Below are 57,671 nucleotides of genomic sequence, written 5' to 3' on the forward strand. Positions count from 1 at the left end.
AAAAATAGCTGAAGTTCTTCGCAAGAAAGGCATCAGACTAACGCGCGACGAAATGGATGATTTGGTTGACCAAATCGCGGCAGAAGTGAAAGACGCCGAATAGTTTTAGAAAAAAATGGCTGGCAGGCTTTTACGGAAATGTAAAGGTCTGCCTTTTTTATTAACTAACCAAAACTTTTTATGTTTGCCAACGACAAGAGCATAGACAATCTTGAAGCGCTGTTTAAAGAAGCACGCAAGTATATCAACTTACAAGGTGAGTATTTAAAGCTCAATCTGGTAGAGAAACTTACCATTCTGCTGTCTACACTCATCGTGATTCTGCTGATAATCATTCTCTGCATGATGGCTTTGTTTTACTTCTCATTCATGCTGGTTTACGCCATAGCCCCGCTGGTGGGCAGCCTCATCGGAGGATATGCAGTCATCGGAGGAATCTTATTGCTGCTTGCCCTGATTATTTATCACATGCGCAGAGAACTTATTTTTCAGCCGATGGTGAATTTCCTCGCGCGGCTGTTTCTTGACGAGTCTAACAACAAAGAAAAAGAAGATATAAAATGAATCAGCAACTCCCTACGCCTCACAAGGTATATACCATAGAATCTATCACCAACCTGCGGAAAGCAAAACAGGAAGAACTGCGCCGTTCACGCCAGCGAATGCAGTCGATTACCGAAAACCTTTTTGCTCCACAACAGAGCAAGAACAAAATGGAAAATCTTTTACAGCACGTCAATGCGGGTATAGCGGCTTACGATGGTATCCGCACCGGCATGATGGTGCTGAACCGCATACGTGCTTTTTTCGGGAAGAAGAAAAAAAGAAGCTGATTATAAAGCTATTAAAACCTTTCCGGTCGATGAAAGCGCAAGAAAAATCCCTTGCCGATACGCCACTGAAAACGCTACCCGTAGCGTTACTCACTCCATGCGGTAGTGTTCAGCATTTCTACCCGTAGGATTCGCCGGTGCTATGGGTAGCGTTTTTCAGGCTTCCGGCAAGACCGGGCAACGCTTTAAACAAGAAGAATACATATATCGAAAAATTTATACAAATGAGACACAAGTTACTGGTTTTGGCGGCACTGGGCTTCAGCGCAATCGCCAACGCACAAGAAAATCCGTTGTGGCTACGCTATTGTGCCATCTCGCCCGACGGGACACAGATTGCTTTTACATATAAAGGAGATATTTACACCGTCCCTTCCGTTGGAGGAAAGGCTACCCAGCTCACCACAAATGCTGCCCACGATACGCACCCCGTATGGAGTCCTGACGGAACGCAGATTGCTTTTTCTTCGGCACGCGAGGGGAGCATGGATGTTTACATCATGAGTAAAGAAGGAGGAGCACCACGCAGGCTGACATCGCATTCGGGAGGGGAATTTCCTATCGCTTTCCTCGGCAACGACCGGCTGCTTTTTGCCGCTGCCGTCATGCCCGATGCGCAAGATATGACTTTCCCCAGCAGTCAGTTTCCGCAAGTGTACGAGGTAAGTACGATGGGAGGACGTCCTGCCCTGTTTTCATCAATTCCGATGGAGGACATCAGCGCCAGAAGCGACGGGGCTTTGCTGTATCATGACAAGAAGGGTTACGAGGATACGTGGCGCAAACATCATACGTCGTCCATCACCCGCGACATCTGGCTGAGCCTGCCCGGAAACGGCGGACGTTCTTATCAGAAACTCACAACATTCAAGGGTGAAGACCGCACGCCGGTATGGACTGCCGATGGGAAGGCGTTTTATTACCTGAGTGAGAACAAAGGTTCGTTTAACGTCTTCAAACGTAACATCGATGGTACGGAAGAAACCCAGATTACACACCATGAGAAACACCCCGTACGTTTCCTCACTGCTGCCGCTGACGGCACACTGTGTTACGGATATAATGGAGAAATCTATACCATAAAAGAAGGAAGCGAGCCGAAGAAGGTGCAGATAAGCATCGTAACCGATAAAAACGATAAAGACTTGATACGCCAGATCCGTACGTCGGGGGCTACGGAGATAGCTGTGTCGCCCGACGCGAAAGAAGTGGCATTCGTGCTCCGTGGAGATGTATTCGTAACCTCGGTTGAGTATAAAACGACCAAACAGATTACCAATACGCCGGAACAGGAACGAACCATCGACTTTGCTCCAGACGGACGCAGCATCGTATATGCCTCGGAGCGCGACGGATTGTGGCAGATTTACCAGACATCGTTGGTTAATAAAGAAGAGAAACTCTTTACGTATGCCACCGACTTGAAAGAAGAACGGCTGACGAATACCAACGTGGCGTCTTTCCAACCTAAATACAGTCCTGACGGCAAGAAAGTGGCTTACTTGGAAAACCGCACTACCTTGCGCATAATCGATTTGAAAGACAAATCGGTACGCACAGCGATGGACGGTAAGTTTGAATACTCTTACAGCGACGGCGACCAATGGTTTGAATGGAGTCCCGACAGTCGCTGGCTGCTTTCGGGTTACATCGGAACGGGCGGATGGAATAACAAAGATGTAGCTTTGGTAAACGCTTCGGGCAATGGTGAAATTCATAACCTGACCGAAAGCGGATATACCGACACCAACGCCAAATGGGTACTCGACGGCAAGGCTATGATTTGGGAAAGTGACCGCGCCGGCTATCGCAGCCACGGCAGTTGGGGAGCAGAGAGTGATATTTACATCATGTTTTTCGACCTTGATGCTTACGAACGTTTCCGCATGAGCAAAGAAGAGTTGGCATTGCTGGAAGAAAAAGAGAAAAAAGATAAGGAAGCAGAGGAAGACAAGGAGGACAAAGGAAAGAAAAAAGACGATAAGAAGGATAAGGATAAGGAGGTAGAACCGCTGACGTTCGACCTTGAGAATTGCCGCGACCGGATTATGCGCCTCACGGTAAATTCATCCCGGCTGGGCGATGCCATCCTTACGCCGAAAGGAGATAAACTTTATTATCAAGCGGCTTTCGAGGGAGGATATGACCTCTGGTCGCACGACTTGAAAGAAAACAAAACCGAAATCGTTCTTAAAAATGTAGGTTACGGTTCGCTCATAGCCGACAAAGATGGCAAGAATGTTTTCTTATGCAGTCAGGGAAATCTCAAGAAAATCGACATCGAGAAAGAGGAAACCAAACCCATCGAATTTGAAGCCGTATTCAATTATCGTCCGTATGGCGAACGCGAATACATGTTCGACCATGTATGGCAGCAGGTTATGGACAAGTTCTACGTGCCCGACCTTCATGGTGCCGACTGGAAAGGTTATCGCGAAAGTTACTCGCGCTTTTTGCCTTACATCAATAACAATTACGACTTTCAGGAACTGTTGAGTGAGATGCTGGGCGAACTGAACGGCTCACACACAGGAGCGCGCTACTACGCCCCTGGAGCAACGCTGCCCACGGCATGTTTAGGCTTATTCTATGATAACACCTATAAGGGCGACGGACTGAAGATTAAGGAAATCATAGCCAAAGGTCCGTTTGCCGTCAAGAAAACCGACGTTACGGAGGGATGTATCATCGAAAAAATAGACGGACAGCCGATTAAAAAAGATACCGATTATTACCCGTTCTTGGAGGGCAAGGCAGGCAAACAGGTACATCTGGCTATCTATAACCCATCGAACGGAAAACGGTTCGACGTAACCGTAAAGGCTATCAGCATGGGCGAACAGTGGGACTTGCTTTACAAACGTTGGGTTAAGCGCAACGAGCAGTTGGTGGAAAAATTATCGAACGGACGTATAGCATACGTACATGTGGAAGGCATGGACAGCCCAAGTTTCCGCACGGTTTACAGCGAGCTGTTGAGCGACAAAAACCGGAACAAAGAAGCGGTTATCGTTGATACACGCCATAACGGAGGCGGATGGTTACACGACGACCTCGTTACCCTGTTGAGCGGTAAAGAATATCAGCAGTTTGTTCCGCGCGGACAATACATCGGCAGTGACCCGTTCAACAAATGGCTCAAGCCTTCGTGCGTAATGGTATGTGAAGACAATTACAGTAACGCGCATGGTTTCCCGTGGGTATATAAAGAACTGAAGATAGGCAAACTGATAGGTGCGCCCGTACCGGGAACGATGACTGCCGTGTGGTGGGAAAGCCTCATCGACCCCAGCATCGTATTCGGTATTCCTATCGTAGGATGCAGAGACATGCGCGGAAACTACATGGAAAATCATGAACTTCAGCCCGACATTGAGGTGTATAACGCTCCCGAAAAGTCGCTGAAAGGCGAAGACCAGCAACTGGAAGCTGCTGTGAAAGAAATGCTGAAAGAAGCCGACATGAACAAAAAAGCAAACTGAAAACAGCAATAGAAATCATTTTATTTTGTACCTTTGCATTCTATCTTAACAACTATTTTATTATATGGAAAATAAATACATCACAGTGGCATATAAGCTGTATGCTATTACAGACGGACAAAAAGAACTTTTGGAGGAAGCTCCGGCAGCACATCCTTTCCAGTTCATCTCCGGCATCGGTTACACGCTCGACAGATTTGAAAAAGAAATCGTGGCACTGGCTAAGGGCGATGATTTCAATTTCACCATCCCTTGTGCCGAAGCCTACGGAGAACGAAACGAAGATAATGTACGCCAAGTTCCGAAATCGATGTTCTGCGGTCCCGACGGCAAGTTTGACAGCGATAATATCTTTGAAGGAAACATCATCATGCTGAACGATGCGGAAGGCAATCGCTTTTATGCCAACGTGGGAGAAATAGGCGACGATAAAGTTGTACTTGACCTGAATCACCCACATGCAGGAAAAGACTTGATTTTCGAAGGAAAGGTTATCGAAATGCGTGATGCCACAAACCAAGAAGTTACCGAAATCCTGAACATGATGAGCGGCGAAGGCTGTGGAGGAGGATGCGAAGGCTGCGGAGGCGGATGCGGCGAACATCACGAAGAAGATGGATGCTGCGGAGGCGGATGCGGGCATTGTCATTAATAGATTTCTTTATTACAAACACGGATTGTACGATCTATGAGCGTACAGTCCGTGTCTCATTTTAACCTTATAACAAACCTATTTCTGTGATTCTACTTGCAGACAGTGGAGCAACAAAAACCGATTGGTGTATTGCTAATACTTCATCGGGGTATACCATCATACAGACCGAAGGAATCAATCCGTTCCATCAGCCTGAAAGCCATATACGGGCTATCATCGAAAACCAACTGTTGCCATCATTGCCTTGTTCTACACGCGATATTCAAGCTATTTTTTTCTACGGAGCCGGTTGTATTCCTTCACAAAAAGGCAGTATCAACAACGCTTTACAAAACAACTTTCCTCAGGCTACCTTCAGCGTAGAAAGTGACTTGTTGGGAGCTGCACGCGCTTTATGCAAACACCGCGAAGGAATTGCCTGTATTTTAGGAACGGGTTCCAATTCATGCCTGTACGACGGAGAGCGTATCGTTCGAAACATTTCCCCACTGGGATATATTTTAGGCGATGAAGGCAGTGGGGCTTACTTGGGAAAACGCTTTTTAGGCGATTGCCTGAAAGGATTATTACCTGACCGGATTAGCAACGAGATGTTGGACGAGCTTCAGCTTACCGCTGCCGATATACTCGAAAAAGTGTATCGCCAACCGCAAGCCAACCGTTTTCTTGCCGGCATCGTACCTTGCATTCATAAACATAAAGCAATACCTGAAATACATTCTTTCCTGACCGATTGTTTTTCGGATTTCATCCGTCGCAACGTATTGCCCTACCATGCCTCACTTCCTGTCTCTTTCACAGGCTCGGTAGCGTGGTTTTTCCAAGAAGAAATAAAAGAAACACTGGCTTCGCTGAACCTTACAACCGGCATATTTGTTAAAAATCCCATTAAGGAACTGGTAGATTATCATCTTAGAATCTGCCGATAAAGACAGACAATAATCGTTTCACTTATTTAATACCAATGTATTATGAAGAATTTTAGAATCGAAGCAGCCATTCTGGCTATCGGATTGCTGCTGTTGGGCGTATTTATTGAGAAAGGATTCAGTACATTTGCTGAACGAGACCGCAGTGTAAGCGTAAAAGGACTTGCTGAAATGGAAGTTCCGGCTAATAAGGTTACTTGGCCGCTGGTTTACAAAAGTTTAGGAAACGACCTCGGTGCACTGTACGACGAAATCAAACGTTCTAATCAGACTATTATCCAATTCCTGAAAGAAAAAGGATTGGATGAAAAAGAAATCAGCGTCAATGCTCCTGAAATCATCGACTTGAAGGCAGAACGTTACGGAAATACCCAAGCCGAAAACTACCGCTATAACGTAACAACTGTCATTACGGTAACGTCAGAGAAGGTCGATTTGGTTCGGGGACTGATTAGTGAACAGGGAGAATTGCTAAAACGGGGCATCGCCATTACGTCGGGCGAATATCGGTATAACGTACAATACGAATATACGGACTTGAACAAAATCAAACCGCAAATGATTGAAGAGGCTACCAAGAATGCCCGCGAAGCTGCCGAAAAATTTGCAAAAGATTCTGACAGCGAATTGGGTAAAATCCGCCATGCCAATCAGGGACAGTTCAGCATCAATGACCGCGATGCGAATACGCCTTATATCAAAAAGGTGCGTGTAGTGACTACCGTAGACTATTCTTTGAACAATTAAAGCTACATATTGAGTTTACAACACCCGGCGGGCTGACATTCTGTTATCCAATGATGACGGTTTGTCAGCCCGCTGTCAGTTTATACAGTTAACAATGTATGCAAAACTTTAAAAACAAATTCTTCTGGTTTAAAAAGGTTTTCAGAAGTTTAAAGTAACCGGCAGAGTTGTCAACCGCTCATCAAAGCGGCATATCGTTTGCACTATGTAAGGCGAATCGCGAAACCGAAAGGCGGAGGGATTCAAAGAGATTACAAACGAAATGTATAACTAAAATATAGGAGATTACAACTATGATGCCTGTTAGAAAGTACAACAATCAGAATTGGTTACCGAGTATCTTTAATGATTTCTTTGATAACGATTGGATGGTAAGAACCAATGCCACAGCTCCTGCAATCAATGTAAGCGAAAGCGATAAAGATTACAAAGTTGAAGTTGCAGCTCCGGGTATGACCAAAGAAGATTTCAACATCCACTTGAGTGAAGATAACGAATTGGTCATCACAATGGAAAAGAAGAACGAAACGAAAGAAGAGGACAAAGAAAACAAGAAATACTTGCGCCGCGAGTTTTCTTACTCTAAGTTCCAGCAAGCGTTGGTTCTTCCGGACGATGTGGAAAAAGATAAAATCAGTGCCAACGTAAGCGATGGCGTTTTAACAATCGACCTTCCGAAACGTACACCAGAGGAAAAGGCTAAAGTCAATCGTCAGATTGAAATCAAATAAAGGTAACGCATAAAAACTTAGAAGCCTGCCGTGCAGCCGGTCGTCAGACGGACTCACACGGCAGGCTTTTTTTGTAAACACACTCGATGCGGTTTCCGTCGGGGTCGAGTATCACGCTTTCAAAATATCCGTCGCCCGACGTGCGCGGCTCGCCCACCACCCGATAACCATCGTTGCGCAACTGCTCTGTTATGCGCAACACATCTTCCTCGCCTGTAAAAGAAAACGCAAGATGTGTCAGCCCCCGCCGATTTTCTTCGGGGATTTCGTCTGTCACGTCGGGGCGGCTCATCAGTTCCAGCGATACCCCGCCTTCAAACGTTATGAAATAAGATTCAAATCCCTTACGCGGGTTTACGTATTTTTCGTTACTCCGCCCGCCAAAATAACGGACGTAAAATGTCCGGAGTTCCTCTAACCGAAATGTCCAGAGGGCAATGTGATGCACTTTCATACCTCTTTTTTATCAAAATCGGAGGTAAAGATAACATTTTCCATCGTTTTACGATGCTCTTCCGAGGCTTGAACGTAAAAAATTAATATAAAATCTGTATTTTTGCGCCCGTTAACACACATCTTTCAACAAATGAATATGAATACTAAAGTAAAAGGCTTTTTCTACGGGATTATAACCTCGGTTACTTTCGGTTTGATACCGCTGTTTACCTTACCGCTGATGCAGAAGGGAATGCAATCAGACTCTATTCTGTTTTATCGTTTCGTGGCTGCCACACTGGCGCTGGGCACGATGATGCTCATTAAAAAAGAATCGTTCCGAATCGGCGTGCGCGACTTGCCGATACTTATCATACTTTCACTTTTCTATACCGGCTCGTCGCTGTTCTTGCTTTACGGCTACGAGGTTATGGGTGCCGGCGTAGCTACCACGCTGCATTTTACGTATCCGGTTTTCGTTACGCTGCTGATGCTGTTTTTGTTTCAGGAAAAAACGTCATGGGTAACGTGGACGGCTGTGGCGTTTGCCGTCGGCGGAGTGGCTAAATTGTCGTTGCAAGGCACTCAACTGCGAATCGAGCCGATACATGTCATCATCGTGCTGCTTTCCGCCGTAGGCTATGCCAGCTACATCGTAGCGGTCAATAAGTCACACATCCGGGAAATGCACAGCCGGAAGTTGGCTTTCTATGTATTTGTCTTCACGGCACTGATGTTTGGCATTAAGACAGGGGCTTCACAGAATCTGCAACCCATCCCCGACGCATGGGCGGTAGTCAACATCCTGCTGCTTGCCGTGGCTCCTACCGTGATATCGAACATTACGCTGCTGCTTGCCGTGCGTTACATTGGCGGTACCACGACCTCCGTTTTGGGTGCGCTCGAACCGGTCACTGCGGTATGTATCGGCGCATTAATATTCGGCGAGGAATTTACATGGAGCGAAGCGATAGGTATTGCACTTATCTTGATAGCTGTCACCATTGTAATCCTGAACCGAAACATCCAGAATAACCTTTCGCTCCTCATCAAACGCATCAGACCGCGTCACGCCTGAGATGCGAAAAAGAGAGGCTTAAAACCTATCGGAACACCCCATCAAACAGATGCACAGCCCAAAGGATGCGCTGTGCATCCTTCAAATCTATAAACATCTTATTTTTAACACCTTACGGCTTAGCCGAAAAACTGAAAAATTCTACCCATAGAACCGACCTACACTATGGGTAGAACCGGTCAACGCTACCGCATGGGATGAGTAACACTACCCATAGCGTTTTTCAGGGTATAAAAACGGGAAACAGGTCAAAACTGACAGTCTTACCGACATTTCTGTCAACCGGAACACGCCAGTTTGTCAGTTTTCGGTTATGGCACAGTTTTAGCTAATAACTTAGCGTCCGCAACAGGACAAGAACAACGATAAACAGAATAAAAATATAGCATTATGAACATTAAACCATTAGCAGACAGAGTTCTGATTCTTCCTGCTCCGGCAGAAGAGAAAACAGTGGGTGGCATTATCATCCCCGACACAGCAAAAGAAAAACCCTTGCAAGGCGAAGTAGTTGCAGTAGGTCACGGCACAAAAGACGAAGAAATGGTCTTGAAAGTGGGTGATACCGTATTATACGGCAAATACTCAGGTACGGAAATCGAATACGAGGGTGTAAAATATTTGATGATGCGCCAAAGCGACGTTCTCGCCGTATTGGGATAAACGCACAGAGGAGTGTAATTACTCGGAAACTTAAAAACTAACCAATTAAAAAACTGAAAGAATCATGGCAAAAGATATTTTATTCAATATTGACGCACGCGATCAATTGAAAAAAGGCGTTGACGAACTGGCTAACGCCGTAAAAGTAACGCTGGGTCCGAAAGGCCGTAACGTAATCATCGAAAAGAAATTCGGCGCTCCGCACATCACAAAAGACGGTGTAACGGTGGCTAAAGAAATCGAACTGGCTGATGCGTTCCAAAATACGGGTGCGCAGCTGGTGAAGTCGGTTGCCTCAAAAACCGGAGACGATGCAGGCGATGGTACAACAACTGCTACCGTACTGGCTCAGTCTATCGTAGGCGTAGGCTTGAAAAACGTTACCGCAGGTGCAAACCCGATGGATTTGAAACGTGGTATCGACAAGGCTGTTGCTAAAGTGGTTGAATCAATCAAGGCTCAGGCTGAAACCGTAGGCGACAATTACGACAAGATTGAACAGGTAGCCACTGTATCAGCAAACAACGACCCGGTTATCGGTAAACTGATTGCCGACGCTATGCGTAAGGTTTCAAAAGACGGTGTCATCACCATCGAAGAGGCTAAGGGTACGGATACTACCATCGGCGTGGTAGAAGGTATGCAGTTCGACCGCGGTTACTTGTCGGCTTACTTCGTTACCGACGCTGAAAAGATGGAATGTGTGATGGAACATCCGTACATCTTGATTTACGACAAGAAAATCAGCAACCTGAAAGATTTCTTGCCTATCCTCGAACCGGCTGTACAGAGCGGACGTCCGCTGTTGGTTATCGCCGAAGATGTAGACAGCGAAGCACTGACTACACTGGTTGTTAACCGCTTGCGCGGACAGTTGAAGATTTGTGCCGTTAAAGCTCCGGGATTCGGCGACCGTCGTAAAGCCATGTTGGAAGACATCGCTATCCTGACAGGCGGTGTGGTTATCAGCGAAGAAAAAGGCTTGAAGCTGGAACAGGCTACACTCGAAATGTTGGGTACTTGCGACAAGGTTACCATTACGAAAGAAAACACTACAATCGTAAACGGTGGCGGCGACAAAGAAAACATTCAAGAACGTATCAACCAAATCAAGGCTGAAATCAAGAATACTACTTCTGACTACGACAAAGAAAAATTGCAAGAACGTCTTGCCAAATTGTCGGGTGGCGTAGCAGTGCTTTACGTAGGTGCAGCAAGCGAAGTGGAAATGAAGGAAAAGAAAGACCGTGTAGACGACGCTTTGTGTGCAACACGTGCAGCCATCGAAGAAGGTATCGTTCCGGGTGGTGGCGTAGCTTACATCCGTGCCATCGAATCACTGGAAGGTTTGAAGGGCGACAACGCTGACGAAACGACCGGTATCGAAATCATCAAACGTGCCATTGAAGAGCCGTTGCGCCAGATTGTGGCTAACGCCGGAAAAGAAGGTGCGGTGGTAGTTCAGAAAGTACGTGAAGGAAAAGGTGACTTCGGTTACAATGCACGTACAGACGTTTACGAAAACTTGCACGCAGCAGGTGTGGTAGATCCGGCTAAGGTAACACGTGTGGCTTTGGAAAATGCGGCTTCTATTGCAGGCATGTTCCTTACTACCGAATGTGTTATCGTAGAAAAGAAAGAAGAAAAACCCGAAATGCCGGCTCCGGGAATGGGCGGCATGGGTGGAATGATGTAATTCTTTCCCGATAAAGATACTGTCAAGGCGCAGATTCCGTGGAATAAAAACGGTTTAGCATAACGCTAAACCGTAAGTTCCGCAGAGTCTGTGCCTATTTTATTTGTATCCTCTCCGGCTTCACCGGCATCATCTGCCTCATCCAACTTATTCTGAATGCGGGGCGAGAATTTTTTCTTCGACGTAATGCCCAGCTTTTTCAGCATCTCAGCCTGACGAATCACATTGCCACGGCCGGTAGAGAGTTGCCCCAGCGCGTTTTCGTATGCCGCAGAAGCATTTTTCAACGTATCGCCTACTTTTTCAAAGGTTTCGGTAAAGCCCACTAATTTTTCGTAGAGAGCCGTACCGCGTTTCACGATGTCTTGAATGTTCTTCACTTGATACTCACGCTTCCACAAGTCGAGTGCCAAACGCAGGGCAGCAATCAGGTTGGTAGGACTCATCAGTACCACCTTCTTCTGATAAGCATAATTCCACAGATTCGGCTCGGTTTGCAGGGCAAGCACATAGGCCGGCTCATTAGGGATGAACATCATCACAAAGTCTAACGATGCCAAGTTATATTTCGAGTAATCCTTCCGGCTCAGTTCGTCAACATGCGTTCTTATCGAATTGAGATGGGCTTTAAGATACTGCTCTTGCTCTGTTTTGTCGGTACTTGCCACGTAATTGGCATACGCCGTAAGCGACACTTTCGAGTCGATAATCACTTGCCGGTTATCAGGATACACCACCAGCACGTCGGGTTGCATCCGTTTTCCCTCCTCGTTTCGGGTCACCTCCCCATGCTCGTCGGTTAAAAATTCCTGACGGAAATACTCTTCCCCTTCCCTCAAGCCGGAATTCTGGAGAATGGATTCCAATATCATTTCCCCCCAGTTACCTTGCGTTTTGGCTTCTCCCTTCAGCGCGCGGGTAAGGTTATTGGCATCGTCGCTGATCTGCTTGTTCAGCAACACCAGTTCTTTGATACGGTCTTCCAGCGAGAAGCGTTGTTTCGACTCCTTGTCGTAGACCTCTGCCACCTGATGTTTAAACTCATTCAGGTTTTCACCAAATGGCTTCAGCAGGTTCATCAGACTTTCCGAACTCAACTTATTAAAACTTTCTGTTTTCTGTTGGAAAATCTTATTGGCAATGTTTTCAAACTCCATGCTGAATTGCTTATGAAGTTCCTCCATCTCGCGCTTTTGGTTTTCCAACTTTTCTTCTAACCCACGCTTCTCCACCTGTACGGCAGAAAGAGTCTGCCGGGCTTCCATCAGCAACCGACTGGTTTCTTCCGCCTGCTTTCGGAACAAGGCTGTTTCTTGTTTTTGTTGTTCCACCGCAACCGAAGCCTGACGCTGTTCGGCTTTCACCATTTCGTCGGCATGGGCTTCCTGCATTTGCAGTCGGGTATGTAACACGCCTATTTTACGCGATACCATCAGGTAACCCAACCCAAAACCTACGGCTATCCCGATAACTAAGTAAATAAACTCCATTGTTTTATGTATTTATATGGTTTCGTTTCCGCTTTTTCTTTCACAGTCCGGCAGACCGTCGCATCTCAAAAGCCTGCCCGGTAAAAAAAAGCGGAATATGCAAGTAAACTCACATATTCCGCTTCACGCTCTTTTTATGTGTAAAAAACTATCAATCTTCTTTTACTTCCCATCCCAATGCGCTTGCTCCCAACACGGCAGCATCGGCATCTTTCAACTGAGAAAGCAACAGTTTAGTTTTACCTGCGTAGATTTTCAAGATATTTTCATCGATTGCTTTCTTAATCGGCTTCATGATATAGTCGCCTGATTTAGCCAAACCACCAAACAGAATGATTGCTTCGGGGCTTGAGAATGCAATGAAGTTAGCTAAAGCTTCACCCAAAATACGGCCTGTATATTCAAAAATATCCAAAGCCAGCTTATCGCCTTTCACTGCTGCATCGTAAACATCTTTCGAAGCGATTTCTTCCGACGGAATGTTTCTCAACAAACTCGGTTCGGTACTTTGTACCAAGAACTCGCGTGCCGTACGTGCCACACCGGTAGCCGAACAGTATGTTTCCAAACATCCTTTACGTCCACAACCACACGGACGTCCGTTACGGTCGATAATAACGTGTCCTAACTCACCGGCAAAACCGTCATGACCGTACACTAACTGACCGTTGATAACGATACCGCTACCTACACCAGTACCTAAGGTAATCATTATAAAATCTTTCAAACCACGTGCTGCTCCGTAAGTCATTTCTCCGATGGCAGCCGCATTCGCATCGTTTGTCAGAGCAGTAGGGATGCCCAACTTTTCTTCAAACATAGCAGCCAAAGGAATCACTCCTTTCCACGGCAGATTGGGAGCAAATTCGATAGTTCCGTTATAGAAATTACCGTTCGGAGCTCCAACGCCCATACCTTTAATCTTTTCCGTACCGCCAACAGCCTGTATCAACGGAATCAACTTCTTGCAAACTGCATCTACATATTCGTCAATATCCTCATGCTGCTGCGTCTTGATAGAATCAGAAGACAGCACATTACCACGTGAATCCACGATACCAAAAACAGTATTCGTACCGCCGATATCCATACCTACCACATACGGTTTTTCCATGTTTATAGTCATGATGTTTATATTTTAGGGTTAATTATACAGACAAAAGTAAGGATTCGACACATATAGAGCAAATTTTTTTCCGTTTATTTACGCAACTGTGTAACTTTTTCTATATTCGCAGCGTCTAACAAGACGGAAACCAAAGATTATAATAGAATGATACACTTAAAAGATATAAACAAAACGTATCACAACGGGGCACCGCTTCACGTACTGAAAGGCATCAATCTAGATATTGAGAAAGGGGAATTTGTTTCCATCATGGGAGCTTCCGGTTCGGGTAAATCTACATTACTGAATATTCTGGGAATATTAGATAACTACGATTCGGGAGAATATTATTTGAATGATACGCTTATCCGAAATCTGAGCGAAACGCGGGCGGCGGAATACCGAAACCGAATGATTGGATTCATCTTCCAATCGTTTAATCTGATTTCATTCAAAAACGCAATGGAAAATGTTGCCCTGCCGCTCTACTATCAGGGCATCAACCGCAAAAAGCGTAATCAGTTAGCTTTAGAATATCTGGAGAAACTGGGACTGAAGGAATGGGCACACCACATGCCTAACGAACTTTCGGGCGGACAAAAACAGCGTGTTGCCATTGCCCGTGCCCTGATATCGAAACCGCAAATCATCCTTGCAGATGAACCTACCGGTGCTTTAGACAGTAAAACTTCGGTAGAGGTAATGAATATATTAAAAGAACTGCACGACAAGGAAGGACTGACTATCGTGGTGGTTACTCACGAAAGCGGTGTGGCAAATCAAACAAACAAAATAATCCATATCAAAGACGGAATCATCGAACGTATCGAAAATAACATCGACCATAATGCTTCGCCTTTCGGTAAGAATGGATATATGAAATAACACTAAAAAGAAAAGCACACGATTATGGTTGACCTGATACAAGAAATCTACGGAACTATCATGCGCAACAAGCTGCGCACGGCGCTCACCGGCTTTTCCGTGGCGTGGGGTATCTTCATGCTTATCGTTCTGCTGGGAGCAGGCAACGGATTGATTCATGCTTTCGAAGGACAGTCGGAAGGCATGATGATGAACTCCATGAAAATCTTTCCCGGATTTACATCGAAGCCTTATAAGGGATTTAAGGAGGGACGAAGCATCTCTTTGGATGAAAGCGACCGACTTTTAACCGAGCGGGCTTTCCCAAACCACGTCATTGCCACGGGAGCTACTGTAAGCAAAAGCGATGCTTATCTTGCGTACGGAAAAGAAACGGTAAGCATAGGCATAGACGGGGTATTTCCAAACTACCCGGAACTGGAAGCCGTAAAGGTGAAGGAAGGACGGTTTATCAATCAGCGCGACATGCAGGAACGCAGAAAGGTTATCGTGCTTCACGAAAAAACGGCAAAGATTCTTTTCCCTTCTACCCAACCGCTGGGCAAATATCTTAACTCTAACGGTGTAGCTTATCAGGTAGTAGGTATTTACACTGACCAAAACAGTTTCTCACCTACCGCACTGATTCCTTTTACCACCTTGCAAGTGGTATATAATAAAGGTGACAGCATCGACAACCTGATATTCTCTACCAAAGGACTGACGGATGAAGCTACCAACGAGGCTTTCGAGCGGGATTACCGAAAAACAATCGGAGGAAATAAACACTTCGCTCCCGACGACGACGGTGCTATCTGGATTTGGAACCGCTTTACGCAATATCTTCAACAGCAATCAGCCGCCAGCGTATTGCATATTGCCATTTGGGTTATCGGTATCTTTACTTTACTGAGCGGAATCGTGGGAGTAAGCAATATCATGCTGATTACCGTGCGAGAGCGTACCCATGAGTTTGGCATACGCAAGGCGCTCGGTGCCAAGCCGATGTCTATTCTTTGGCTGATTATCTCTGAAAGCGTTACGATTACCACTTTCTTCGGATACATAGGGATGGTGGCTGGAATAGCAGTTACCGAATACATGAACCAAGTGGCAGGAAAGCAAACAATGGATGCCGGACCTTTTTCTGTCACCGTATTCGAGAATCCTACCGTAGACATGGGTATCGCCATCCAAGCTACTTTAACTTTAATTATAGCCGGAACGCTTGCCGGACTGTTTCCTGCCCGCAAGGCTGTCCGCATCCGCCCGATAGAAGCACTTAGAGCCGATTGATTATGAGACGATTTGATTTAGACACATGGGAGGAAATCTTAATCACCATTACCCGAAACAAGACCCGCAGTCTGCTCACCGCCTTTGGTATCTTCTGGGGTATTTTCATGCTGGTAGCGTTAATGGGTGGAGCGCAGGGTATGCAAGACAAGCTGCAACAAGGGTTCGTAGGATTTGCCACCAACTCCGGTTTCATGGGAACGAACAGAACCGGACGAGCTTACAAGGGATTCCAGCAAGGACGTGCATGGGATTTGGAAAACAAAGATGTAGAGCGGGTTCGCCGCAGCGTAAGCGAAGTGGATGTCATCACTCCGTCGCTGGCACGGTGGGGAATCGAAGCTATTTACAATGAGCATAAGATATCGGGTACGCTGAAAGGGCTTTACCCCGAATACGGAGAGATAGAAGAACCGTCTATCACTTACGGACGTTATCTGAACGAGATGGACGTGCGCGACCGGCGCAAGGTGTGCATCATCGGGAAGCGTATTTATGAAACATTGTTCCCCGAAGGAGGAGACCCTTGCGGTAAATTCGTTGAAATCAATGGCATTTATTATCAGGTTATCGGCGTAAGTATGAGTACGGGAAACATCTCGGTACAGGGACGTTCGGAGACTTCCATCATCATTCCTTTTACCACCATGCAGCAGAATTATAATTTCGGACAAAAGGTTCAGTTGCTTTGTTACACGGCGAAAAAGGGATATGCCATCAGCGAGGTAGAAAAGAAAGTGGCTCAGGTAGTTAAACAGGCTCACTTTATTCACCCCGACGATGAGCAGGCCATGATTATTCTGAATGCCGAGGCTATGTTCAGCATGATGGACAATCTGTTTACGGGCATCCGCATACTGAGTTGGATTGTCGGACTGGGTACGCTGCTTGCCGGGGCTATCGGTGTAAGCAATATCATGATGGTAACGGTTAAAGAGCGTACCACGGAAATTGGTATCCGCCGTGCGATTGGTGCCCGACCGAATGATATTTTGCAACAGATTCTTTCTGAAAGCATGGTACTGACCAGTATGGCGGGAATGGCAGGAATCTCATTCGCTGTCTTTTTATTAGATATTGTAGAAAAAGCGGTTTCCGAACCAAACGCCATCGTTCATTTCCAAATCAGTTTTTGGGAGGCTATCGGTGCATGTGTGTTATTGATGGTGTTGGGGTTACTTGCCGGACTTGCCCCTGCTTATCGTGCCATGTCTGTAAAGCCGATAGAAGCGATACGGGATGAATAGCTCTTTCATCACTTAATTATAACTCTACCACTCATTTTATCTGAATTTAAAACGAATAGCAAGATATGAAAAAGTACATTAAAATCGCTGTATTGGTGCTTATCGCACTAATTTTCATCGGGACTTTTGTTTTCCTTTATCAGAAGTCGCAACCGAAAGAAACTGTATATAACATCCTCACTCCGGAGGTTACCGACCTGATACAGACTACCGTGGCTACCGGAAAGATTGAACCGCGCGACGAGGTGGAAATCAAACCGCAGATTTCAGGCATCATTGCCGAAGTCTATAAGGAAGCAGGGCAAACGGTTAAAAAGGGAGAAGTCATTGCAAAAGTAAAAGTTATCCCCGAACTGGGTACGCTGAATGCTGCCGAAAGCCGTGTGCGCTTGGCGGAGATGAACGGACGGCAGGCTGAAACGAATTTGGAGCGCATGGAAAAACTTTACAACAGCAAATTAGTGAGCAGCGAGGAATACGAACAGACGTTGCTTGCAGCTCAGCAGGCTCGCGAAGAAACCCAAGCAGCGAAAGATAATTTGGAAATCGTAAAAGAGGGGATTACAAAAAACAGCGAATCGTTCAGCAGTACATTAATCCGCTCTACCATCGACGGACTGATACTCGATGTGCCTATCAAAGTGGGTAATTCGGTTATCATGAGTAATACGTTTAACGACGGAACTACCATCGCAACCGTGGCCGACATGAGCGATTTGATATTCCGTGGAAACGTTGACGAGACTGAGGTGGGACGCATCCGCGAGGGGATTCCGGTGAAAATCACTTTGGGAGCTTTACAGAACATGAAGTTCGATGCCAGTCTGGAGTATATTTCGCCGAAGAGTGTGGAAAACAACGGTGCTAACCAGTTTGAAATCAAGGCAGCAATCAACGTGCCTGACAACGTTACGATTCGTTCGGGATACAGCGCCAACGCCGAAATGGTATTACAGCGCGCCGACCATGTGTTTGCCATCCCCGAAAGTGCGCTTGAATTCAGCGGAGATTCTACATTTGTTTATGTGCTGACCGACAGCGTACCAGTACAGAAATTCGAGCGCCGCCCGGTTACAACGGGTATCAGCGATGGCATCAAGATTGAAATCAAACAAGGACTGAAGACCGGCGAATCGGTTCGCGGGTTGAAAAAAGAATTATAATCCATGAAAACAGTATCGAAATACATCGTAACGCTTGCCGTCGTTACCGGAGTTTCTCCCGTTTTCGCACAACAGGCATGGGATTTAAAGCAATGTATCGACTATGCCATCGAGCATAATCTGACGGTAAAACAGCAGGAGGCAACGCGCGACCAGAATGAAATAGAACTGAATACGGCGAAATGGAGCCGCCTGCCTAACCTGAACGGTAGTGCATCGCATTCTTTTAACTTCGGACGAAGCCTTCAGGCGAACAATACGTACCAGAGCATCAATACGCAGAGTACAGGTTTGAGTCTGAGTACCAGTATCCCGCTATTCACCGGGTTGCAAATTCCGAACAGCATTGCGCTTGCCAAACTGAATCTGAAAGCAGCCATCGAAGACCTTAACAAGGCTAAAGAAGATATCAGCATACAGGTCGCTTCTGCTTACTTGCAAGTGTTGTTCAACGAGGAACTCAGCAAAGTAGCCCACGAACAAGTAAAGCTGAGCCAAAGCCTGCTTGAACAGCAGGAGGCGTATTTCAAAGTGGGGAAAGCATCTGAATCGGAATGGCGTGAGGCACAGTCGCGCGTGGCGCAAGATCAGTTGTCTGCTGTACAGGCTGACAATAACTACCGGCTTGCACTGTTGGATTTGAGCCAGCTTTTGGAACTTCCTTCGCCCGATAACTTCAGCATTGTTTCGCCTGAATTAGAAGGCGACAACTTTATCGGGACGCTCACCTCTCCTACCGACATTTACAATCAAGCCTTGCTGATAAAGCCTTCTATCAAGGCAGCCCAATACCGGCTGGAAGGTGCAGCCCGTAATATCCGCATTGCCCAGAGTGCTTATTATCCTCAGCTCAGTTTCGGAGGCGGATTAAGTACCAACTACTATAAGGTGTCGGGCAGAGACAATGCCGGCTTCGGCTCGCAATTACAAGATAACTTCAGCCAATACTTCGGACTGTCGTTAAGCGTGCCTATTTTTAACCGACTCAGTACGCGAAATCGGGTACGCTCGGCGCGTGTACAACAAACCGCACTGAACTGGCAGTTGGAGGAAAGCAAGAAAACGCTGTATAAAGAGATTCAGCAGGCGTATTATAACGCCGTAGGTGCCGAAAGCCAGTATCGGAGCAGTCTGGCCGCCGATACAGCCGCTCAAGCCTCGTTTAAGTTGACGAAAGAAAAATACGTAAACGGCAAGGCAAACGCCACGGAGTATAACGAAGCACGGACCAACTGGATGAAAGCCGTATCAGACCGCATTCAGGCGAAATACGACTACCTGTTCCGTACGAAGATTCTCGATTTCTATAAGGGCATTCCGCTTACTTTGGAATAATCTTTCTGAAAGTAAACGGTCAGGCGCAAATCTTATCGGTTGGTATCGTTTCATTTAACCGATAGGATTTGCGCCTGACTGTTTTCTGGTTTATCAGATTTCTCCCCGCCTGATGGCTTCCATCACGTTGGCAGGCGCACGCTGCGCCAGAAATTCTTTCTTCATATAATCCATGTAAGGAGCGGCGTGGCGGAAAAACCGGTAGTATCCCGCACAAAGGTAATTCAGCCCGCTTTCTCCGGAAGCCGTTTGGGTAAAACGGTTTTTCGGACATTCGCCGTTGCAGGCAAACAGAAACTCACACTCGCGGCATTGGGTAGGAAGGCTGTCTTGCTTCATCCGCCCGAACTGTTGCTGCTTTTCGCCATACATCATTTCCACAAGGCTTTTTTCACGGATGTTTCCGAGTTTGAACTCCGGAAATACAAAGTGGTCGCACGAATAGACATCGCCGTTAAACTCCATCACGCCGGCGTGTCCGCACTGCTTTGCCAGCGTGCATACGCCGGGCTGTTCGCCCACCCAGTTTGCCAGCGTGGAATCGAACAACTGAATATAAAAGTTGCCCACGTCATTGCGCACCCATTCATCGAAAATGGTGCAAAGAAAGTTGCCCCATTGTTCGGGCGAAACGGAGAAATCCGCCAACTTCTCACCCTCATCGAGCGGCGTGGCAAGATAACGCCCGTCGGCACGACGCTTTATCCGCTCTACGATGGGGGTGAACTGGATATAATGGCAGTCGATTTCCTTGAAAAAGTGATAAAAATCCAGCGGATAGTCGCCATTAAAATCGTTTACCACCGCCAGCGCGTTCCACTCCACCCCGTGTTTGTTCAGCAGGCGGATGCCCTGCATCACCTTGACAAACGAAGGTTTCCCCTGCCGGTTCCTCCGGTACTCATCGTGAAACTCCTGCGGTCCGTCGACAGATACCCCCACCAGCCAGTTGTTGGCGCGGAAAAACTCACACCACTCGTCAGTAAGCAGCGTTCCGTTCGTCTGGATGCAGTTTTCAATGTTTCTGCCGCCCGCATACCGTTTTTGCAGTTCCATCACCCGCTTGTAAAAGCTGAGCGGACGCATCAGGGTTTCTCCGCCATGCCAAGTAAAAAGAACGCTTGACATGGTTTGCGCCTGAATATACTCGCGAATGAATTTTTCTAACAACTCATCGCTCATCACGTGTTTGGAAATGTCTTTATACAAGTTCGATTTTTCCAAATAGTAGCAATAATCACATGCCAAATTACACACCGAACCGATGGGTTTGGTCATGATATACAGTGGTTTAGCAAAAGGGGCTATAATCATTTCGATCAGTTAAAAAATTATAGCCGTAAAGATACATAAAACTAACGGAAGAAACCTACAACTTAACGAATAAGATTGGTAAACGCTACCCATAAAAAAATCCCTCCCAAGCCGGACACTTGAAAGGGATAAAAAGTGCGTTAAAAATAATTGTCAATCAACGGCCGGTTCTGTTTCCGCAGTGCCTGCTCAAGACTTCGAGAAGCTGTCCGCAGTCATCACAACTCACCACGTAAGTCTGATTGTCGGTTTTAATCTCAACCATCTCGTTTCCATTCTTGACAAATGCCTTATAGTTTCCGCTGTCTCCGCTCCGGAACAGCCCGATATGACCGAAATAGCCGCTGATGCCCCACAAACGGATATCCCGCATCAGACTCTTTTTATATCTCACCTGCCGAATGTCGCTAAAGGGGAGCGTAATCTTCCCCACTTTCTTCTGTATAACAAGGCTGTTTTCCGTTAACCCGACATATTCTATTTGAGATACAAATCCGTGGAACATGGCTGCGATTATGATACACAGTGCCGCTACCGCCATCCAAAACTGCCATGACCCGACAGAAGATACCGGAATACGGAGAGCGATTACATAGATTGCATAAAGCAACACAACAGTTACAATGCAGGTTGACAATAACATTCCGCTTGAGAATGATGACTTAAACTTTTTCATAATCATCTGTTTTTCAGGGTTACACAATCACTTACCTTTTAAGGCTCATAGAGATATAGCGAAAAATGTATCGTATAGCGTCAACTAAACCTCCAAACAATCACCACGGTTACCTACAAAAGCAAAATTAGCAAATTTTGTCGTAAATAGAAAGAGTAACAGAACAAATTATCCGTATAAAAAAAAGAAACCTGCCCTTGATATTGGTTTCATCAAAGGCAGGCCACTTGCTACTTTTGGGGTTATATCAACAACTTAATATAATTTATCGAATAAAAAAATAATAAGCGCTTTTTATCATTGCTTACCTTCTAATTTTCCTATTCGCATAACGATAGAGGTTTGACTTCTTCCCATTTTCTCTGCGATGTACTTTATGCTCTTTCCTTCATGGTAAAGTGTGAGTAGAAATTTGTCAGCACTGCGCGTCCATTTTTTATTGGCATTGGGATGCTTAGCGTAACTTTCTTCCGTAACCTTTTCGGGGTGTAAGAACTCGTCAACAAAAACAGACGGGAAGCGTCTGTCATAAAGAACGTATGTTTTTATTTTTGCTCTGGTGATAGCCACATAAAACAACCTACGTTCTTCACCATACGGATATTGGTCGCTTTTAGTCAGGACATAATCAAGAACAGGGTCATCGCTTACCATTGATGGAAATCCATAGGTGTCTTTATTACATTGAAGAATTATCACATAGTCCGCTTCAAGTCCTTTGGATTTATGTACAGTCAAAAATTCAATTTTTCTGTCTCCAATGAAGTAGTAAAAGCGATTTCCCTCTTTCACTGATTTGTATAGAAACGACAAATAGTAATCGTCAAAGGAATACCGCCCTAACAAAAAGATGGATTTATCCGCAGGAATAGACGCTACCAATTGTCCGATAGCGTTGCAATAGTCACTCCGTTCATAAGCACAGAATTGTAATTCGGTTTTAGTCTGTGGATTGAATGGGTGTATATCCTTTTTTATCTGTGCCTTGTTCCGCTGAATGAACTGCGATGATAGGCTTACCAAAGGTTCTCCAAAACGGTATGTCGTCTCGATTCTATTGATTTCTGTGGAACCGAAATAATCTGAGAACTGATTGAAAAGAGCCATGTCGCTTCCTGAAAAGCGGTATATGGATTGCCAATCATCGCCCACACAATACAATTTTGCAGGAGGATTGCCTTCTCGGAGTACTTTAAGGAAATTGTAGCGGTCAACTGATATATCTTGGAACTCGTCAACGATGATATACTCATACTTTACAGGATGAGAGGAATGGCATATTTCCGTGGCTTGCAGAATAGCATCGGTAAAGTCTATCTGATTGCTGTTTTTCAATTCTTCAATATACCGTTCATAAACAGGCTGAAATATTCTCTTTATAATGAATATACTGCGCTCGTCTCCAACATTTTTAGCCTGTTTCAAGACTTCTTGTATAGACTTGCAGCTTGACTTAATCAATGTCACAAAAGTTACAACAAGCCGAATGAAAGCCTTTTCCTGTTTACTATTTGGAGGAAGAACCATATCGTATAATTCGGCATCTGTTTTTTCTTGAACAGGAACATCAACCTTTTCCAACGAAGCTTTTAATGTATGCCGAATATCCGAATAACGGAAATCAGCACTTGAAGTTGTCAGCAATACAGTTCCAAACTTCTCATGGGCTGCTTTTTTCCATGTTATTCCGTCATTGTATTTTTGGTTTGCTTCTTCATAAGTAATGCCTTTGTCTTTTGCAAACCATGTGGGAACAAGTCCATGTTCGTCCACACCAAAATGCTCTAAATAAATACGTTTTGTCTTGCCATCCAGTTCAAAGTAAATGGAAAAATCGGGTCTGTATTGTGAGTGCATTTCATCTGCCAATGGATGTTCATAAGGTTCTTCATACCTGAATTTCACACCCAAAGAAGATAATGCAAAACAGATTTTCTGCTCCTGTTCACTACGAACATAAATGGTCTTCCCATCCATGTCGGGAATTTGGGCTTTCAAACGTGTTTCTTTCAATTCGGAGAGTTGCTGTCTGCGTTCATTCTTACGATGCTCCCAATCCGCTTCTTGCACCTGATAGTCAACAAAGTATTCGACGATGCTCTTTTTGAAATCCTCATCTTCCAATAGCTTATGATAGATTTTTACAAACAGTGCGTCTGTGTTATCGCAGATGGAGGGCTTCTGTCCTGTCGCTTTCCCGATGATATCAATGGCAAGTTTATGAAAAGTGTATCCTCTTAGCCCTGCAATCCCCATCCTTTCCGTCAACTCGGCAGCAGCCTTGTTTGTATAGCTGATAAGAAGAATGTTTTGAGGATTGATGTGTTTGATGTCAATCAGATACCTTACCTTTCCTACGATAGACGATGTTTTTCCACTTCCTGCGCTACTTACCACCAAACAATTATCTTCTTCGGACACGATTGAACGCCTTTGTTGCTTGTCTAACGGGTATTTAAGGCAATGGTCGAAGAAGTCTTTGTGGGTATCAAGAGTATCTTGGATAACCTGCTCATTATGCCTTTTTACAATTGAGTGGATATTTCCGAAATCATGTGTGAATTTTGAGATTGTCTCGGATGGTTCTATATGAAATGCCTCAAGACTTTTCAGCAAGGAATTCACTTCATGGAAGAACCCTGTGTAGTATTTCGTAAATTGTTCCTCTTCCGAAGAAGATATTATATATCCATTAAAACTGTTCCTTAAATCAGTTTCAATATCAATGAAAAAACTTTTATTGCTTTGACTTAATTCTTTTTCTCTGTGTTCTTGTATATCCCTATAAGGAGTAATGGTTGCTATGCGCTCTGACAGTTCATTTGACTTCTTTTTTAGCAATAACCGTATCGCTACTATGACTGCACCTATTATAGTAGCGATACTTAATACCAAAACAAGAAATGACGGCATAAAAAGTTACCTATTTATTATCAAATAGTCCAGCCAAAGCCCTTCTAATTGCTTGTCGAATATCATCGGCTTCTGTTTCCCCTTGCCCCTCAGCTGTACAAGAGCAAACCAATTCATGAGTTTCAGCTGAAATAAACTGTATTGTTACTTCTATTGTATAACCTAATCCTCTATTTCTTCTACCGCTTTCACCATAGTTTACAATCAGAGTTTTATTATTTAATTCAGATTTCAATTCGGGTAATACAACAAATCCATTTTTTATAAGTCCACCAGAAATAACATCACTTGGGTTAACACTTTTAGTCGTTGAAGCTCCATATATACCATATTGTCCTCCATAAGTGCCTCCTGCACTTGATGTCAATTCTTTTGTTGGTGTTATAAAAACGTATCTATACCCTTCTATTGGGGCATTCCTAACTATTACGGGTGTTTTTAATGCACCACAACTACTAAACATTATAACCGTGAGTACGATAGAAATCCATAATTTGAATGCTTTCATCATATCAATATTTTTTAAGTGACACAATTTATTAATTGTTTAATAACCACGAAGTGTGGAACTGCAATGCCTTCTTGTCATACGATTGTTCAGTTTCTCAGGCTTTACACTCGCAAGAAAAGCACAACGCTTCTTTTTATTAACATGTCTTAGACGGAGTTAGCTCCATCCAATTACAAAAATAGGGGATTTTTCCGATAATCCCCTATTTTATAGTGCTTTATTTACTTTTGAAATGGATTTTGAGAAATAGATTTTGTTTAACCAGTCCTAAAGGAATTTGTAGTATTCTCTTTTCGGACTGGTTTTATTTTTGTACATTTATATCAGTAAGGAGTTACCTGAAAAAGCAAAGCGATGCAGACTACAGTAATTAGAACAATCGCCAATTCATTGCCCAACGAGATAACCCTTTCCAACTCCCTTGATTTCAAAAAGATATTTCTCGTGCAGATCATGTCAACAATCAGTTGATGGCAATTTCATCGAAGAACAAGAAAGATTTCTTACCAGCTCCCGAATGCCACTTCGGTAGTACCGGAGTATTTTTACCCACGACACGCACGTAGCGCGTGTTCGTTTTGTCGAAACTGATTTCTTCACGCTTCAACACGTTGTTTTTGCTGCCCTTCTCAAGAACAGGAATCGACTTAGAAGCAATCTTGCGGAAGTTTTTTCCGTCTTCGGAAGCATAAACTTCCAGTCCGGTCAACCCGAAGATGTAATCGCCCGGAACGAGGTACGTACCTATTGAGACCGAGGAGATGTCTTTCGGCTCTTGCAAATCGACTACCGCATCGAAGTTTTGTCCGTAGAAACCGATGTAACGTCCGGAACGATAGTTGTCGTCGCCTTCCAAACCATCGACCAGCAGAGTAGCTCCCTTATAAGTGAACGATGCGTCGGGTTCTGACTTCAGCGTAATCGGGCGCATGGTGGCCAAATTATATTTCAAGGTTACTTCTGCAACGTTACTTTCCCGTCCGTCACGGATAGCTATAGCTTTTATCGTAGTTGTTTTATCGACAGTAAACGGTTCGGTATATTGCTGCGAAGCCGCGGTAGGCTCCGAACCATCGAGCGTATAATAAACGGGAGCGTTATCGAACGTACTCAGTGTAACTTCGGCTGCACCGCCCTCTCCTTTCGGTGTTGCACTGATGGTAACCTCTTCGATGTCTTCTTTGTAATGGAAACCGTATAAGCTGTATAAATCCAACTGATGACGCAGACGTTTCAAGAATCCGTTCAGGTCTTTCTTTTCAGGATTGCTCCACTGCAATTCGCTCAGCGCGGCAATGCGCGGCATCATCTGCCATTCCATCTTCACGCTGTCTTTCGTCCACTCCGTCCAGATACATCCCTGCACACCGATGATGTTTTTCTTTTCTTCGGGTGTCAGTTTTTCCGATTCAGGCTCAAAATTGTATACGCGCTCTACGCTGCTGATACCGCGCAAGCGGTTATATCCCGGATTGCTGAAGTAAAGGTGACTGATGGGACACACGATGGTAGGATGTCCTAACTGAGCTGCCTTGACAGATGCCGGTACGCCCGTCCATGCCATCACGGTAGTAGTTTCAGGATTGGGGTTTCCTTCCAGTATCTCATCCCATGCCAACATCTTCTTGCCGCGCTTGGCGATTTCCTTCTCTACTTCGTTCATAAAATAAACCTGCAACTGGTTTTCTTTGCTGTGTTCTTTGGTGTCGCGCAAGCCAAGCTCTTTGATTTTCGCCTGACACTTGGGACATTTTTCCCACTCTGCTTTCGGACATTCGTCGCCACCTATATGTATATAAGGAGCATCGGGGAATATATCCATTATTTCATTAACCACATCTTTTGCAAATTGAAGCGTTTTTTCATTGCCTCCGCAAAGCACTTCTTTAAACACGCCAAACTTGGTAGCCGTTTCATACGGACCACCCGTACATCCCAATTCGGGATATGATGCCAAAGCAGCCAGCATGTGACCCGGCATGTCGATTTCGGGAATTACCGTAATGAAGCGTTCTGCCGCGTATGCCACGATTTCTTTCGCATCTTCCTGCGTATAGAATCCGCTTACCGGAACACCGTCGAACTTGCCTGAGCCCGGAGCCGTAATGGTTTCTTTACGGTAAGAACCGACCTCTGTCAGCTTAGGGTATTTCTTGATTTCGATACGCCATCCCTGATCTTCGCTTAAATGCCAATGGAAGTAATTAATGTTATGTAAAGCCATAACATCTATCAGTTCTTTCAAGTATTCTTTCGGGAAAAAATGACGACAAACATCAATCATGAATCCACGATATCCGTAACGAGGAAAGTCTTTCACCGTTCCGGCAGGCAGCGCGCCGTCGGCTTTTCCTCCGGTAATGGGAAGTGCCTTATGTATGGTTTGAGCACCATAAAACACACCCGCTTCCGTAGAACCGTTCAAAGTAACGCGGTCGGCAGTAATATCCAGTACATAACCGTCTTTCTGAGCGATAGCCGGGTCAATACCTAACGCAATACAATTATTTCCGGCAGCTTCGGTAGTAGTTTTCACCTCCGCACCAGTCACATCTTTAATATATGTAGCCAGCAAGCGAGCGGTTCGTTCTAATTTTTCATTTCCTTCCGGATAACAAATTTTAGTTGAAGAGCGGATAACAAAAGGCGAAGCATCTGCAACTTCAGCAATTTCTTGAGGCTGCGGAATCACATTCAAATCGCCGGTCTGTACCTCTCTCGGCGAACATGCAGCCAGAGCCCCTGCCGCAAACAGACAGAATGCCCATGTCTTTACCTGAATCTTGGTCATAATGATAACTTTTTAAAATACTATTATGCAAAAATAATTATTTTCTTATAGTTTATTGGTTTAATTAATAATTTTTTGTATGTTTGTTGCATATTTGATTATTAAAAGACGAATGAGTGCCTGTTTTTCTAAAAAAAGAGAGATACATTATTACTAATATCCTGATAGCAGGAAATGTAAAGGGAAATTCATTTTAGTACCTAATACCAAATATTAAAAAAGTTTTATGAATCTGTGTGTGTTTAGTAAAGGCTTTTTCAAGCGGGTATCGCTTTGTGGAGCCGCAGTTTTATTGGCATGTCCACAACTGATGAATGCCGAAGAGGTAGCAGTTGGCAACGATGCAATGAAAGTTGTCCAACAAACCGTGGAGGTAAAAGGTGTGGTATATGATGCAACAGGAATGCCCGTTATCGGTGCATCAGTAGTAGAAAAAGGAAATCCGACAAATGGAGTTATAACCGACCTTGACGGAAACTTCACGTTGAACATTCCTCAAAACGGCGTAATTGAAATTTCCTACATCGGATACGCCACCCAAGAAATCAAAGCTACGCCGGGAAAAATTCTCAACATCACATTAAAAGAAGATAACCAACTGCTGGACGAAGTAGTAGTAGTAGGTTACGGTGTACAGAAAAAAGTGAACCTGACGGGTTCGGTAGCTACCGTTGAAGGTGAGACATTGGAACAACGTCCGTTAGCAAACGCCACCCAAAGTTTGCAAGGTTTGGTTCCGGGTTTGTATGTTGACAACACCAATGCCGGACGTCCGGGTGCCACTTCTTCATTGCAGTTGCGTGGTCAAGGTAACCTATCGGGAACTGGTTCTCCGTATGTATTGGTCGACGGTGTGGAAATGGATTTGGCAGATGTAAACCCGAATGACATCGAAAACATCTCTGTACTGAAAGATGCTGCCGCTTCATCTATCTACGGTGCACGTGCGGCATACGGTGTGATTTTGGTTACAACCAAAAAAGGCAAAGAAGGTAAAGCCCGTGTAAGCTATCAGGCAACGTTAGGATGGAGTTCTCCGATGTCATTGCCGGAGATGGTTAATGCAGCTGATTTTGCCAGATATTTCGATGCAGGTCTCTACAACAATAATCAGACCACACAATACGGTGAAGAAAAAATCGCATTGTTAGAACAATACATGCGAGACCCAAGCAGCGTAGACCCGTGGATGAATCTAACTCCGGGACAAACATTGGTCAACACCTTTACCAACAGCCCTGACGGTATAGGAAACGTAAACTATTTCGATTTGCATTATAAAAATGCGGCATTTAAACAAAACCACAACGTCAGCGTCAGCGGCGGCGGTGAGAAAGCACAATATTATGTATCCGGCGGCATGTATAAAGAAGAGGGTTTATTACGTTATGCAGACATTGATTATAGACGTTTCAATTTTAATACAACCATCAATGCTCAGGTAACCGATTGGATGAAGCTAAAAGTGAACACCAAATACATGAACTCAAATAATGAAACACCGTTTGGTGACGGTGGGTTAAATGAGGGGTTCTATCATAACTTGGCACGTTTCCGTCCTACTACCAGCGTCATTGATCCAAACGGAAACTTCACTGAAGCCTCTATGATTCCCTATTTACAGAGTGGAACAAATACCGTTACAGAAAACAATAACTTGACAATGACCGGAGGCTTGGAATTTGAACCGATTAAGAACTGGCGTATTTTCGTAGATTATACTTACCGCTACAATACCCGTGATTATGAAGCCGTACAAATTGCTCCCTTGATACCCAGAGCCGACGGAGAAACATATGATGTGGGAACTCGCGGAGAATTAGGAGTAGTAGAAGGTGGAAAATATACCCGCTATGCCATGAATAACCAATATCAGTCGCTCAACATTTACACTAACTATAATTTCTCACTGGCTGACAAGCATAACTTTACTGTCATGATTGGTTATCAAGAGGAATATTATAAATACAGATATCTTTATAATCAAGTATTGGACTTGCAATATGCTTCCAATCCAAGTCTTGAAATGGCAGATGGTGACCTAACCGTACGTGACAACCGTTATGCGTGGGCTACTCGTGGCTATTTCGGACGTATCAATTACGATTTCAAAGATCGTTATCTCTTAGAATTCAATGCACGTTATGATGGTTCTTCCCGTTTCGCCAAAGGAAATCGTTGGGGATTCTTTCCTTCTGTTTCTTTAGGCTGGCGTATCAGTGAAGAAGCTTTTATGGAGAAAACACGCGATGTTTTATCTAACTTGAAACTACGTGTATCCTGGGGATTATTAGGTAACCAAACCGGAGCTGCTTATTATACATTCGCTTCCTCCATGGATCCGTCAGGTATTGGCAACTGGTATTTCAATGGTATACGTTCTGGATATTATCGTCCGGGCGATGTAATTGACTCCAACACAACATGGGAAAAAGTAGACCATAAAAACATTGGTATTGATTTTGGATTCTTTAACAATTCATTAACCGGTACGTTTGATATTTTCCAACGTGACACCCGCGATATGTTAGGTCCGTCAGCTCCTTTATCAGATATATTCGGTGCTGTAGCACCCGAAACCAACAATGCGGAAATGCGCAATCGCGGTTGGGAATTGACCTTGCAATGGAGAGGTAAAATCGGCAGTGATATTGATTACACTATCGGAGGTTCACTTTCTGACGCTACTGCCGAAATCACAGCATACGATGGCGGCTATACAGACCCCGCAGGAGATAACGAAAATAGCACAGGCTGGTATAAAGGTAAGAAAATGGGAGAAATTTGGGGATACCGGGCTTCTGGAATTATTCAAACCCAAGATGAAGCCGATGCTTATAATGCGGCATACGATTTAACCGACATTTCACCATTGGCATGGGAACCCGGCGATGTTAAATATATTGATTTAAATAATGATGGTTCTATTGACAAAGGTACTAATAGAGTTGGTGATATGGGAGATATGACTGTCATTGGTAATACAACTCCTCGTTATCAATATACCATTAACGGTTCTATCTCTTGGAAAGGACTCTCATTGAGTTTAATGTTTCAAGGCGTAGGAAAACGTGATTGGTGCCCGGATAAAGGAACTGCTTATTTTTGGGGTTCAGGAGCATTGGCACAAGTAAACGTATTTAAAGAACACATGGATTATTGGACAGAAGACAATCCAGGTGCTTACTACCCGAAGCCGTATATCGGTGCGGCCGGTGCACGTTTACAGAACCTGAGAGCCAAGACATCGGAAAGAAGTGACCGCTATATACAAAATGCTGCTTACTGCCGTTTGAAAAACTTAACCATCAGCTATGATTTACCTGAGAAATGGATTAGCAAAGTACATCTTACTAAAGCCCAAGTATTCTTCTCTGGCGAAAATTTGTTGACCTTCACCAAACTAAGCAACATCTTTGACCCTGAAGGTTTGTTTACATATAGTGGTTATGGCAGCTCTAATGATTATGCAGGTAAGAACTATCCGATGACGAGGGTATTCTCTTTCGGAGTTATTTTGAATATGTAATTTATAGGATATGATTATGAAAAAGATACATTTATTAATAAGTTCTGTTTTATGTTTGGGACTTGCTTCTTGCTTTGACATGAACCAAGAGCCTAAAGGAGAACTTTCAACATCTGAAGCTTTCTCTACAACCAATGAGATACAGATGTACTTAAATATGTTTTATCAAGGAAGCGTTCCGAGAAGCGGAGGCGGAACTGTAAATAACACAGCTATAAAAACACATCCAAGTAATGCAAGTAGCGGTCTTGCTTTCGGTGATGCGGCCAGTGACAACTTGCTGCCTAATGAATTCGATTCACGCTTATCCGGAAACACATCCATAGCAAATGCTGTGGAGATGACTGATTACAGTGCTATTCGTAATGTAAACTTCTTGTTACAGAATATCGGCAGATGTGAAGATCAAGAGTCTGACGCTTTTAAACAATGTTTAGGAGAAGCTTATTATTTCCGAGCAGCTTATTATTACCATTTATTGGTGAATTATGGAGGCGTAACATGGTTAGATACTCCTTTAGACCCTAATACCGAATTAATGGCACGCCCGCGCAATACCCGTACGGAGCTAACTAATTATATCCTTACTGATTTGGATTTGGCTATTGAGAATCTAAACGAACAAAGTTCTAATGCAACAGGACGTGTACACAGAGATGTAGCACGGGCTTTAAAAAGCGAAGTAGCCTTATTCGCCGCTACATGGGAAAAATATCATCGAGCTGAAAATGACAAATTCTATGATACGACATTGACTAACGCAGAAGAACAGATAACAGACTGGTTGAATCAAGCTGTAAAGGCTGCAGAAGAGGTTATGCAACGTGATGTTTGGCAAATTCACAATACAGGTGATCCTTTGACTGACTATCGTGATTTGTTTATCACACTTGACCTAACCGGAAATCAAGAGGTACTTTGGTGGAAACAATACAATGCTGCTGCAAATATAGGTCATAACGTAACATATTACTCTTGTTATGGAGGCGGAAACAAGGGAGTTTCGGCATCATTGGTAGATGACTATTTGAAAAGAAACGGTGAATTATTTGAAGGTGCTGAAAAGTTGAACGCCAAGCGTACGTATGGTGTAGAATTATCTCCAACCTTGCGCGATCCTCGTTTATCCCAAACTGTTTTTACCCCCGGACAACAAATCAGAAGTGAAAACGGCGGAGTCTATTTTGAATGGCCGCCATTAGACCGTACAGATTACCACCAAAACACCACGGGATATTCTTTGTTAAAATATGAAGAATTCAACACCACCCTTGAAGCTTCTTATAATGAAGAAGGGCGAGGACAAGCTCCTGCCATTCAATTCCGTTATGCTGACATTTTATTGAATTATGCAGAAGCTTTGGCTGAATTAGATGGTGCCGCAAACGCACAGCGTATCATTAATGCCTTGCATCCCTTACGCCAGCGTGTAGACATGCCAGATGTAGATTTTGATAGAGAATATAACACAGATGCAGATTATCCGTTCCATAATTTGGATAAATACATTCAAGCAGTACGCCGTGAACGCCGTGTGGAAAAAGCAGCTGAGAATGCACGCTTGACAGATATTTTACGTTGGGCTGCAGCTGATGAATTAATTGTAGGCAAATATCCATTAGGTGCACTTTACACAGGTACTAATTTAGAAACTGAATTTTCAGACAAATTAACGCCGGGTGACGGTTTTTGGTTAAATTCTGAAGGTTACATTATTTCTGCTAACCCGGCAAGTTATCCTAATGGATGGCAGTTTAATGTAAACCGTGACTACTTGTTGCCTATCCGAGAAGAGATGTTAGGTCCGGATGGTCTGACCAGCGGACAATGGGAACAAAACCCCGGCTGGTAATCTTTTTATAACTTAATATAAAATGCACGGAGGTCGGATGTAACGTCCGATTCTCCGCGCATTTTCTTTTTATTTCCATAACAAAAACGTATCTTTGTCAATATTACGTTTCCCTGCATGGCAAATTTACTATTTAAACTTTTACATATTCTATGAAACAACTGACTTCCGCATTCCTTTACCCACTGACGGGAATGGCTGCACTTGCTTCATTGGCTTCATGTACCGAAGAAAAGGAGGCAGCAAAACAATACAACATTGTGTATATCATGACTGATGACCATACGGCTCAGATGATGAGTTGTTACGGTAATCATCTTATCGAAACGCCAAACCTCGATCGCATTGCCAATGATGGGGTTATTTTCACCAACAGCTTTGTTGCCAACTCACTGAGTGGTCCCAGCCGCGCTTGTATGCTGACGGGTAAACACAGTCATGCCAACGGCTTTACAGATAATACCACCTGCGTATTCGACGGTTCGCAACAAACGATGCCCAAGCTCCTGCAACAGGCAGGTTATCAGACGGCTCTTATCGGAAAATGGCATTTGATTAGTCTGCCTACCGGATTCGACCATTGGGAAATTGTACCGGAACAGGGCGATTATTATAATCCGGACTTTATTAACATGGATAATGATACGATACGGAAAGAGGGATATATCACCAATCTGATAACCGATATGAGTATCGACTGGATGGAGAACCAGCGCGACAAGAATAAACCGTTCTGTATTTTCATCCATCACAAGGCTATCCACCGCAACTGGTTGCCGGAACTGAAATACCTGTCTCTGTACGAGGACAAGACTTTCCCCCTACCCGACAATTTCTACGACGATTACGAGGGACGCCCGGCTGCAGCGGCTCAAGAGATGAATATCCTGAAAGATATGGATATCATTTATGACAACAAGATGGACCGCGCCGATAAGGAAACTCCTTTGAAAGAACGTTATGAAAGTTACGTGGGACGTTTGAGTCCGGAAGACCGCAAAGTTTACGATGCGTTTTACGAACCGATTATCGAAGATTTCTATAAAAAGAACCCGAAGGGAAAAGAATTGGCAGAATGGAAGTACCAACGCTATATGCGCGATTACTCGAAAGTTGTAAAATCATTAGATGACAATGTGGGGCGCGTACTCGATTATCTGAAAGAAAAAGGCTTGCTGGATAATACGCTGGTGGTTTATACATCCGATCAGGGTTTCTATATGGGCGAACATGGCTGGTTCGACAAGCGATTCATGTACGAAGAGTCTATGCATACGCCGCTAATCATGCACTTGCCGAAAGACTTCAAAGCGAAGGGAGAAATTCCGCAGATGGTACAAAATATCGACTATGCACCTACGTTCCTCGATTTGGCAGGCGCACCGATTCCGGAAGATATTCAGGGGGTATCGTTGCTGCCTCTGCTGAAAGGAGAGAAACCTGCCGACTGGCGGAAATCTTTGTACTACCATTTCTATGAGTTCCCTGCCGAACACATGGTAAAACGTCATTACGGGGTGCGCACCGAACGGTATAAGCTGATTCATTTCTATAACGACATTGATGAATGGGAATTGTACGACCTTCAAGAAGACCCGACTGAAATGCACAACTTATACGGCAAACCCGGTTACGAAAAGATAACGGAAGACCTGAAAGCCGAATTAGTGAAACTTCAAACGCAATATCAAGACCCGATTGAAGAAAAACTGAAACAGCAACAGAAGAACTAATTCATTCTGTTTCGCTTCTTAACTAAATCCGATAATAAGGAAGCGTATCCGATACGCTACAACTGATGTCTTTTGACGCGGATTACACTATGCAACACGGTTTCCGTGAAGTTCCGTGTAATCCGCGTTTTATTTATATACCATGAAAACATTATGAAACGTAACCTTCTTCTTATAATGCTTTGCTATGCTACTCTTTTGTTCGGGCAATCGGAACTACAACCCGAAATCATAAAACTTGATACGTGCTGGAGTTTTGCAAAATCGGGAAGCAACGATTGGCTGTCTGCCACCGTTCCGGGTACGATACATCAAGACTTGTTACGCCATAACCTGCTGCCCGACCCTTTTTTCGGAACGAATGAACAGAAAATACAGTGGGTTGAGAACGAAGATTGGGAATATAAAACCTGTTTCTCACTCAGTGAAGACCAAATGAAACGACAGGCGGCACGCCTTGTCTTCGAAGGACTTGACACGTATGCCGATGTGTATTTGAACGGTGCGCGAATCCTTGCTGCCGACAATATGTTCAAGGGATATGCCGTTGAGGTGAAAGACATGTTGCGCTGCGGCGAAAATCACTTGCGGGTGGTTTTCCGTTCACCGATTAAAGAGACTCTTCCGCAATGGGAAACCAATGGTTTCGAGTATCCGGCAGACAATGACCATGCAGACAAAAAGGTCAGCATCTTCAGCCGGAAAGCTCCTTACAGTTTCGGCTGGGACTGGGGGATACGGATGGCTACCTGCGGCATCTGGCGACCTGTCACGCTGCAACTGTACAATGTGGCGCGCATTGACGATTATTATGTGAAACAACTGTCGCTTACCGACGAGAAAGCGTGCCTGTCTAACCAAGTGGAAATTTATAATGTGACCGGCGAAACGATACTGGCAGAAATAGACATCGACTGTTCTCTGTCGGGCGCGACTGAAAACGCCGCGAAACAGCAAGTTACGTTGCAACCGGGATACAACTCGGTGAATATTCCTCTCGACATCCGCAACCCGAAGCGTTGGATGCCTAACGGATGGGGCTCTCCCACTCTTTACGACTTCACAGTCAGAGTAAGCTATCAGAATGAAATCCTTGCCGAAAAACATCATCGCATCGGGCTGCGTACCATCCGCGTGGTAGCTGAAAAAGACAGCGCGGGCGAATCTTTCTATTTTGAAGTCAACGGGGTTCCGATGTTTGCTAAAGGCGCAAACTATATCCCGTCCGATGCTTTGCTGCCTAACGTAACAGCGGAGCGTTACCAAACGTTGTTCCGCGACGTGAAAGAGGCAAACATGAACATGATACGTGTATGGGGAGGCGGAATATATGAGAATGATTACTTCTACGATTTGGCAGACGAAAACGGCATTTTGGTTTGGCAGGATTTTATGTTTGCCTGTACACCTTATCCGGCAGACCCGCCTTTCTTAAAGAAAGTGGCGGAAGAAGCTGAATATAACATCCGCCGCCTGCGTAATCATGCGTGTCTGGCTATGTGGTGTGGCAACAACGAAATCGAAGAAGGCATCAAGTACTGGGGATGGCAGAAACGGTTTGATGCGGATGTCTACAAGCGTTTCGGGACAGACTACCGGAAACTGTTCCATGAACTTTTACCTGCCCAAGTAGCGAAATTCGATGAAGGGCGGTTTTACATGCACACGTCGCCTTACTTCGCCAACTGGGGACGGCCCGAATCATGGAGCGTACGCGACAGTCACAACTGGGGAACTTGGTATGGCAGAAAGCCGTTTGAGTCGGCAGACGAAGAACGAAGCCGTTTCGTCAGCGAGTATGGTTTCCAGTCTTTTCCCGAAATGAAAACCATCCGTACGTTTGCTTCTCCTTCCGACTACCGGATTGATTCGGAAGTGATGACGGCACATCAGAAAAGTACGGTAGGCAACGACCTGATAGCCGAAAGCATGGAGCGTTATTTCAAAGTGCCTCAACGTTTTGAGGATTTTGTTTACATCGGATTGGTTTTACAGGGTCAGGGTATGCGCCGCAGCATGGAAGCGCATCGCCGCCAACGTCCGTACTGCATGGGTACGCTTTATTGGCAGCTAAACGATAGCTGGCCGGTAGTATCTTGGTCGGGCATCGACTATTACGGCAACTGGAAGGCGCTTCACTATCAAGCCAAGCGCGCTTTTGCACCGGTACTCATCAGCCCGTTAGTAAAAAACGACAGTTTGCGGGTACATCTGATATCCGACCTTCTCGACAATCTTCAGGAGCTGACGCTCGACATGCGTCTGACCGACTTTTCGGGCAAGGTATGGAAAAAGGAAAGCCGTAAAGTGGATTTACCGGCTAATTCTTCGCACGAAGTTTTCGGCAGCACAACTGCTTACTGGAAATCCGCAAAAGACTTAACCGAATGTTATTTGCTGATAACCCTGAAAAACAGCAGGAAGCAGCCGGTAGCCCAAAGCGTATGCTACTTTGTTCCGACCAAAGACCTGAAACTGCCGGAAACGAAAATCCGCCGGAAAGTAAAGTATTCAGATGGCAGTTATACGATAACGCTTTCTTCCCCCAAGCTGGCGAAAGATGTATTCATCGAGATACCCGTACAAGGCGCACGTTTCAGCGATAACTTCTTCGACCTCCTTCCGGGAGAAAAACGTGTGATAACCATCGAGTCACCCCGCTTTACGGGAGACGAGGAAATCGCTGTCCGGCACATCCGCGATACGTACTAAAAACTCAGCTAAACATACTAATAACCAACAAAATAAAAGGCAGTAAGGAGTCACCCTACTGCCTTTTTCTATATCGGTAAACCGGTGCTCACTTGCCAAGACCGATGGACGCATTATTTCTACCGCTTGCGTTACCCCGTGCTACCGCTTGCGTTTGACAAAACATGCGGTAATGTAAGAGAAAACATGCGGTAGCGTTTTTCCACGTTTGCAGCCCGCTTTCCGGATGCTTACGCCAAGCGGATTCCGTCAGCTTCCAACACAATCAACCGCTTCTTATACAAGTCTCCGACTGCCTTCTTAAACGTCTTTTTACTTACCCCGAAAGTCTGGTAAATAACCTCGGCATCGGTTTTATCGTTCATGGTGGTATGTCCCCCCTGCTCCTTGATATAGCGCAACAGCACTTGGGCAAAATCATCCACCTTGCGCATTCCGCTCTGCTGAAGCTCAAGGTCTATCTTTCCGTCCTCGCGCACCTGCTTGATGTATGCCTTCATCTGCATCCCCATCCCTATCGGCTGAAATATCTCGCTGTGGAACAACATTCCGCTGTACTCATTGTCAACGATAACCTTATATCCCAAATCCGTCCGTTGCCATACCAGTATATCCACCTCTTCGCCCGGCTCGTATTCCGGTTTTTCTTTCGACAGATATCTCTCTATTTTCGCAGAAGCCACGATGCGGTAACTTTCAGTATCCAAGTGAACATGCACGATGTATTTCCGCCCCTTCTCCATCTTTGTCTTCTGTTCACGGAAAGGAACAAAGAGATCTTTCATCAATCCCCAGTTCAGGAATGCGCCAAATTGGTTCACCCATGCTACTTCCAGACAAGCAAAATCGCCTACCTGTGCGTATGGTTCTTGGGTGGTTGCCACCAAACGTTCGTCCATATCCAAATAAATAAAGACATTCAGCATGTCTCCCGGCTTACATCCTTCAGGGACGTATCGTTTCGGCAACAGGATTTCACCGTCTTCTCCTCCATCTAAATACAGTCCGAAATCAACCTCCTTCACTATTTCCAGTTGATTATATTTTCCTAATCGTATATGACTCATTGCTTTTAATTTTTCGTAAAGATAAAAAGTTTTTTTCAACCCACAAATATAAGTCTTAACTTTGCGCCGAAAACAAACCCTAATCAAATAAACCGTATGAAAAAACAAATTTTCGTATTTGCAGCCGGCGCCGCTCTTTTGGGCTTGGCTTCCTGCACTCAACAGCCCCAAACTACGCAAGTACGCTGGGCTACTTTCAACATCCGTTATGACAATCCCGCAGACAGCCTGAACAACTGGCAGTACCGCAAAGATACCGTAGCCGGATTCATCAAGGCACAAAACCTCGACATCGTAGGTATGCAGGAAGTGCTGCATAACCAGTTGGAAGACCTGAAAGCCCGTTTACCCGAATACGCCGAAGTGGGTGTAGGCAGAGAAGATGGAAAGACAAAGGGAGAATATGCACCGCTGTTTTTCAAGAAAGACCGTTTCGAGGTTCTCGACAGCAATACATTCTGGCTTTCGCAATATCCTGACAGCGTAGGTTTCATCGGATGGGACGGAGCTTGTACACGCATTGCTACATGGGCTAAACTGAAAGAGCGTGAAACGGGAAAAATCTTCATGGCTGTCAATACGCATTTCGACCATGTAGGCGTAGAGGCACGTACGAAAGGAGCTTTGCTGATTATTGAGAAAATCAAAGAAATTGTAGGCGACCGCCCTGCCGTGTTGACGGGCGACTTCAACGTATCCGACGAATGGGATGCTTATAAAACCATCACCACCAACGAGTTTGTAATGAAGGATGCCTTCAAGATTGCAGAAAAGAAAGAAGGAGTAGACTATACATTCCATGACTTCGGCCGTATCCCTGCCGACTCGTGCGAGAAGATTGATTACATCTTTGTTACTCCGCAAATCAAAGTAACCGATGCCTTTATTCCGCAGGAGCCGCAAGGAGAAACGGGTTTTGTATCCGACCATAACCCGCATGTGGCTACACTGGAATTTTAAGCGGTAATCTCATTCTGTTTTCCGCAAACGGAATTTAAGAGGAGACACTCCTGTTTTCTTTAAAAAGAACTTACCGAAAGCCGACTGGTCAGAAAATCCTAACCGGTCGGCTATTTCTTTTATATCCAAGTCTGTACATCCAAGCAAGCGTCGCGCCTCTGCGCAAAGAATCTCCGACACATGGAAGTAAACCGTACGCCCGGTGACACGCTTCACGATACGCGACAGATAGGTTGTAGAAATATTCAGCCTTCCGGCATAAAACGAGATGTGGTGATGGGTACGGTAATGTTCTACCAACAGCTTCTTGAAATTACGGAAAACTTCCCCCGAACGACGCACGGAAACAGACGTATGTTCGCTGTCTTGATGCAAGATATTTGCCACCTGCAACAGTAAAAAGCTACACAAGTGTCTGCCAATTCCTTCACGATTCAGGCAATAGCTATCCGGACAACCGGCAAGGAACAAATCCAACGTTTGCTTCAAATAGGCATATCCGGCAGAATCCAAACGAAGAACCGGCAATGTATAACTGCCAAGAAAACGAACCAGTTGATTATACATCGGCTGACCATCGGGCAAAGTATCGAAATAAGCCGGCTCTATGTAAACACAAATCATTGAAAAACCGGTATCGGCCGTATCAAATGCCACCGTAATGCTTGGAGTCAGTATAAGCAAATCATATTTTTCTAACGCATATTTCCGGTAACTATCTTCCACAAGAGCTGTACCGTTTGTAACCAAAACAAAATAGAACCCTTCAGACAAAACCATCCGCTTTCCGTCTGATGAATCCGAATCTACCACACAGCTATACACGCTTTGTTGTTCTTTCAAACCGTTTATGTATTCCAAAAAAGAGAAATCCACGTTATCCGACCATTTATCCGCACAAAGGTAAACTATGTTTCGCTTTTAACCAAGATTGGTTTCTTTTTTATAACCGCTAAACGCCGAAATAACACAAACTTTGCAGCGCAATTCAAATTATAATAAAACCGATTATGAGTAAATTTACATCAAGACGCTACCTGCTGTTTCTTATATCCCTCTTTGTAAATGCCTTTGGTATTGCATTCATAACCAAAGCTCTGTTAGGAACCTCACCCATCACCAGCGTCACATACGTGTTAAGTATGTTTACACCTATGACGATGGGGCAATGGACCATCATTCTCAACATACTTTTCATTATCTTTGAAATCCCTTTCATGACGCGGGAGGTTTTCAGACAAGACCGACGGCTCTACCTGCTTCAAATTCCTATTTCGCTGTGTTTTGGTACATTCATCGATTGCTCCATGCGTATGCTTCACGCTTTAAATCCTATTACGTATGTATCTCAAATAGTAACGCTGGTATTCGGATGTGTCATCCTTGCCGTAGGCATTGCCTTAGAAGTAAAGGCAAACGTGGCTATGATGTCGGGCGAATACTTTGTACGTGTCATCTCTTTGCGTCTTAAAAAAGAATTCGGTTACGTAAAATTAGGTTTCGATATTACATTGGTTATCGTGGCGTGCCTGCTTTCTTTACTGTTTATGTCGGGTATATACGGAGTAAGAGAGGGAACGGTGATTGCCGCACTGGTTGTCGGTCCTATCGTACACTTTGTCAGTCCGTATTACCACTTCCTCGACCAATGGATCACTGCTCCTGCCGGGAAGGAAACTGCCGCAGCAAAAGCCCCCGAACATACGGTTATCACCATCGCGCGAGAGTATGGCAGCGGAGGACATCTGCTGGGTGAACTGTTATCAAAGGAATTGGGCATAAAGCTTTACGACAAAGAACTTATCCAGCTGGCTGCACAAAAAAGCGGTATCGACGAAGCATATATTACCGCCAACGAACAGTCTATCCCTTCTTATTGGTTAAAATGCATGGTTTCGCAAAACAGCGAATCTCCTTTAGAGCGCAGCTTGTCGACCGATGATGTATTATTCGTTGCCGAAAGCAAAATCATCGAAGAAATCGCCCGAAAGGAGTCGTGCATCATCGTAGGAAGATGTGCGGACTTCATTCTGAAAGACTATCCTCATGCCATCAAGGTGTTTTGTTATTCAGACTTTGAAAACGCATACAAACGCTGCGTCAACGAATACGGAATCAAAAAGGAGGAGGCCGAGGCTATCATCAGGCGGACCAACCGGAACCGTATCACTCATTACGAATATTATACGGGCATGAAGTGGGGCGAGCCTCATCATTACAACTTAATGATTAACACAGGAAGCATAGGACTGCATACGGCTTGCGAGCTGATAAAAGCCGTTTACAGCAGGCAGTAAATTTCGCGGACTTACACTCTCACTTTTTTATCGGACTCTTGGCGTGATTAAAACCTGATTAATCCGCCAAGAGTTTTTTATTTGATATTCCCACACCGTTAATCGGTCTGTTTCTCCAGCCCCGCTATCCCATCAAACTCTACGGCCTATTTTTTTATTTCATGCGCTTGTTTCAAGATTATAAGGCTTTTCCAAGAGCCTGAAAACGCTAACGGTAAAACCAATCGGTCTTTCGGGTAGAATTGGTTAACTCATCCGCATGGAATGACTGACACTAACGGTTGCGTTTTCGGGGGGTATCCGCCGGAAAAATTTCGTCTTGCAGTTTATCGTCCAAACAGGCCTGCAAGGATAAAGTTCTTTTACCTCATCCGATGAAAATTTTTATTCATCAGACTGCTTTTTTTGCTTTTTCCAACGAACAAAACAGCTTCTTGTTTGTTACTTAACAAGCGAGATATTTCCAAAAAAGATTAAGGAAGTACAAAAAACAGTAAACATTACAAACATTGTTTCACCTTAAAAACTGAATAAACGTATGGAAAAAAGTACCTGCACGACAGTTTGGGTATGAAATCACAAACTAAGACAGTAAGGTTTTATTCACCCGACCTAAACAACAAAACTATTTATTTTTTGTGGAAAACACAGTTCATTCCACAAGTCTATACTTGAAAAAATCACAATCAATGAAAAGAATCATACATTTATTAGGAAGTTTTTGTGTGCTTTTGGCTGTGGTTGCTTGCTCTGACGACATCGCAGAAGAAGTATATCGGCAAGAGAAGCCCCAAGCAGAAGACAAAACTTCATCCCTGACCATTCATCTTGAAAATGCAGAAGAGCAAGAAGACTTGATTCTTGCCGCTTTATCTGAAAGTCCGTTCAACGAGCAGGGCGTGAGCAAAGAAATCGGTGAAGCAGATTTCTTGTTATCGCAGCCGGTGAAAGGAAGTCAAGTGGTATTCGACGACCTGATGGATTTTTATAAGAAAACACTCTACTTCAACGTTTATCAGAAAACGGAAGCAGGTTACAAGCCGAAAACCCACCTCGGTAATCAGTTGCAGTACGAAGTAGTGACAGGCAATATCGAAAAAACGATCGACTTGGCAGCTCCGCCTCAAGAAGTCATACGGAAAACATCGATAGCTGTTACCGTGGCTCCGGAATACAGTGGCAAAGACCTGTATCTGGTGAAAGAATCAAGCCGCAGCCACTTTGAGACGTCGCTGAAAGGTGGACAAAAACCGCAGGAAGACCTCTATGTGGCTGCTGCAACGGCAGAAAACAATGCCGCTTCTTTCGTTATCGACTCACCGAAATCCACCGAAACCTATTGGATTTATTTATCGCAACCGGAAGAAGGTCTGCCCTTCCTGAAGAAAAGTAAGGAAATAGGATACGATACGGAAGAAAATGTTTCACTCACATTCGATAAGGAAGTAAAAAAACAAATCAAAGTTACTGCCATATATCTGATGGGGGAAGAAGGTTCGCAAACAGAAGAACCGTTCAACGAAAAAGAAATCTACCTGATAAACAAAACCGACTGGGAAACTGTGAAGCAGCACGTGGAAAACACTCACGGTAACCCCGAAAAAGGCACGTATGTAGAAAAGAAGAATACCTCGAAAGATGGCGTGGTAACCTTCGAACTGTTTTGTACCGAAGCCCAACAAGAGTATGTTATCTATGCGCCGAAATGGAATACGGAATACTATGACAATTATAAGATAGCTGAAAACGTAACGGTTACTCCGGAAAGCGACATCGTTACGGTAGAAATGAAATATCCGTTTATTCCTCCTACTAGCGAAGGTAGCGGAGGCATTAACAAGACGGTAACTTTCACGGTATCGGTGGCTTCATTGCCCGACGGCGCACAACTTCACTTTTTATATTCATCTGTATACATATTAAACGATGCGGCGAATCTGAAAGAAGCGGCAGAGGCTATCAGAGCCAATATGCCTTATGATGGAATGACTCAATCTGCTGAAACCTTACAGGGAACGTCCAGTCCGGTAACAATAGAAAACGTAGAAATCAATACCGGAAAACGTATCGTTATACTTACACGGGTGATGACAGGTTTCTTAGAATTCCAATTAATGGCAAAAGAAATAGATGTGTCTGCAATAAGCGGAAATACCCATGAAGTAACATTAGCGAAAGAAGACCTCAACCCAACTTTATAATATCGGATATGAAAAATTACATAAACAGAATAAGCATGTTGCTGTTTGCCCTGCTTTGTTACTCCGGAGCGGCAATGGCGCAAAATGTAACAATAACCGGACGGGTAGTAGACCAAACCGATACGCCGATTATGATGGCTAATGTACTCGAAGCGGGAACTACGAACGGAACGGCTACCGACATGGACGGAAACTATCAAATATCCGTTCCCGTAGGTGCTACACTGGAGTTTTCTTTTATCGGATATACTCCTGAAAAACGGAAGATAGAAGCAGGCATGAGCGTACTCGACATCGTGTTACAGGAAGATACGCAGGTGCTCGACGCGGTGGTGGTTACCGCATTGGGCATCAAACGTCAGGAAAAAGCCTTGTCGTACAACGCCCAAAGTGTGAAATCAGACGAACTGACGCGCGTAAAGGATGCAAACCTTATCAACAGCCTGAGCGGAAAAATAGCCGGCGTGACGATTCAAACCAGCTCTTCGGGCGTGGGTGGTGCAGCAAAGGTGGTAATGCGCGGAACGAAATCCATCGAAGGAAACAACAATGCGCTTTATGTTATCGACGGTATCCCGATGTATAACGCACAGGGCGAACAGGGTACGGGACGTTATGCTTCACGCGGAACAACGGAAGGCATTGCCGACCTGAACCCGGATGACATCGAGTCGATGACTGTGCTTACGGGTGCTTCTGCCGCTGCGCTTTACGGTTCGTCGGCTGCCAACGGAGCCATCTTGATTACTACCAAGAAGGGAAAAGAAGGCAGACTGGAAGCTACTTTCACATCGGCAGCCGAATTTGCCGACGCTTTTGTAATGCCCGAATTCCAAAACACATACGGAAGCAGGCCGAACGATGCCGTAAGTTGGGGAGACAAGCAGGCTTCTACGGGTTACCATCCTTCCGATTTCTTTAAAACTTCGGCTACTTATACCAACTCTGTCACACTTTCAATAGGTAATGAAAAGAATCAGACATACGTTTCGTTGGCTGCTACAAATGCCAACGGATTAATCCCGAACAACCGATACGACCGTTATAACCTCACTGTCCGCAATTCAAGCATGGCGTTAAAAGACCGCCTGCGCGTAGACCTCGGTGCGCAGTATATCATTCAGCGCGACCAGAACATGGTGAATCAGGGAGAATATATGAATCCGCTGGTGAGTGCATATCTTTATCCGCGCGGATTGGACTGGAATGATGCTAAATATTTCGAACAATGGGACGAAGACCGCGGCATTCTTACCGCAAGTCCTTTCCCCGAAGGAGATTATACGATGCAGAATCCGTACTGGACGGCTTACCGCAACATCCGTACTTCGGAACGCAAACGTTTCATCGTGTCGCTGGGCATGTCGTATCTCATCAAAGAATGGTCGAACTCTGAGAAGTGGGACATCGGCGTACGTTACCGCATAGACCGGACTGCACAAGAGTATAAAGACAAACGCTTTGTAGGTACGGTTGCTACCCTCATGGACGGAGGTACCAAGAACGGATTCTTCGGAATGAATACCGGATATGACATGCAGAATTATGTGGATGTCTTAACCAATCTGAATAAAAACATTGGCGAGGATTGGGGATTGGCTGTAAACCTCGGTGCGAGTCTCACTGACCAGCGGAACGATATGCTTTTCAATCAGGGACCGCTGCGCGACGACGGACTGCCCAACGTATTTAATGTGCAGAACATTGCACAGGGTGCTAAAAAAGCACAGTTCTATCAAGAAGGATGGAGAGAGCAAACGCAATCTATCTTCGGTAGTGTGGAAGTAAACTGGAAACGCTTGATTTACCTCACCGTTACGGGACGAAACGACTGGGCTTCGCAATTAGCCGGTTCAAATCACAAGTCGTTTTTCTATCCTTCTGTGGGATTATCGGGGATATTGACCGACATGCTTTCATCGGAACTGAGAGACAAAATGTATAACTCGCTCTCGTTTGCCAAACTGCGACTGGCATACGCGCAAGTTGCTTCGCCTTTCCAACGCGGACTGACCATGCAGATGAATACTTTCAGCCAAAGCGACAAGAAATGGGTGAAAGAAGGATTTTATCCGCTGAAAGATTTGAAACCGGAACGTACCAACTCGTTTGAAGTGGGACTTTCAACCAAGTGGTTACGCAATATCATAAGCCTTGATGTGACTTATTATAAAACCAATACGAAGAACCAAACTATCCGGGCAGCCATGTCGGCATCATCAGGTTACAATTACACGTATGTACAAACGGGTAATGTGGAAAACCGTGGTGTAGAATTGGGCTTGGGAGCTACGGTAGACCTCTCGAAGAATTTCACATGGGATACGTATTTCACTTACGGATATAACAAGAATGAAATCAAAGAGCTGGTTAAAAACGTACGCAATCCGCAGAACCCCGAAGAGCCGTTGTTTAACAAAGACGAACTGCTGAAAGAGAGTTTCGGAAATGCGCAAATCATCTTGCGTCCGGGCGGAACATTGGGAGACATCTATGCCAAAACGGATTTTGTAAGAGACGTACACGGAAACATTGATGTATCGCAAGACCTGAAGCCGCGTAACGAATACCTCAAACTGGGTAGTCTGCTTCCGGATGCTACAATGGGCTGGAGAAACGATTTCCGCTTCAAACAGTTCAGCTTCGGATTTATGCTGTCGGCTCGCTTGGGCGGTATTGTCGTATCGGGCACACAGGCTGCGCTTGATTATTCGGGCGTATCAAAGGCTACTGCGGATGCACGCGACGCGGGAGGCATTACCGTGGCAGAGGGCATCGTGATACCGGCACAGAAATATTACCAGCTTCAGGGACGTCCGAAGGATTACTTGGCGCAATATTATACTTACAGTGCAACAAACGTGCGTCTGCGCGAAGCATATATCTCGTACAACATTCCGCGCAAATGGCTGGGCAATGTACTCGACCTGACTGTTTCGCTCACAGGGAAAAACCTCTGGATGCTGTATAACAAAGCTCCGTTCGACCCCGAAGCGGTATCGTCAACGGGTAACTACGCACAGGGCATTGATTACTTCATGATGCCGTCGTTGCGCAGTTTCGGATTCAGCGTAAAAGCCAAATTCTAAATCTAAAAAAAGAAAAATCAGATGAAGAAAATTATACTGACTGGAATTATCGGTTGTATGGCAATAAGCAGCTGTACGACGAATTTCGAAGAATATAACCGCGACCCCTACGGCGTAACCGATGAGGTGCTGGCGTCGGGAGGTATCGCAGAGAAGATAGCCAATAACTGTGGCGTGCTTACGGGCATCGTGATTCCGCTGCAAGAAAACCTTTACCAGTATGCCATCAGCTTGGGATGCGAATCCTTGTCGGGTTACATGGGACAGACTAAATTCAGTGATTTCGGGAAATTCAATTACAATGCGGGATTCATTGAATATCCGTTTACCGATGCCGAATCTTTGGTTAAAGTCATCAAGCAATATAATGCGCTGGCTCTTGAGACGAATGCCGACCGGGAGAATGCTTTCTACGCATGGGGAACCGTGCTGAAGGTTGCCATTCTGCATCGCCTTACCGACATGTACGGTCCTATCCCTTACGAATTTTCGGGAACAGAGGCACAAAAGCCGTATCAGACGCAGGAATACATCTACCGCAAAATGATAGAAGAACTGACGTGGGCTTCGCAGACTTTATCATCTGCTACGCTGACGAATGTAGAAAGAGCGGCATGGACCACGCAAGATGACGTTTACGGCGGAGACTTGAACAAATGGGCGAAGTTTGCCAACTCACTCAAGTTACGTCTTGCCATGCGTACTTCCGGTAAGTTGCCCAATGAAGCAAAGGCTTGGGCGGAAGAGGCTGTAAAAGCAGGGGTTATAGAAAACAATACCGACAATGCCACGAAACCCACGTCGGATAATCCGTTCTATAAGATGAGTGTCAACTGGGGAGATACGCGCTGCGGAGCAGACATCATTGCTTACATGACGGCGTATTCTGACCCGCGCTTGGAGGCTTACTTCGAACCTACCAGCCGTAGCGGACGGGATACGTACTTCGGATTGCGGTCGGGCGTGAATCTGCCTGCCAAAGAAGAACTGATTAGCGGAAACATCTACTGCTTGCCGAAGGTGGGCATGACCGACCCGGTGGTGTGGCTCACGGCTTCCGAAGTGGCTTTTCTCCGGGCGGAAGGTGCGCTTAAAGGCTGGAACATGGGCGGTAATGCCGAAACCTTCTACACGCAGGGCATCGAACTGTCGATGAACATGCATCAGGTAAATATAGGTAACTATCTGAGTAACCGGAACAAGCGGGGAGCGTTTACCGACAGCAAGTATGCCCAGTTTAACAACGCATCGTTTGCATCCGACATTACCGTGGCGTGGAGCGACAATCCTGCCGGACAGTTGGGGCAAATCATTACGCAAAAATACATTGCCATGTATCCTTACGGAAGTGCCGAGGCATGGGCTGAATGGCGGCGTACGGGATATCCCAACCTCCTGCCGGCTATCGACTATAACCACGAGGTGACGAACATTCAGCGTAATGCCGACGGAGCCGATATGCGGGGATACCGGCGTTATCCGCTTCCGCAAGTAGAACATGACGTAAACGGTGCAAACGTTACACAGATTATCGCCGAAGATTTGGATGGTAATGACAGCCCGAATACCGATGTGTGGTGGGCGAGAAAATGAACCTGTTTAAACTGTTTCGCTGACTGAAAATTCTTTGCCGGAACGTACCGGAAAACGCTACCGTTAGCGTTACCCATCCCATGCGGATGCGTTGACCGGTTCTACCCATAGAACAGACCGGTTTTACCGCTTGCGTTTTTCCAAGTTCCGGGCAAAGAAGGAGACCGTTTGAACAAACGCTATAAAACCCAATGATACAACACTTTATATTTATGAAACATTTTATCTACATCATAGGAATAACAGGCTGCTTGACTGCTGCAAGCTGTACGGACATCGAACCGCTCGACATGCAGGTGGGCGGCGTTCCGCAAGACATGGAAACGATACAGGCTTTCAAAGCCTCCGAACATTCCCAAACGCTGGTATGGTTTAAAAACTGGAAGGCAGACGGAAATATGAACACGTATCTTAATACCCTGCCCGACAGCGTGGACATGGTGGTAGTGGAACAAGGGTATGAAACGCTTTCACAGTTCCAAACGACCGACCTCGAAACGGCGCAAACGGTAAAAAAGACCCGCGTACTGATTTTGGCGGAGCTTGACTCGTGGACTGCCGAATACAAAGAGAAAATTGAAGAAGCTGAAATAGAGGGAGAAAATAATGCCATCGAAGCTGCCGAAGCTGAAACTCCTTCGAGAGAGGCTACAAACGAAGAAATTGAAGCTGCCATCGAGGTTGAGCGCAGCAAGGTGAACAAAGAGTTTACCGAACGCTTCAACGCCTTGCCCGACCAACTGGAAAAGACGGTTGCGGAGCATAATTACGATGGAGTGAGCCTGCGCATCACTGCTGCCGACGATGCGTTCATCCGTGAGAGACTGAACGAAATCATCGCCCGGCTGGGAGGGAAATTCGGAAAGAAAGCGGGCAACAGACTTCTGGTTTTGGAAGGTGTGCCCGAATACTTTACCTCTTATTTCGAATGTTTCGATTACCTGATCAGCACCACGCTCAAGACCGACAAGCTGAGCTACGTACAGCAGGAATATGACAAGCTGAAGGTATATGCCGGATTTGATGCCGCCAAGATGTTAACGTATCTGTCGCTTGAAAACGACGGATGGAAAACTCCGTTCGCCGACCTGATTTCTTCGCAACCGCTGACTACTCCCAAGAATCTGACGCTCGCCACTTGGCTGCCGGCTGACGGAAAGGCTGTGGGAGGCATGGCTATCCGAGGAATCGAGACGGATTACGAACAGAATTACGAAACACTGAGAACTACGATACAATATCTTAACCTTAACAAATAATGGAAAGTATGAAAAACAGAATCATATATTTCGGATTACTTCTCTGCTTGATCGTTTTTGCAGGGTGTAAGGACGAATTCGGAAAAACATTGTTCGGACCGGAGGATACGGTGGCTCCCGAAAAGGTGACCGACCGCACACTGGTTTTCCTGAATACTACCGATGCCGAGAACATTGCAAACGGAACGGCTGTAACTGCCGACCCGGTAGATGTTATCTTCTCGGCTGTTCAGCCCGTTGGTCAGGTTAAGGAAATCAAGACCTCTGCCAAACTGACTAACGGCAAGAGCAAACGCGACCAAGTGTTTACGGTGAGCGTATTACAAGATGAAGCTGTTTTGCAGCAATACAAAGAAACAAACGGTTACCGGGTGAAATTCTTGCCTGCCGAGGCTTACCACGTGGCTACTAATCTCATCAATATTGAATACGATGCTACAATGGCAGTAAGCCAGAGTCTGGTGAAAATTATCAACAGCAGCAAACTGGATTTAGACCAAGATTATCTGCTCGCTTTGCAATTAAATACGGCAGAGGGTTTTACTCTCGACGATTCGAACCGCACGCTTTATCTTCACGTGAAACGGAAAGGTGGTTCGGGTGAAGCTCAGGGCGCAGCCGACTTACGTCCGATGGCAGGCGATGACGCACTGGATGCCGACGGTGTAGACTTGGGTATCAACCGGAATAACCTGTATTACCAAACCGAAGGCTATGCGTTCCAGAAACTGAATGCATGTACGCTCGAAGGATTGGTTTACGTCGATTCTTTCAAGGCAGCAAGCGAACGCGGAGATGCTACGCTGGCGGGTATCTCGTCGGTATGGGGATATGAAGCCGGAAGCGACGCTCCGTTCCTGATGAGGTTTGGTGATGCGGGCGTAGACCCGAACAAACTGCAAGTGAAAGCAGGAGGTAAAACGCTGTTGGTGAATTACAGTTTCCGCGAAAAGACATGGTATCACATCGCACTGACTTACGATGGTACGAATATCCGCGTGTATGTCAACTCGCGCGAACGGGCTTCTATGGCACATACGGGAACGCTCGACTTGGCAGGCGCACAGTTTGTCATCGGACAGTCATTCAACCAGTGGCGCGGATTCAACGGCATGATGTCGGAAATCAGAATATGGAATACCGCACGCACCGCAGCCCAACTGCGCGAAAATGCACTTGACGTGGTAGAGTATGAAAGCGAAAAGTCCGACTTGCTTGCTTACTGGAAATTGAATGGAGCCAAACCCGGTTCGGACAACAAGCAGATAGCCGACTTTACCGGAAACGGACACGACCTGACTGTGAAACGACAGGGAGCGGCATCGGCTGTTCAACCGAAAGTTGTGATAAACCAAGACATCGACATTAACCTCAAATAAAGACCGTATCATGAACTATATATCAATCATTAAAGTCGGCATGTTGGCTGCATTGGTCTGCCTTGCCGGATGTAAAGAAGAAACGCTGACCGCGGAAGTTCCCGTCCCCGGAACCGGAGGCGGAGAACTTACGGGAGAAACGCGCTTCGTATTGCCTCAGGAGGAAGGAGTGAACACACATGTATGGAAGGGAGAAGACCTTACGTTCGAGCTTCGCCGCGGAATGAATGACAAACGTGAGATTACCGCTGCTTTCGACACCGATGAGGAGACTCTGAACGCCCTTACAGCCAAATATGCCGAGTTAAAAGGCATAAATCTTTATAAATTGTTAAGCACGGAAAGTTACGAAGTGCCGCAAACGGTAACCCTTGCTCCGGACAAAGCATCGGTTTCAGTTCCCGTAAAGATTAAAGATGTAAAAGAAGGCACGTTCGTTCTTCCGCTGGTACTAAAGAACGGCGAACATGAAATCGGCGTACAGTTTGTTGAAGTGGTACGCCACCCGGAAGCTGATTTCAACATGAGCTGGCTCGACCGCACTCCGTCGGTAGAAGAACCGCGCTTTGTGGCTATCATTGAAACGGCCGAAAACGACATCCGTAACGTGGGCAACTATGTGCTTTATCCGAACGGGGAGGAACAGGCAGATACCCGCCGTCCACTGTTCGACATGACGGTTATTTTCTCTGCCAACATCAACTGGAACGGCATTCAAGGCAAACCCGAACTATATTATAACGAAAGTGTACGCCGCATTCTTGATAACCGCGATGTATTTGTAAAACCGTTGCAAGACCGTGGAATCAAGGTGTTGCTCTCGCTTATGCCGAATCATCAGGCCATCGGCTTCTCAAACCTCGACATTACAGGCGAACGCAGTATGATTAAAGGACTTGCCCGCGACATTCAAGAGGCGGTTCAGACTTACGGACTCGACGGAGTGATGTTCGACGACGAGTATGCCAACTATCCCGAAACTCCAGAGGCTGAACAGCCGGGACGTCCGATGGTACAGATGGGAAGTTTCCATTTCCTGATAAAAGAGCTGAGAGACTTAATGCCTATCGTAGAAGGTCAGGCATGGAAAGACCGTCACAACTTGATTACGCTGTATAACACAGGGCCGTTCACCAACGGTGCCGGAAACGGATGGTGCCTGTTCGGAAACAAGTTCGACCTCATAAAAAAACATGCTGCAGGATGGGAAGACGAACGTTACGGAAATCCGATTGCCGAAGACAAAAAGGCGGTACGCGAGTGGGTAAAAGACCCTGCCAACCAAGCCGTACTTGAAGAAATAGGCAAGATAGAAGTAGGCAGGCTGTTTGATTATGTATGGAATGCCAACTACCTGCGCGGCGATAACCACCAGTATTCGTTCAGTAGCGGCAGAACCAGTGATACTTGGATAGCAGGACTGTCGGGCGAAGATGCTGAGAAGAAATACGGTGTGGCTTCCTTTGAAATGAGTCTGGAAAACGATTACGGACGCATCCAGCACCAGACTCGCTTCTGGGAGCAAGGTGAAGGCAAGCGTAACGAGGCTTTGACCACCACCATCGGCAAGCAAAAAACCGGAAAACACCAGTCTATCATTTGCTTCAACCTGCAATACGTGCCCGATACGTGGAAAGATGCACCTTACACGAATCTGTATCTGCAAGACTTCCCGCTGTTTATGAAACAGTTAGGAAACACTGCCAATCCTGTTGTGAAGTTTGAGGGAGTAAACTACGATACACTTCTTCCGGCTTATATGAAGTAAAAAACCTACCAACCTATCATACATAAGTATGAGTACAGCAAAGAGACCGCCCGTGCGATACGAAGCGGTCTCTTTTTTGTAGTCTTTCACCGATATATTACCGTTAGCGAATCACAGCCTCATCGGGCCACGGAATCAGTTCTCCCGTTTGCTTGTACGACGGGCGCTGCGCATCACAGTCTTTCAGTGCGGCAGTCAACTCTTTTGCCAGCTGTTTTGCCAAATCGGGTTGCATCTTTATCAGATTGTTTTGTTCGCCTATGTCTTCACGAACATTGTAAAGACGCAGCTCGCGGTTTTCCCAAAAATACAAAAGGTGATAATCGCCTTTCAAAATGGCAGAATAAGCGCCGAATCCCTCTGCCGTATCCTGACTTTCACCCCAAAGGTTCGGGAAATGCCAGATGTTGGTACGGTCGCGCTTCAGTGTGGGGTCTTTTAATATGTCCACAAAACTCTTTCCGTCTACGTGTTGTACAGTTTGATATGACTTTGCCCCTGCCATTTCGAGAATAGTAGGAAAGAAATCTTCTATCATCACGCGGTTTTCGTTTACCGTTCCTCCTTTTACCACACCCGGCCATGATACAATCATCGGTTCATGTACGCCACCTTCGTATGCCGAACCTTTACCTCCACGAGCCGGATAGTTAGGGTCACGGTTCAGAATGCCTTGCCGGGGTCCTACGCTCTGCCCTCCGTTGTCGGACATGAAAATAAGAATGGTGTTGGCTGCCACTTCGGGACGTTCGCCCAAATAATCCAGTATATCTCCCAAACTCTTGTCCATACCTTCCACCAAAGCTGCATGATTGATTTCATTTTCATCCAGATTGGCTTTCAGTTGGGCATCGTATACACCGCTGCCGTCCGGCTGACGGTAATTCCCCGTAAAGCGTTTGTCGGGGTTATAGGGTGCATGAATGGCATAATGAGACATATACAGATAAAAAGGCTGACGATTGGCTATGGGCTTATCGAGAGCTTTTAAAGCCTCAATGGTAAGAGCTTCGGTCAGGAAAGTACCCTTGCTGTAATATTGTTCCAATCCGCTAACATGGAAAGCCCCAGAGCCAAATTCATTTTCGGCAAGATAGCTTCCGGGAGCTCCGTTGGCCCCACCCCCGATGTTCACATCGAAACCAAAGCTCAAAGGATTTTCTCCAACCGTACCGCGCGCGCCAAAATGGGCTTTGCCACAATGTATGGTATAATAACCATTTTCTTGCAACAAACGGGGCAATGCCGTAATGGGCGTGGCATTTTTCAAATCGTGTTCACCGGCACGGTCAACGGGCTGTATGCCGTTGTAGTTCCAATCGGGCAACTGTAATACGTTGCTTTCGACATCGGTCTGCACGTCATACTCCAGCGTCCAGTTGGTTACCCGATGACGGGCTGCGTTCATGCCGCTCATCAGGCTGCATCGCGAGGGTGATGAAATGGCACAAGCGTATGCCTGCGTAAACTTCACCCCCATCTGTGCCAAACGTTCCATATTAGGAGTATGATAACGCTCATTCAGCGGAGTTGGCTCTTCATAAAAAGGAACAGAGGTTTCCTGCCATCCCATATCATCTACTAAAAACAGAATGATATTAGGCTTATCTTGCGCCGAAACGTTCCCTAAAGCTGCCAGAAATGCTGCCGTAAACAAATGTCTTTTCTGTTTCATATTTCTGATTGTTTATATTAAAGTTATTATAATTCAGACTTATCCTGCATGTCGGGTATCGATAAACGGAAAGCCACAGCAGGCGATAACAGTGTGGTTATTAAAACCAGTAACCACAGATTTCCAGTCATCGGATTATAAGCAGCCATCAGTTCCGGAAAAGCAATGCCCGAAACCTGCCCGCATACAAGTTCAAACAGGATGGTTAGAAACACCCAAAACAAACCTACGCGGTAACACATTCCACGACTAAGATTTTTTATGCGAGGCAAAAGTATCCATGTAAGAAAAAAGATGCAAACACTCAGCAAGATTCCGCTTATCGGCAATGCCCATTGAGCGGTAAACATTGGAGTCAGCACGTATTCCCGCAATCCTCCGTTCAGAATAGCCACGGGGATAAAACAAACCCATATCAGAACCGATTTTAATAGAATCATCATTGCATAATAAATTGTGATAACATTACTCGTTTTGCCTAAACCAATCTACCGGCTGGTTACACATAGACTTTAATAAGCAGGCGATTCAGCCATGGCCAACGTACGCGATACCATCGGCGACTGCTCGTCTGCCTGCCTCCGAAGCGTAGGATAAAATCGCGGAAACCATACTTCTTAAAAGGAAGTCCGGCATCCATAAACTCAAAGTGACCATACCCGTGGCGGCGGGCATAAGTCATGGCATTCCATACCGCCAACACACCGGGATATAACAAAGGATAGCTTTTACGCATCCCACCCGAAAACAGCAAATAAGCACTATCATCGGAAAACAGGCAAACCGCCCCTCCTATTATTTTATCCTTATAACGTATAAGGAATATTTTACCGGCTTCGCACCGCAAAGGTTGTGAAAAAAGAGATAGGAAAAAGCCTATATCGGGTAAATATTGGTTGATCTTTGAAGAATAATACTTCTTCAGCATCGAGAAAAAAGCATAAACATCGTCGCTGGTCCGTGCTACATCCATAACTGCACCGTTTTTCAGTCCGCGCTGAATCTGACGCTTGCGCGAGGTACTCATCCATTTGTCCAGCGCGTGGTGATGAATCGAATTACGTACGCGCAACCAACGTATGGGAAAATAACCGTTCTGACGGAAATAACGATAACCGAACAAAGATTCTTCCAAATTGCGAAACTCTATGAGGAATGATTTTTCGCGATAAGTGGATGTAAGGTAAGTCAGCATTTCATTGAATATCTGTTCGCGACGGAAAGAGCTTTTGAAATATTCGCCCGTACCATAAACATACGTCTTTTTAAGCAATCCCGTTATATGAAAATAGCTGCGCGTAGTACAAAGCAATTTTCCAACAACCTTGTCTCCCTCGTATGCCACCAACAATACAGGCTGATAGCCGGATGTCTGCTCCAAAGCCTGAAACAAAGCGGTAGAATGGAAGACATTCGTTCCGGGTAAAGACGGAACGTCTTTTGCATGGTAATATGTCGTCAGACGGATATCCATATAGTGCAAATTTATAACTTTTTATTGAGCATTTAAAAGAGAAAGCCTATATTTGTGGAAGAAACAAGATTTTTGTGAATCTATTTATCAAAAAAAGAGTATGGCGACAAAGGCTATAAACAATAAAGATACATGTAGGGCGGCAGCTGTATTTCTGACCTTAACGGGTATTATTTACTTACTTGACCGCTGGATAGACTTTGCCGATTGCGGACTGGCGTGGGTAACGCAGAAAGACACGATGCTGCTTTATGCATCGGTGGTTTTCCTGTGGTTCAAATCAGACAAGTCTGTGGGTATCATCCTTGCCGGTATCTGGCTCATTCAGAACATCAATTTAGTAACAGAATTACTGGGACAAATGTCATCGTACCTTCTTCCTACAAGTCTGCTTGCCGTGGGTGTCATCCTCTATTTTATTTCCTCTAAATAGAAAAACCGATGAATGAAACAATTACTTCCATTGCGATTATAGGAGCCGGAAATGTAGCCACACATCTGGCTTTGGGACTTTCCGGCAAAGGCTTTACCATTCGGCAGGTATTCAGTCGTACCGAAGAGTCCGCCCGCGAACTGGCAACCAAGCTGAATTGTCCTTATACGAGTTCGCTGGAACAACTAACGCCAGATGCCGACCTGTATATCGTATCCATAAAAGATTCGGCATTAGAGTCTGTCATCCCACATATTACCCGCCGCAATCCGCAAGCTCTGTTCGTACACACGGCAGGAAGCATGTCGGCAGACGTTTGGAAAGGATATGCCAACCGCTACGGGGTAATTTATCCGATGCAAACATTCAGCAAACAGCGCACGATAGATTTTACAGATATCCCGGTTTTTATTGAGGCCAACAATGCTGACGATACCGACCGGCTGACGAGGCTGATGGAACAGTTGAGCCGGCACATTTACCATGTGTCTTCAGAACAACGGCGTTACCTGCATATCGCTGCCGTCTTTGCCTGCAACTTTACGAACCACATGTACGCCGTGTGCGAGCATCTGCTGAAAGCTCATGGACTACCTTTTGCAGCCATGCTCCCGCTTATCGACGAAACGGCCCGCAAAGTACATTTGCTCTCTCCCACGGAAGCACAAACCGGACCTGCCTGCCGATATGATG

At 45.3% G+C, this 57,671-nt stretch carries 42 protein-coding genes and 1 pseudogene (2 of these 43 cut by a window edge); 30 read left to right on the plus strand and 13 right to left on the minus strand.

Annotated features, from left to right (window positions below; genetic code table 11):
- The 8 genes from H9626_RS04485 to H9626_RS04520 form a co-directional block, all read left to right on the plus strand.
- A protein-coding gene (locus H9626_RS04485; protein WP_178257132.1) for a YtxH domain-containing protein crosses the window boundary here: on the plus strand, window positions 1–103 show its 3' portion. 101 nt of this gene lie to the left of the window's left edge; 103 of the gene's 204 nt are visible here — the last part of the coding sequence; its start codon lies beyond the left edge, outside the window; it ends in the stop codon at window positions 101–103.
- Window positions 104–180: 77 nt separating this feature from the next.
- On the plus strand, window positions 181–564 hold the full coding sequence (locus H9626_RS04490) for a phage holin family protein (protein WP_178257131.1): 384 nt from the start codon (window positions 181–183) through the stop codon (window positions 562–564).
- On the plus strand, window positions 561–833 hold the full coding sequence (locus tag H9626_RS04495; protein WP_191709693.1) for a hypothetical protein: 273 nt from the start codon (window positions 561–563) through the stop codon (window positions 831–833). The genes H9626_RS04490 and H9626_RS04495 overlap by 4 nt, the downstream gene beginning before the upstream one ends.
- Before the next feature lie 224 nt (window positions 834–1,057).
- Window positions 1,058–4,315, plus strand: a complete 3,258-nt coding sequence (locus H9626_RS04500; RefSeq protein WP_191709694.1) for a S41 family peptidase — start codon at window positions 1,058–1,060, stop codon at window positions 4,313–4,315.
- A 64-nt stretch (window positions 4,316–4,379) separates the two neighbouring features.
- Entirely contained in the window at window positions 4,380–4,967 is a 588-nt protein-coding gene (locus tag H9626_RS04505; protein ID WP_178257128.1) for an FKBP-type peptidyl-prolyl cis-trans isomerase, read from the plus strand.
- Window positions 4,968–5,053: 86 nt separating this feature from the next.
- Window positions 5,054–5,899, plus strand: a complete 846-nt coding sequence (locus H9626_RS04510) for an ATPase (RefSeq protein ID WP_178257127.1) — start codon at window positions 5,054–5,056, stop codon at window positions 5,897–5,899.
- A gap of 42 nt (window positions 5,900–5,941) precedes the next feature.
- Entirely contained in the window at window positions 5,942–6,646 is a 705-nt protein-coding gene (locus H9626_RS04515) for an SIMPL domain-containing protein (protein ID WP_178257126.1), read from the plus strand.
- Window positions 6,647–6,939: 293 nt separating this feature from the next.
- A complete protein-coding gene (locus H9626_RS04520) occupies window positions 6,940–7,377 on the plus strand; it encodes an Hsp20/alpha crystallin family protein (RefSeq protein WP_178257125.1) in 438 nt (145 codons plus the stop codon).
- Between the two features lie 64 nt (window positions 7,378–7,441).
- On the opposite strand, the pseudogene H9626_RS04525 reads toward H9626_RS04520, so the two are convergent.
- Window positions 7,442–7,831: pseudogene (locus tag H9626_RS04525) on the minus strand (VOC family protein); the annotation flags it as partial.
- A 138-nt stretch (window positions 7,832–7,969) separates the two neighbouring features.
- Here H9626_RS04525 and H9626_RS04530 point away from each other — a divergent pair.
- From H9626_RS04530 to groL, 3 genes are all read left to right on the plus strand, one after another.
- Complete coding sequence (locus H9626_RS04530) at window positions 7,970–8,890, plus strand: DMT family transporter (RefSeq protein WP_178257188.1); 921 nt, start codon at window positions 7,970–7,972, stop codon at window positions 8,888–8,890.
- A gap of 390 nt (window positions 8,891–9,280) precedes the next feature.
- Entirely contained in the window at window positions 9,281–9,553 is a 273-nt protein-coding gene (locus H9626_RS04535) for a co-chaperone GroES (protein WP_178257187.1), read from the plus strand.
- A 64-nt stretch (window positions 9,554–9,617) separates the two neighbouring features.
- Window positions 9,618–11,249, plus strand: coding sequence for a chaperonin GroEL (gene groL / locus H9626_RS04540; RefSeq protein ID WP_178257186.1), 1,632 nt, complete (start codon window positions 9,618–9,620; stop codon window positions 11,247–11,249).
- Window positions 11,250–11,314: 65 nt separating this feature from the next.
- On the opposite strand, the gene H9626_RS04545 is transcribed toward groL, so the two are convergent.
- Together H9626_RS04545 and H9626_RS04550 are read right to left on the minus strand one after the other, a co-directional pair.
- The gene (locus H9626_RS04545; protein WP_178257185.1) at window positions 11,315–12,739 is read right to left on the minus strand and encodes a DNA recombination protein RmuC; all 1,425 of its coding nucleotides are present in this window, start codon (window positions 12,737–12,739) and stop codon (window positions 11,315–11,317) included.
- 151 nt (window positions 12,740–12,890) lie between these two features.
- Window positions 12,891–13,865, minus strand: coding sequence for an ROK family protein (locus tag H9626_RS04550; RefSeq protein WP_178257184.1), 975 nt, complete (start codon window positions 13,863–13,865; stop codon window positions 12,891–12,893).
- Between the two features lie 147 nt (window positions 13,866–14,012).
- Between H9626_RS04550 and H9626_RS04555 the strand changes: the two genes are divergently transcribed.
- From H9626_RS04555 to H9626_RS04575, 5 genes are all read left to right on the plus strand, one after another.
- Window positions 14,013–14,732 carry an ABC transporter ATP-binding protein gene (locus H9626_RS04555; RefSeq protein ID WP_178257183.1) on the plus strand — a complete coding sequence of 240 codons (720 nt, stop codon included), beginning with the start codon at window positions 14,013–14,015 and terminating at the stop codon, window positions 14,730–14,732.
- Window positions 14,733–14,756: 24 nt separating this feature from the next.
- Window positions 14,757–16,007 carry an ABC transporter permease gene (locus tag H9626_RS04560; protein WP_178257182.1) on the plus strand — a complete coding sequence of 417 codons (1,251 nt, stop codon included), beginning with the start codon at window positions 14,757–14,759 and terminating at the stop codon, window positions 16,005–16,007.
- Window positions 16,008–16,009: 2 nt separating this feature from the next.
- Window positions 16,010–17,254, plus strand: coding sequence for an ABC transporter permease (locus H9626_RS04565; protein WP_178257181.1), 1,245 nt, complete (start codon window positions 16,010–16,012; stop codon window positions 17,252–17,254).
- A 65-nt stretch (window positions 17,255–17,319) separates the two neighbouring features.
- Window positions 17,320–18,417: an efflux RND transporter periplasmic adaptor subunit gene (locus tag H9626_RS04570; RefSeq protein ID WP_191709695.1), complete on the plus strand. Its 1,098-nt coding sequence runs from the start codon at window positions 17,320–17,322 to the stop codon at window positions 18,415–18,417.
- A 3-nt stretch (window positions 18,418–18,420) separates the two neighbouring features.
- The gene (locus H9626_RS04575) at window positions 18,421–19,752 is read left to right on the plus strand and encodes a TolC family protein (protein WP_178257179.1); all 1,332 of its coding nucleotides are present in this window, start codon (window positions 18,421–18,423) and stop codon (window positions 19,750–19,752) included.
- Between the two features lie 93 nt (window positions 19,753–19,845).
- Here the strand turns inward: H9626_RS04575 and H9626_RS04580 are convergent, their stop codons facing one another.
- The 5 genes from H9626_RS04580 to H9626_RS04600 all read right to left on the minus strand — a co-directional run bounded on the left by H9626_RS04580 (window position 19,846) and on the right by H9626_RS04600 (window position 27,957).
- Entirely contained in the window at window positions 19,846–21,066 is a 1,221-nt protein-coding gene (locus tag H9626_RS04580) for an anaerobic sulfatase-maturation protein (protein WP_178257178.1), read from the minus strand.
- A 157-nt stretch (window positions 21,067–21,223) separates the two neighbouring features.
- On the minus strand, window positions 21,224–21,742 hold the full coding sequence (locus H9626_RS04585; RefSeq protein ID WP_178257177.1) for a PH domain-containing protein: 519 nt from the start codon (window positions 21,740–21,742) through the stop codon (window positions 21,224–21,226).
- Between the two features lie 297 nt (window positions 21,743–22,039).
- A complete protein-coding gene (locus H9626_RS04590) occupies window positions 22,040–24,655 on the minus strand; it encodes a UvrD-helicase domain-containing protein (protein ID WP_191709696.1) in 2,616 nt (871 codons plus the stop codon).
- Window positions 24,656–24,665: 10 nt separating this feature from the next.
- Window positions 24,666–25,118: a hypothetical protein gene (locus H9626_RS04595; protein WP_438616936.1), complete on the minus strand. Its 453-nt coding sequence runs from the start codon at window positions 25,116–25,118 to the stop codon at window positions 24,666–24,668.
- A 511-nt stretch (window positions 25,119–25,629) separates the two neighbouring features.
- Complete coding sequence (locus H9626_RS04600) at window positions 25,630–27,957, minus strand: glycoside hydrolase family 20 protein (RefSeq protein ID WP_191709697.1); 2,328 nt, start codon at window positions 27,955–27,957, stop codon at window positions 25,630–25,632.
- Window positions 27,958–28,267: 310 nt separating this feature from the next.
- Here H9626_RS04600 and H9626_RS04605 point away from each other — a divergent pair, with 310 nt between their 5' ends.
- The 4 genes from H9626_RS04605 to H9626_RS04620 all read left to right on the plus strand — a co-directional run bounded on the left by H9626_RS04605 (window position 28,268) and on the right by H9626_RS04620 (window position 37,783).
- Window positions 28,268–31,486 (plus strand): SusC/RagA family TonB-linked outer membrane protein, encoded by a 3,219-nt coding sequence (locus H9626_RS04605; RefSeq protein WP_178257189.1) that lies wholly within the window; start codon window positions 28,268–28,270, stop codon window positions 31,484–31,486.
- 16 nt (window positions 31,487–31,502) lie between these two features.
- Window positions 31,503–33,338 (plus strand): RagB/SusD family nutrient uptake outer membrane protein, encoded by a 1,836-nt coding sequence (locus tag H9626_RS04610; RefSeq protein WP_178257175.1) that lies wholly within the window; start codon window positions 31,503–31,505, stop codon window positions 33,336–33,338.
- 152 nt (window positions 33,339–33,490) lie between these two features.
- Window positions 33,491–35,071, plus strand: coding sequence for a sulfatase family protein (locus H9626_RS04615; RefSeq protein ID WP_178257174.1), 1,581 nt, complete (start codon window positions 33,491–33,493; stop codon window positions 35,069–35,071).
- Between the two features lie 153 nt (window positions 35,072–35,224).
- Window positions 35,225–37,783: a beta-mannosidase gene (locus H9626_RS04620; RefSeq protein ID WP_191709698.1), complete on the plus strand. Its 2,559-nt coding sequence runs from the start codon at window positions 35,225–35,227 to the stop codon at window positions 37,781–37,783.
- A 230-nt stretch (window positions 37,784–38,013) separates the two neighbouring features.
- Here the strand turns inward: H9626_RS04620 and H9626_RS04625 are convergent, their stop codons facing one another.
- A complete protein-coding gene (locus H9626_RS04625; protein ID WP_178257172.1) occupies window positions 38,014–38,850 on the minus strand; it encodes a CvfB family protein in 837 nt (278 codons plus the stop codon).
- A 96-nt stretch (window positions 38,851–38,946) separates the two neighbouring features.
- On the opposite strand from H9626_RS04625, the gene H9626_RS04630 reads away from it, so the two are divergent.
- The gene (locus H9626_RS04630; protein ID WP_191709699.1) at window positions 38,947–39,810 is read left to right on the plus strand and encodes an endonuclease/exonuclease/phosphatase family protein; all 864 of its coding nucleotides are present in this window, start codon (window positions 38,947–38,949) and stop codon (window positions 39,808–39,810) included.
- 9 nt (window positions 39,811–39,819) lie between these two features.
- On the opposite strand, the gene H9626_RS04635 is transcribed toward H9626_RS04630, so the two are convergent.
- Entirely contained in the window at window positions 39,820–40,653 is an 834-nt protein-coding gene (locus H9626_RS04635; RefSeq protein ID WP_225230874.1) for a helix-turn-helix domain-containing protein, read from the minus strand.
- Window positions 40,654–40,820: 167 nt separating this feature from the next.
- On the opposite strand from H9626_RS04635, the gene H9626_RS04640 reads away from it, so the two are divergent.
- The 7 genes from H9626_RS04640 to H9626_RS04670 all read left to right on the plus strand — a co-directional run bounded on the left by H9626_RS04640 (window position 40,821) and on the right by H9626_RS04670 (window position 53,396).
- Window positions 40,821–42,107: a DUF6198 family protein gene (locus H9626_RS04640; RefSeq protein ID WP_191709701.1), complete on the plus strand. Its 1,287-nt coding sequence runs from the start codon at window positions 40,821–40,823 to the stop codon at window positions 42,105–42,107.
- A 689-nt stretch (window positions 42,108–42,796) separates the two neighbouring features.
- Window positions 42,797–44,308, plus strand: a complete 1,512-nt coding sequence (locus H9626_RS04645; RefSeq protein ID WP_191709702.1) for a hypothetical protein — start codon at window positions 42,797–42,799, stop codon at window positions 44,306–44,308.
- Window positions 44,309–44,316: 8 nt separating this feature from the next.
- On the plus strand, window positions 44,317–47,397 hold the full coding sequence (locus H9626_RS04650) for a SusC/RagA family TonB-linked outer membrane protein (protein ID WP_191709703.1): 3,081 nt from the start codon (window positions 44,317–44,319) through the stop codon (window positions 47,395–47,397).
- Between the two features lie 21 nt (window positions 47,398–47,418).
- Complete coding sequence (locus H9626_RS04655; protein WP_191709704.1) at window positions 47,419–48,990, plus strand: SusD/RagB family nutrient-binding outer membrane lipoprotein; 1,572 nt, start codon at window positions 47,419–47,421, stop codon at window positions 48,988–48,990.
- 212 nt (window positions 48,991–49,202) lie between these two features.
- Window positions 49,203–50,249 (plus strand): glycoside hydrolase family 18, encoded by a 1,047-nt coding sequence (locus H9626_RS04660; protein ID WP_191709705.1) that lies wholly within the window; start codon window positions 49,203–49,205, stop codon window positions 50,247–50,249.
- Window positions 50,250–50,257: 8 nt separating this feature from the next.
- A complete protein-coding gene (locus H9626_RS04665; RefSeq protein ID WP_191709706.1) occupies window positions 50,258–51,628 on the plus strand; it encodes a DUF1735 and LamG domain-containing protein in 1,371 nt (456 codons plus the stop codon).
- Window positions 51,629–51,638: 10 nt separating this feature from the next.
- Complete coding sequence (locus H9626_RS04670) at window positions 51,639–53,396, plus strand: BT_3987 domain-containing protein (protein WP_191709707.1); 1,758 nt, start codon at window positions 51,639–51,641, stop codon at window positions 53,394–53,396.
- Between the two features lie 103 nt (window positions 53,397–53,499).
- On the opposite strand, the gene H9626_RS04675 is transcribed toward H9626_RS04670, so the two are convergent.
- The 3 genes from H9626_RS04675 to H9626_RS04685 are packed head-to-tail and all read right to left on the minus strand — an operon-like array spanning window position 53,500 to window position 56,545.
- The gene (locus H9626_RS04675) at window positions 53,500–55,071 is read right to left on the minus strand and encodes a sulfatase (protein ID WP_178257332.1); all 1,572 of its coding nucleotides are present in this window, start codon (window positions 55,069–55,071) and stop codon (window positions 53,500–53,502) included.
- A gap of 26 nt (window positions 55,072–55,097) precedes the next feature.
- Window positions 55,098–55,514 (minus strand): hypothetical protein, encoded by a 417-nt coding sequence (locus H9626_RS04680; RefSeq protein WP_225230875.1) that lies wholly within the window; start codon window positions 55,512–55,514, stop codon window positions 55,098–55,100.
- Between the two features lie 56 nt (window positions 55,515–55,570).
- The gene (locus H9626_RS04685) at window positions 55,571–56,545 is read right to left on the minus strand and encodes a GNAT family N-acetyltransferase (RefSeq protein WP_191709708.1); all 975 of its coding nucleotides are present in this window, start codon (window positions 56,543–56,545) and stop codon (window positions 55,571–55,573) included.
- Between the two features lie 100 nt (window positions 56,546–56,645).
- Between H9626_RS04685 and H9626_RS04690 the strand changes: the two genes are divergently transcribed.
- A complete protein-coding gene (locus tag H9626_RS04690; protein ID WP_178257334.1) occupies window positions 56,646–56,978 on the plus strand; it encodes a hypothetical protein in 333 nt (110 codons plus the stop codon).
- Between the two features lie 8 nt (window positions 56,979–56,986).
- On the plus strand, window positions 56,987–57,671 hold the 5' portion of the coding sequence (locus tag H9626_RS04695; RefSeq protein WP_191709709.1) for a Rossmann-like and DUF2520 domain-containing protein. The gene runs 116 nt beyond the window's last position; only the first 685 of its 801 coding nucleotides appear in the window; the start codon lies at window positions 56,987–56,989; the stop codon falls past the right edge of the window.

The sequence above is a fragment of the Phocaeicola faecium genome (assembly GCF_014837055.1).
In the GTDB taxonomy this organism is placed as follows: domain Bacteria; phylum Bacteroidota; class Bacteroidia; order Bacteroidales; family Bacteroidaceae; genus Phocaeicola; species Phocaeicola gallinarum.

Coding starts and splice junctions, on each gene's coding strand:
- H9626_RS04580 (WP_178257178.1), bottom strand. CDS start 21,066: ATGATTATAGCCCCTTTTGCTAAACCACTGTATATCATGACCAAACCC.
- H9626_RS04610 (WP_178257175.1), top strand. CDS start 31,503: ATGAAAAAGATACATTTATTAATAAGTTCTGTTTTATGTTTGGGACTT.
- H9626_RS04685 (WP_191709708.1), bottom strand. CDS start 56,545: ATGGATATCCGTCTGACGACATATTACCATGCAAAAGACGTTCCGTCT.
- H9626_RS04645 (WP_191709702.1), top strand. CDS start 42,797: ATGAAAAGAATCATACATTTATTAGGAAGTTTTTGTGTGCTTTTGGCT.
- H9626_RS04575 (WP_178257179.1), top strand. CDS start 18,421: ATGAAAACAGTATCGAAATACATCGTAACGCTTGCCGTCGTTACCGGA.
- groL (WP_178257186.1), top strand. CDS start 9,618: ATGGCAAAAGATATTTTATTCAATATTGACGCACGCGATCAATTGAAA.
- H9626_RS04595 (WP_438616936.1), bottom strand. CDS start 25,118: ATGTTTAGTAGTTGTGGTGCATTAAAAACACCCGTAATAGTTAGGAAT.
- H9626_RS04515 (WP_178257126.1), top strand. CDS start 5,942: ATGAAGAATTTTAGAATCGAAGCAGCCATTCTGGCTATCGGATTGCTG.
- H9626_RS04630 (WP_191709699.1), top strand. CDS start 38,947: ATGAAAAAACAAATTTTCGTATTTGCAGCCGGCGCCGCTCTTTTGGGC.
- H9626_RS04640 (WP_191709701.1), top strand. CDS start 40,821: ATGAGTAAATTTACATCAAGACGCTACCTGCTGTTTCTTATATCCCTC.
- H9626_RS04590 (WP_191709696.1), bottom strand. CDS start 24,655: ATGCCGTCATTTCTTGTTTTGGTATTAAGTATCGCTACTATAATAGGT.
- H9626_RS04665 (WP_191709706.1), top strand. CDS start 50,258: ATGAAAAACAGAATCATATATTTCGGATTACTTCTCTGCTTGATCGTT.
- H9626_RS04620 (WP_191709698.1), top strand. CDS start 35,225: ATGAAACGTAACCTTCTTCTTATAATGCTTTGCTATGCTACTCTTTTG.
- H9626_RS04535 (WP_178257187.1), top strand. CDS start 9,281: ATGAACATTAAACCATTAGCAGACAGAGTTCTGATTCTTCCTGCTCCG.
- H9626_RS04565 (WP_178257181.1), top strand. CDS start 16,010: ATGAGACGATTTGATTTAGACACATGGGAGGAAATCTTAATCACCATT.
- H9626_RS04520 (WP_178257125.1), top strand. CDS start 6,940: ATGATGCCTGTTAGAAAGTACAACAATCAGAATTGGTTACCGAGTATC.
- H9626_RS04555 (WP_178257183.1), top strand. CDS start 14,013: ATGATACACTTAAAAGATATAAACAAAACGTATCACAACGGGGCACCG.
- H9626_RS04625 (WP_178257172.1), bottom strand. CDS start 38,850: ATGAGTCATATACGATTAGGAAAATATAATCAACTGGAAATAGTGAAG.
- H9626_RS04600 (WP_191709697.1), bottom strand. CDS start 27,957: ATGACCAAGATTCAGGTAAAGACATGGGCATTCTGTCTGTTTGCGGCA.
- H9626_RS04690 (WP_178257334.1), top strand. CDS start 56,646: ATGGCGACAAAGGCTATAAACAATAAAGATACATGTAGGGCGGCAGCT.
- H9626_RS04570 (WP_191709695.1), top strand. CDS start 17,320: ATGAAAAAGTACATTAAAATCGCTGTATTGGTGCTTATCGCACTAATT.
- H9626_RS04490 (WP_178257131.1), top strand. CDS start 181: ATGTTTGCCAACGACAAGAGCATAGACAATCTTGAAGCGCTGTTTAAA.
- H9626_RS04655 (WP_191709704.1), top strand. CDS start 47,419: ATGAAGAAAATTATACTGACTGGAATTATCGGTTGTATGGCAATAAGC.
- H9626_RS04660 (WP_191709705.1), top strand. CDS start 49,203: ATGAAACATTTTATCTACATCATAGGAATAACAGGCTGCTTGACTGCT.
- H9626_RS04530 (WP_178257188.1), top strand. CDS start 7,970: ATGAATACTAAAGTAAAAGGCTTTTTCTACGGGATTATAACCTCGGTT.
- H9626_RS04615 (WP_178257174.1), top strand. CDS start 33,491: ATGAAACAACTGACTTCCGCATTCCTTTACCCACTGACGGGAATGGCT.
- H9626_RS04605 (WP_178257189.1), top strand. CDS start 28,268: ATGAATGCCGAAGAGGTAGCAGTTGGCAACGATGCAATGAAAGTTGTC.
- H9626_RS04545 (WP_178257185.1), bottom strand. CDS start 12,739: ATGGAGTTTATTTACTTAGTTATCGGGATAGCCGTAGGTTTTGGGTTG.
- H9626_RS04680 (WP_225230875.1), bottom strand. CDS start 55,514: ATGATGATTCTATTAAAATCGGTTCTGATATGGGTTTGTTTTATCCCC.
- H9626_RS04505 (WP_178257128.1), top strand. CDS start 4,380: ATGGAAAATAAATACATCACAGTGGCATATAAGCTGTATGCTATTACA.
- H9626_RS04500 (WP_191709694.1), top strand. CDS start 1,058: ATGAGACACAAGTTACTGGTTTTGGCGGCACTGGGCTTCAGCGCAATC.
- H9626_RS04650 (WP_191709703.1), top strand. CDS start 44,317: ATGAAAAATTACATAAACAGAATAAGCATGTTGCTGTTTGCCCTGCTT.
- H9626_RS04550 (WP_178257184.1), bottom strand. CDS start 13,865: ATGACTATAAACATGGAAAAACCGTATGTGGTAGGTATGGATATCGGC.
- H9626_RS04495 (WP_191709693.1), top strand. CDS start 561: ATGAATCAGCAACTCCCTACGCCTCACAAGGTATATACCATAGAATCT.
- H9626_RS04670 (WP_191709707.1), top strand. CDS start 51,639: ATGAACTATATATCAATCATTAAAGTCGGCATGTTGGCTGCATTGGTC.
- H9626_RS04560 (WP_178257182.1), top strand. CDS start 14,757: ATGGTTGACCTGATACAAGAAATCTACGGAACTATCATGCGCAACAAG.
- H9626_RS04585 (WP_178257177.1), bottom strand. CDS start 21,742: ATGAAAAAGTTTAAGTCATCATTCTCAAGCGGAATGTTATTGTCAACC.
- H9626_RS04675 (WP_178257332.1), bottom strand. CDS start 55,071: ATGAAACAGAAAAGACATTTGTTTACGGCAGCATTTCTGGCAGCTTTA.